Origin of the sequence: Sphingomonas sp. GCM10030256 (assembly GCF_042666415.1) — a bacterium.
Classification (GTDB): Bacteria; Pseudomonadota; Alphaproteobacteria; order Sphingomonadales; family Sphingomonadaceae; genus Sphingomicrobium.
Map to the genome: position 1 here is coordinate 1 of NZ_JBHTDI010000003.1, position 56,872 is coordinate 56,872.

Consider the following 56,872-nt stretch of genomic DNA (forward strand, 5'->3'; position numbering starts at 1 on the left):
GTCCTCGGTGACCACTGCACAGCTCCAACAAGCGCCCGGCGAGCGGACCTTTGTTCGACTTCGCCTCATGTCTGCGGCTGGTGGGAAGCGGAAAGGCGGCTTTCGGGTTTGGACCGGCAGGAAGCAGACGTTCGCCCGTGCGGATCATCGGGCTACTAAGCACCCTTCAAGGTGCTCAGCTCGCACTCACTCAGGGTGTCAGCATAATCATGGTTGAAGTACTGGCCTGAACCGGTTCCGAGCGGCTCCTTCGCCCAGGGCTAATTTGGCTAGATCAGGGACCTGTTGGCGGAGCTGGGAAGCTTAGCGGAGAGACCGTTGCTCCAGGTGAGCCGAGAGTCGCCGCGCGGTAGATGAACGTTCCCATGGGAGTGTAAGTGGCTGCCTCGGTAAAAATAAAAGCCGACAGCATCGTGGCTATACCCCAGCCCCAGGCCGGATGAGCCGCACGACTACGCCGCCAATCTGCAAAGATACCTGAGAAAGGAAACAACAAAGACAGCGCGAACGCGGTTTCCCATGCAAATGGCATGAGTAACGGCATCGGGAGGAGCCGGCCGATTGCTGGCATCAGTAGAAGAGACATCGCGCAGAAGTGCAGTCGGCGATGCCATCCCGTTTGTTTTCGCATGAGGATCGCGGTCAATGTCAGCCCGACGAAGCCCAGAAGCGTCGCGAGATCGAAGATCAGGAAGTGCAGCGGTCGAAAGACGAATGGCACTTGGGCAGCCCGCACCATTGCAACGGTTGCGTATGAACCCACTATGATCATCGGAACCAGCCAAAGCGCGGCAATCCAACCTAATTTACGATGAAGGTTCATCTGAGCACTGGCGGCGGAGACGTTTTGTATGAGGTAAATCGCCACCCACCCCATGAACACGATCGCATGCAGATGAACGCGCATAGGAGCGTGAAAGGTTGAGCGGCCAGCCAACCACTGCATGGAGAATCCAGCAATAATCACGATGGTCATGAGGACAGCTGCACGCAGGAAGAAGCGCTCGTCTGGTGCCTGTGCTGCAAACGGCTTTTGGGCGATAGTTGCCATCGGTTAGTGCCTCCCCCGTGCTCAGACTGCACTCAGCCACGATCGTCTGCAATGGGTTGGACTCAGACTCTGCAACTTAGCTTCCAAACGGCCGCTTCCACACCACAGCCGCCGGGGACCGGACGTTCTCTTATCGATCAGTTGCCCGCGACCGGGCTGATCCACCCAGGCGTCTCCTCGTGGTGGATAGCGGAACGGCAGCTTTCGGGCGAGAACGGGCGAATAGCAGTCTCTTGTTCATGCGGGGCGCACGTATGCTTGGCATCTACCCCGGCTAATGGTTCTCCGCGCAATGAGGTTTTCGTCCTCTAGGTCCTCCGCGCTGGCCCGCATCTTAGCCTATTGTTAATCTTGACAAACCCCTCGAACAATTAAGATGATCGTCCGGCTGGTTCCACCAGCGTACGGGGGATTAAATGATTGCTAAATTAGCCCGCGCGGCCGTTTGCGCCGCCGCTCTTTGCGTGTGCGCGCCAGTAGCGGCCCAGGAGAAGACGGGAAACAAGTCTGGATTTACATTGAAGCCCGGAGCCGCGCGCATCATTCTAATGCGACCTGCAATCAAAGTAGGCGCGCAGTCGACCGGTGGGATGTACGAGCCGAACGCGGACTGGACGCTTCAGGCTCGGGACTACATCGGCCAAGCCCTTCGGAGTTGCCAGGCGAAGCTGGGCAACGAAGTCATCGTTTATGACGAGGGCACGAGCGGGGAGGGCGCGCTCGCCAGCCAGTACGGCAGTCTCTTCGGCGCCGTTGCAGACTCGGTCATCGAATATCAGTTCTTCCGCGGCAATCGCTTGCCCACCAAGGTTCGCAAGGACGCCTTCGAATGGAGCATGGGGCCGGGCCTCACCCATCTTCAGTCGCTTCAAGGCGCCGATTACGCGCTCTTCATCAACACCTACGACGCTTACGGATCTACGGGGCGAAAGGTCCTGCAGGTTGTGGGACTGCTTGCGGGTGTCGGGATCACGTCCGGCGTTCACTGGGGGCACGCCGGCCTGGTTGATTTGAAGACAGGCGAGTTAGTGTGGCTCAACGCCGATCGGCAGATGGGTGGCGACGTTCGCAGTGCAGATGGCGCTGTGAAGCGAGTCCGCCAGTTGCTCGAAGGTTTCCCGGGAAAGCCGAACACCACTCAGCAAGACGCGGTCTGCTGAAATGCGAGCATCGAAACTCGCGATCGCCGCTGCTGCAGTGCTTGCTGCTGCTCCTGCCGCAGCGCAGTCAGGACAGAATTCCCTGCCGACATACGTCCAAGCCTATGAGCCTCGGACCGTGGACGAGCGCGGCATGTGGATGGAGGCGGATGAGGTCGAGCGCCAACTGCGTGACTCTCCGCTGGTTATTCGGGACGAGCAGCTCAACAGCTACGTAAAAGACGTTCTTTGCCGAACGGTTGGCGCCGAAAGGTGCAAGTCCGTCCGGGTTTACGTCCTAGAGGTGCCGGCATTCAACGCAACGATGTACGCGAACGGCGCCATGACTGTCTGGTCGGGGTTGCTGCTTCGTGCTCGAACTGAGGCCGAGCTTGCTTCAGTGCTCGGGCACGAGTTCGGCCACTTCGAGCTTCGCCACACGCTTGCCGGTTTTAAGCAGCGCCGGTCGGCCTCCGATGTGCTGGCTTGGGCTTCCGTGCTTGGCGGCATGGCTGGCACCGACACGAGCATGCTGCAGATCTCATTGATCGGTTCCATGTTCCGGTTCAACCGCGAGCAGGAGCAGGCAGCGGACTTGCTCGGCCTAAAATACCTTGGCGCATCCAATTACCCGGCGCGAGCCGCATCCGACATTTGGCAGAACATCATGGCCGAGGCCGACGCGACTGCCATCGGTCGAAAGAGAAAACCGCGACAACGCTACTCTGCCGGCTTCTTCGACACTCACCCGACAGAGCTGAAGCGTGCTCTCTATCTGCGGGCGGCAGCCGCAAAGATGCCAGCCAGCGGAGAGAACGGAGCGATGGCCTATCGATCCGCCATGTCCAAACACCTTCCGCGCTTTCTGGCCGCACAGATCAAACTGAACGACTTTGGCGGCACAGAATTTCTTCTGGGTCAGCTTGCAGCAGGAAGCGGATGGAGCGGCGACCTACTTTTCGCAAGGGGCGAACTCTACCGCCAACGCGGAAACCCACGCGACCTTGTTTCTGCCGCTCAGTTCTACGGCGAAGCGATTGCCGCCGGATACTCGGCTCCTGACGGTCGACGGAACCTAGGCCTGGCTCTCCTGAGAAGCGGCCAAGCCTTAGAAGGCAAGACTGCCCTGCAGCAATACCTCAAGCTCAGCCCCGATGCAGCGGACGCTAAGGCAATCTCCGCGCTCGTCACCAATTAAGGAACGCCAGATGCATAAACTCTCGCTCATTGTCGCTGCATCGCTCGCACTCACTGGATCACCAGCATTCGCAAACTCCCTGGTGGCGCCCGGACCGCGCGAGAAGATCGCCCGGTCTTCGCTTGGTGCCGTCCCGCAGAACGAGTGGAACAAGCTCACGGCACGTGGAGGCCGCAACGTCGAGGTTTGGACCCTAGACGGTGATGCCCTCAACAAGGTGACGTTCTACGGCGGGATTGAGGTCGGTAAGCCGCTCCTGCGCGAGGCGGACAAGAAGGATGCTCCGCTTCCTCGCGTGACGCCGAACATGCTGATCACCGACATTCCTGCGATCTTGGAGTCCACCTATCGCGTGCAGCTCGGCGTTAGCCAGATGAGCATCGATACGCAGGAGCCTGCACTCATCGCCGGGCACAAAGGTATTCGCTTCACGTACAGATTCGTGCGTCAGGACGAGGAGGTCGCGCGCAAGGGCGAGGCCGTTGGAGCGTTCGTGGGCAATCGCCTGTACCTCGTCGCCTACGAGGCACCGGCAATCCACTTCTTCGACAAGGACGTGGACAAATTCCGGCAGCTTGCTGCCAGTCTAAAGTTCTAGCTGCAGGCATGACGGCGAGACACTCGTTGCTGGTCGGCGCTGTGCTCTGCCTGACGTTCGGCCTCGAGGTTGGGAGCCCAGCGGCTGCTCACCCGGGGGGCCTGAACGCAGAAGGTTGCCACAATAATCGAAAGACAGGTGGTTACCACTGCCATCGAGGAGCGGGCGCGGTTCCATCGCGTGTCTCGCGGCTAGTTTCGGGACCCAGCGGCCGGGAGTTTGCGAACTGCAGTCAGGCGCGGGCGGCCGGCGCTGCTCCGGTTCGAGCGGGTGACCCCGGGTACGGCAGGCACCTGGACCGAGATGGGGATGGGGTCGGCTGTGAGTGACTGAGCGCGGATGTTTCAGGATCTCGGACGAAGGCCCAGTCTGCTGGATCGGCTGCGAAGAGCGCTGCGGCCTCAACCTCAATCCTCGGGAGACCTTCCGGTCAGGCAGGTACCAGGCGAAGAGACACGTAGAGTGCGCTGCGACACACCGTACCTATGGCTCCGCGCGACCATCATAGAGTGCTGCAGCGAGGCTAATCGATGAATCTGGAACAAGCTTACCTTGAACACATCTTACTGTTCCTCCGGTCCGATGATCCCGATGACGGCCTCCTGAAAACCTTGATGAACAGCTGGTATGCACATCATCGGGGAGGGCCGTTCCTGAACGACAGACTGAAGCCGAGATGGTTTCGCAGACGCTGCCGAAGTGCAAGCGTACCTGAAGGCTCGGTTCACCTTGGCGCTACTGACCAAGCGCGAACACGACGTCGACCTCAAACCCTACAAGTCTTGTATGGTTGAACTTTGGTCTGACGATGAATTCGATCTCGATCCGTCGACCCGCTATTGTCGCTACGGGGCGGAAGCCGCGTCAATCGAGTACCGTATCCAACTTGCCCACGAGCCTGCGAGCTCGTCGTGAAGTCCTGTAGCTAAAACGGTAAACAGCCGCTGGAACTGCTCGAACAGGCGATGGGAATGTAAGAATTGTGACCGGGATTGGTGGACAGCTCTTGGTGGGAAGCGGAACGACCGCCCTCGAGCGGTCAGCGTGGGCAACCGGTCGTTCGTTCACCTGGCGGGCAAGTGATCTCGGCGAGGCTGGTGCTAGACACAGCCAGTCTGGGTGACCAAAATCTTATATTTTACGAAGACCTCGATTGCTGCGATGCAGTTCAAATGGTCAATTTCGATGCTTGGTGCGGTACGGCTGATAGCAAAGTGGGGCTGCATGATCTTCGGGTGATGGAGGGCATAGCCGCGCAGCTTCAGTTCGGAATCGAAGCCACTGCGGCAATAGTGCCGGGTCATTATGCTTCTGAGGAGCATGTGGCCCGCGCGCTGCGGTTGCTCGGTAAACCTGCGGCGGCGGCGATGATCGAGCAGAAACTCCCTACAACCAAATCGATCCGTTCGGGGGACCTTGGCGAGATTTTCGCGACCGAATGGATCGCGGCCAACGGCACCTATCAGGTTCCAATAAAACGGCTGCGCTGGAAGGATCATCGCAACATGGCGATGCGCGGGGAGGATGTGATCGGCATTGCGCAAGATCCGGCCACCTTTCAGCTCACTTTCCTGAAAACAGAAGCCAAAAGTCGGGCTAACCTAACGGGGCAGGTGGTGACCCAGGCACGCGCCGGGCTCGACAAGGATGCGGGCCTGCCCTCCGGGCACGCGCTCAGTTACATCTCGGCGCGCTTAGTGGAGCTCGGCAATCACGCTCTTGCTGATGCGATCGACAACGCGACGTTCCAGATTGGCATCCAGCCGCAGTCGGTCCGGCACCTGCTGTTTACCTTCTCCGGCAATGCGCCTGACGGAATGCTGACGATGGCGCTACAAAACTATGCCGGCGGTTTTTCGCAATGGAGTGTCGGTCTGCGTGTAGATGGCCACCCTGCGTTTGTCGGTGCAGTCTACGATCGCGTGATCGCAAATGCCAACCAACCCTGACGCGATCCGCGCCGCAGTCGAGCTTGCGGCCAGTGCTGGCTTTCGTGGGCGGTTGATCGCGCGTGGTCAGGCTCGGGCGATGATCTGGCGCGACGGCGTACTTCCCCCCGACGCTCCGCCCTTTTCCCCCCGGCTCAGCTATGATCTTACGACCTATGCCTATGCCCTATTTGATCTCGGGCTCCGCAATCTGGAAATGGACGCGGATCCAGCGGTTTCGCGGTCGGCCTTCGAGCAGGCCGCGATGGCTCTTGAATCGGTAATCGCCAAGGGCGGCCAGTCGGCCGATCGTGACTTTCATTTCGTAATGGCGGCCACGGCGTACCACCTCGCGCAGCTATCGGCGCGCTCCTATTCGTTGCTGAGTATCGTCGCGTCGGATAACAATTTCTCCCGGGTCGAACGCGCACTGGCTTTGTTGATGCGGCGCGATTTCACTGCGCTTGAAGCCGAAATCGTGGCATTCAAGGCGTCCGGCGTCGCAGCCGACGAGCGGATCGCTGCCGAGATCGCGGCGATCGTGGACACCGCCGATCTCATTGGGATTGCCGAGGACGGCAGCGACGTCCTCATCGACAGCGTCGACCTCGCTCTGACCGACAAGTTCTATGGCGCGATCGCGACCTACCTACTTGCTCTCGAGCGCGGAGAGGCCGCGCTTGTCGAGCAGGGCCTCCAGATGCTGCGTGACGGGTTGCGGGCCGCCGCCGATCTCAACCTGGTACCGCAATGGTGGGCGTTTCGGGTCGCTATCCACCTGCTGCATGATTTGTGGGACAGCACCTTCCATCGGCTAGTGCCGCTCGAGCCAGCGGGCGGCGCAGCTCCGGATTGGACGACGCTGCGGACGCTGCTGCTCGCCTCGCTGCACAGGCGACCTCGCGCGGAGGTTGATCTTTGGCCTTCGCAGATCGAGGCCGCAGGACGCGCGGCGGATCAACTCGACGATCTCGTCGTGTCGCTGCCGACCAGCGCGGGCAAGACTCGCATTGCCGAGCTATGCATCCTGCGCTGTCTCGCAAGCGGCAAGCGCGTCATGTTCGTGACCCCGCTGCGCGCGCTTTCGGCGCAGACCGAAGCGACACTGCAACGTACCTTCGGGCTTTTGGGGAAAACAATCTCCGCGCTCTATGGTAGCATCGGCGACAGTGGCCTCGATGAGGATGCCATCCGCGAGCGCAATATCGTCGTCGCGACCCCTGAAAAGCTCGACTTCGCGCTCCGCAACGATCCGAGCCTGCTGGACGATGTCGGCCTGTTGATCTTCGACGAGGGGCATATGATCGGCCTCAACGAGCGCGAGGTCCGCTACGAAGTGCAGGTGCAGCGGCTGCTGAAGCGGGCCGATGCGGCAACGCGCCGCATCGTTTGTCTGTCGGCCATCCTGCCCGACGGGCCGCAGCTAGAGGATTTTGCTGATTGGCTGCGCCGAGATGCACCGGGTGGATTGATTAAGAACGACTGGCGTCCGACGCGGCTACGGTTCGGTGAGATCGCGTGGAACGGTCAGACCGCCAGGCTCGAACTGCGTGTCGGTGACGAGCGCCCATGGGTCCAGACATTTCTGACCGGCGCGGCCCCACCTCTTTGGATACCGCCCAAGCGCCAACGCACGCGATTGTTCCCCGATAATCAGCGTGAGCTGTGCCTTGCCACGGCATGGCGGCTCGTTGGCGACGGCCAGACGGTGCTAATTTATTGCCCCGAACGTCGCAGCGTCGAACCCTTCGCTGACGTCATCGTCGATCTTCATGAACGGGGCGCACTGGCATCCTTGTTGGTCGATGACCCCAACCGCCTCAATACCGCACTCACGCTCGGTGCAGAGTGGCTTGGCCCAGACCACGCCATTCTCAAATGCCTGCGGCTGGGCGTCGCGTTGCATCATGGTGCATTGCCCACCGCCTACCGCAAGGAGATCGAACGGCTTCTGCGCGAAGGCATATTGAAGGTCACCATTTCGTCGCCGACGCTGGCGCAGGGCCTCAATCTGTCGGCCACCACCCTCATCATGTACGCGTTGCACCGCGCCGGCGTTCGCATCGAGGCATCCGAGTTTAAGAACGTGATCGGGCGCTCGGGACGCGCCTATGTCGATGTGGAGGGCTTGGTTCTCTATCCAATGTTCGGCGACGTCGCGCGCAAGCGTCTTACATGGGAGGAGCTCCTCAACGATCTTGGCCAGCGCGACATGGAGAGCGGGATGGTGCGGCTCGTCATCGAGCTGCTCAGGCGACTGCACGCCCGACATGGGGGCGATATCACTCAGCTCGTCGAATTTGTTGCCAACAACGCTGCCGCCTGGGAGTTTCCGGAGGTACAGGGCGAGCTTCCTCCAGCGCGCGAGCGCGCGCTCGCAGCGTGGGAAGAACAACTCGCGATGCTGGATACCGCAGTGCTGGGCCTGATCGGTGAGTTCGACATCGCCGATGCCGACATTCCCGCCACGCTCGACGCGGTGCTGCAATCGTCGCTGTGGCAGCGCCGACTCCTGAGGTACAACGACGTCAACCGCGCGGCACTCGGCAAAATGCTCGAGACCCGGGCGCGGGTCATCTGGGCGCAGTCGAACGCCGCGCAGCGGCGCGGCTACTTCCTAGCGGGCCTCGGCCTGAAGTCGGGGCACGCGCTCGACGCGATCGCGCCGCAAGCCAATGCGTTGCTGGTCAATGCCAATGCCGCGCTCCTCGTCGGAAATCAGGACGGTACGATCGAAGCGATCACCGGACTTGCCGAAATGGTGTTCGCGTTCCAGCCGTTCACGCCGGATCCACTCCCGGGCAATTGGCGGCAGATTCTGCGCGCTTGGCTGCTCGGGGTCCCCCTCGCGGAGATCGGCGGCAATCCGAACGAGACGCTTCGCTTTGTCGAAAACGGCCTTGTCTATCGGTTGCCTTGGGCGATGGAGTCGATCCGGGTCCGCGCGGCGGCCAACGGCGATCTCGTCGGGGACTTTCAGGTCGACGATTATGAGCTGGGCCTCGCAGTGCCGGCTGTAGAGACCGGCACCATGGTGCGCTCGTCGTCGTTGCTCATCCAGGCCGGCTTCAATTCGCGACTTGCGGCAATCAAGGTAGTCCAAGACACGGGCGCGACCTTCACCTCTGGTGACGAACTGCGGGCTTGGCTCAAGACGCCCGAATTGGCGCAGTGGAGCGCGATGCCGGACTGGCCGACCGCCGAGACGAAGCCGATGTGGCTCGATTTCCTTTACGGCTTCTCGCCGATCGACAGCCGCATCTGGTCGGAGCGGCGCTTCTACGCGAACGTTCAATGGACGGGTATCCCGCCAACTCCCGGGGCGCCCGTGCGCGCGCACCATATCGGCGGGCAGCCATGGATACTCGATATCGCAGGCGGCAAGCTTGGCGTGATGCAGGCGCCACTTAATCCGGAACGGCGTGGGCTGGCCCGTTTGACCGTGTCGGCCGAGCCCGGGCGTGTCGACATCAGCTATCTAGGACCACCGGACCTGTGGAATATCTGACTCGCCGCAGCTTCCTTTTCGACGCCCACGGTGGGCCAAAGTGGGCAGAGGATGACGATGATATTCGTGCGAACCGGCAATTGGCAGAATGCGAGAAATCGATTGAACGTGTGAGGGCGCTCGCTTCCACTACGTCCCGTCATGATAGACGTCCGCTTTCGAGAGATGCGGGCAAGCGGCACTGAACGTCTAATCGTGGGTCTTATCGGGAGGCTACCGACCTCGATGAACGAACGTCCGCTCACGGGCGGCGTCGATCAGGGTCTGAACGTCGGCTTGTGGGTCTAACCAGACTCTAGACGTGCTGATCGAACGTCGGACTGCCAAGCCACTCGCTGGAGAGCTGCCGTTTCACCGACAGCAGCTTCACTCATTCAAATGAGTGTCGAATTTGGCCGCTAAGAGCCTGCCTGCCTGCCGATACGGTGATCAGACTTCTGCTGTAGCGTGAGCGGACTGATCGATGGTTCGCTCAAAGTAGGCTTGTACGACGGTCACGGTCAGCTTGTCGTAGAGGCACGGCGATCCTGACCGCCAGCTCCGAAGAGATCGAACTTCGAAAGCAAGCTTAGAAGGCTTTTGGTCTATCCAGCGTCGACTGACGCTCGACCCGCCTCAGCCGGACGCTGCAAGTAGGTAGCTCGCAGCGTCGGTGGGCATACAGCACTGACCGATTGGGCAGGCGATTCGAGCCAAAGGATAATGTGGTGGATGCCCGACGTGGATTCGAACCACGATTGACGGAGTCAGAGTCCGTAGTCTTACCATTAGACGATCGGGCAGCACGGGGCAGCGCTTGAATGCCGCGGCAGCCACCTAGGAAGTGGCCGGGGCGCTGTCAACTTGCCCCGCCCGCCAACTTCCGCTTAAACTTGCCCCAAGTCAGCCGCGGATGCTTTCCGTGGTGAAGGAAAGAATGGGTCTACCATGGCGCAGCCTGTCGCCAGCGCGCCGCTTGGCTCCGGAAAAGGGGCGGCGGCCATCGTCAAGCCACCGCCACGAGCACCGACTCGCCACACCTATGGCGCGATCGACCTTGGCACCAACAATTGCCGGCTGCTGGTCGCACGTCCGGTCGACGGCGGCTTTACCGTGGTCGACGCCTTCTCCCGGATCGTCCGGCTGGGGGAGGGGCTGGCGACCAGCGGCCGGCTGAGCGCCGATGCGATGGATCGCGCGGTGGAAGCGCTCGCGGTCTGCGCCGACAAGCTGAAGCGCCGGCGGGTATCGCTGTCGCGCTCGGTCGCGACCGAGGCCTGCCGCCGCGCTGCCAACGGCCGCGAGTTCGCGGAGAGGGTAAGGCAGGAAACCGGCGTTCTGCTGGAGATCATCGCGCCGCAGGAGGAAGCCCGGTTGGCGGTGCTGGGCTGCCACAAGCTGCTGGGGCCCGGCGACGGGCCAGCGCTGATTTTCGACATCGGCGGCGGGTCGACCGAGCTGGTGCTGGTCGAGCCGGGCGAGGACCTCGAAGCGCCTCGGATTAAGGCGTGGTGGAGCGCGCCGTGGGGCGTGGTGTCCCTTACCGAAAGCGAGGGCCGGGAAGCGATCGAGGGCAAGGACCGGGTCGCGGCCTATGCCAGGATGCGTGAACGGGCGCGGCATGCCTTTGCCCGCTTCGCCGAGCTGCTGCCCACGGACGCCGAGAATATTCGCCTGCTCGGGACCAGCGGCACCGTGACCACGCTCGCGTCGGTGCACCTGGCGCTTCCGAGCTACGATCGCCGCGCGGTCGACGGACTGCATGTCCCGATCGAGGCAATGCGGGCGATCAGCACGACCATCGCTGAGATGGACTTCGGCGAGCGGTCCGGGCTGCCGTGCATCGGCGAGGAGCGGGCCGACCTGGTGGTCGCGGGTTGCGCCATCCTGGAAGCAATCCTCGACATCTGGCCGGCGGAGCAGCTGGGCGTTGCCGACCGCGGAATTCGCGAGGGAATCCTGCGCAGCCTGATGGCGCGCGACGGGTATGTCCTCTAGGACCAGGCGGTGAAACGCATCCGCACCGCCAAGGGCCGCAAGGTCGGCTCGACCAAGTGGCTCGAGCGGCAGCTCAACGACCCTTACGTCAAGCGCGCCAAGGCCGAAGGCTATCGCAGCCGCGCCGCCTACAAGCTGATCGAGCTGGACGAGAAGTTCGGCCTGCTGAAGGGCGTCAAGGCGGTGATCGACCTCGGCATCACGCCGGGCGGCTGGAGCCAGGTGGTTCGCAAGAAGGCCCCGGCGGCCAAGGTGGCGGGCATCGACCTGCTGCCGACGGACCCAATCGACGGCGTCGCCATCCTGCAGATGGACTTCATGGACGACGCGGCGCCCGACGCGCTGAGGGAGGCGCTGGGCGGGCCGGCGGACCTTGTCCTGTCCGACATGGCGGCGAACACGGTTGGTCACCCGCAGACCGACCACCTGCGGACCATGGCGCTGGTCGAAGCGGGAATGGAGTTCGCGACCGAAGTGCTGCGTCCCGGCGGCGCCTATGTCGCCAAGGTTTTGGCGGGCGGCACGGACACGGAGCTGCTCGCTGGCCTCAAGCGTCACTTCACCACCGTAAAGCATGCCAAGCCACCAGCGAGCCGTAAGGGATCGAGCGAGTGGTACGTCATCGCGCAGGGGTTCAAGGGCGCCGCCCCGAGCGATAGCTAGGTCCGGCGGCGCGGCGGCGAATGTTCACAATGTTCACGGTGACGAGCGCCAAAAACGGCGGTCGTTGCTGTTACGCAATAAAACCTGTCAAAGAGCCGCACAGCGCGGTGCGGCGGCACTGAAGCAGGCGCAATCCTATTGTTCAAGGATCGGGCGGAGGCTTCATGCTCGTGGGTTCCTTTGTGAAACCCTCATCTCAATACAACGGCTTAGGCCTCCATCACCGTTAAACCGCCGAAGTGGAAGAGGTGACAAGGTCGGCTTTCCAATTGCTGCTGAACGCCATGCCTGCTCTTCCTCGCGCCGCTGTGGAACACATGTCCAGCACCGCCAAGGCGCGCCTGCTGGAAGCGGACAATTACCGATCGAGACCTTCACGATCCTTTATTACGGCGAGGGACAAGCCGACGGCTTCTTCGGCGAGATCGATGAAGACACGTGGATCGAGAGACGGGACGGAAGCAGCTTCATTTACACAGAGCTCTCCGAAACACCCGATCAGGTGGTCCTGTTCGATGAGTCCCGCCAGCGCACCGTGACCATCGACTGGCCGACCTTCGACCTTACGATTGAAGACAACGGCTCGGAGGTGACGTACGAAGTCACCGACTTTTCCAAGTCTCTTCTGCCGTTTGTCCCGCCCGAGTCGTGGGTCTAGCTCGCTCCGACGAGCGGCCTGCGCGCAACTTATCCGGGCGATCGAGGACATTCGTTCGGCAACATTGTTTCACCGCGATGCGGGTCAGCCGCTGATCCGGCGAGCTCCCGGACCGATGTCCTGAACCGATGGCCAACTTCTTGATGCCGCCCGCTTCTGCAAGGAGGCAATTTCCCGCCCCGTGAACGACGACGATGCCGGCCCGAGCGCACAGGTCCAGACCTATGGTGCGTTCGTGGCCGCGTCTGGGCGAGCGAACCTGACGATCCCGTCACCCGGGCAGGCGTGCCGCGGCAACTGAGCGCGTTCGCTCAGGCCTTTGCGCGCGCGTCGGTGATCGCTTCCTTCAGCACCTCATAGCCGACGGCTCCGTTCATCACCCGGTCGCCGATCACGAACACCGGGGTGCCGGTCGCGCCAAGGGAGCCGGCGATCTGGAAGTTGCGGCGGAGTTCGGCGTCGATGTCGGGGGAGCGTGGCGGGGCGAAGGGGATGCCGGCGGCCTGCGCGGCGGCCGTGAGGGTCTGCTCGCTGGGCCGGCCGGCGGCATAGAGGGTGTCGTGGAACTGGCGGAACCTGCCGGCCTTTGATGCGGAGAGGGCAAGCCGGGCGGCGACTTCGCTGGCGGGGCCAAGGATCGGGAATTCGCGATAGACGACGCGGAGCTTCGGGTCTTCCTTCAGCAGGCGCTCGATCACCGGAACACTCGCCTTGCAGTAGCCGCAGGCGTAATCGTAGAACTCGATCAGCGTGACGTCGGGCTTTTCCGCGCCCGCCCAGCTGCTCCCGAACGGTGTCTCCAGCGCCGCGCGATTGGCGGCCAGCACCGGCGCATATTGCTTGTCCCGCAGCAGGTCGGCGGTTTCGACAAGGATCTCAGGCTGTCGCTGCAACGCCCGGCGGACCAGCCGGTCGCCCCAGCCGGCCTGCGCGCCGACCACGATTCCGATCAGGACCAGCGCTGCGCCGATCATTCCCCCGAGGATCGCCGCACCCCACGGCGAACCCTTTGCCCCATCGCTCACTTGTCGTCGCGCCCCTTGTTCTTCTTCACTTCGGCTTCGCTTACCATGAGGATGTCCTGCGCGCGAAGGGCATCCGGTGTCCCCGCCGGAATGCCGCGCACCGCCGTGCGGGCGCTGGCAAGCGCGAGCTTGGGCTTCCCTTCGAGACTATAGCGCTCGGCGGAGGCGAGGGCGGCTCGGGCGATGTCGCCCTTGCGGTCGTAGATGACGCCGAGCTGGTACCAGGCAAAGGGATTGTCATTGTCGCGGTTGACCGCGGTCTTCAGCACCGCTTCGGCTTCCGGAAAGTTTTCCTTCTTCTCGGTCGCGATCAGTGCATGGCCGAGCATGGCGGCGATCATCGGCTGGTCGGGCGCTTTGCTGACCGCTTCGCGCAAGGGCGCGAGGGCCTCCACCGGCTTGCCCGATTCCAGCAGGACCTGACCTTTGAGCTCGAGGAAATAGGGGTCGTTGGGAGCAGTGGCGAGCAGGGCGTCGGCCTCGGCGACGGCTTTGTCGCGATAGCCCATGCGGTGGTAGGCGTAAGCGCGGGCGTAGCGGGCGGGCACGGACGTGTCGCTCGCCGGATAGCGCTGCAGCACCTGGTCCTTGTCGGAGATGTAGCCGATCAGCTTGGCGCGGACGCGCTGGAAGCGGGCTTCAAGCGCCGGATCGGTGGCACGGGTCCAAGCCCGGTCCTTCTGGTAAAGCGTCTGCAGCGCGGAGATGCGCTCGCTGGAAAGCGGGTGGGTGCGGTCGTAGCTCTCGGTCGCATAGACGGCGAGGCGGAATTCCTGGTTCTGGAGCTTCTTGAAGAAGTCGAGCGACCCCTTGCCGCTGACGCCCGCGGCCGCGAGGTAGGCTGCGCCGGCGAGATCCGCCGAGGATTCCTGAGTGCGGGTGAAGGCGAGGAAGCGGCCCATTGCGGCCTGCTGCCCGACCGCCATCGCGGCCATGCCAGCCTCGCCCGCGCCCGCCGCCATCGCCAGGCCGCCAAGCACCAGGCTTAGGATCGAGACGGCGCTGGCCTGCTTCATTCCGTCGTAGATGCGCAGCGAATGGCCGCCCGCGACGTGGCCAAGTTCGTGCGCGACCACGCCTTGCACCTGGTTGGCGTTGTCCGCGGCCATCAGCAGGCCGGTGTGGATGTAGACGATCTGGCCCTGCGCGACGAAGGCGTTGATTTCCGGGTCGTTGACCAGCACCACCCGCACGGCCCGGGGGTCGAGCCGAGCCGCCTGGATCAGCGGTTTCGACATGTCCGCGAACAGCTTTTCGGTCTCACTGTCGCGCAGGATCGACTGGGCCGCCGCCGGCTGCGCGGTCGCAAAGCTGGCGATCAGCAGCAGCATGAGCAGGCGGGCGAAGGTGGTCACGCGTCGCATGGGTCCGCCTTCATGCCCGGTGGCTGAACGGGAGGTGAAAGGAGCGGGGCGGCACGAAGCAATCCAGGGCTCTTGGAGAGAACTGGATTGCTTCGCGTCGCTTGCAATGCCGGGCTTTAGCCGAAGGTCCGCTGCCACCAGCCGCGGCGCGGCGAAGAGGCGGGATCGGTTTCGCTTTCAGCCGTGTCGTTGCTGGCTTCCTGAGCCAGTTCGGGCTGGGCCTCGGCGGCTTCGGTGGAGGCTGCGACCGGCTCGGCTGCGGGTTCCGGCGCGGCCACGGGCTCGTCGGTGGCCGGTGCCTCTGCCGCCGGTTCGGCTGCAACGGCTTTCTTGGCGCGGGAGCGGCGCTTCGGCTTGGCCGGCGCTTCCGCATCCTGGGCCGCGACGTTGCCCGGGGCCTCCGGAGCGATGGTGTCGAGCGCCGGAGCGGGCGCTTCCTGCAGCGCCGCCGCGGCCTCGGGGGTGGCACCCTCGGCTTTGCTCGCGACAGGCTTGCGGGCCCGCGGACGGCGACGAGCTTTCGGCCCCTCGGCTCCGCTCGGGACAGTCGTCTCCTCCTCGGCCGCAGGCTGGTTTTCAACCGGCGCTTCGGCGGGGGCGATCGGCGCGTCCTGCGACGGAACCGGCTCCTTCATCGGAGCCTCCTCCGGCGAGATCGGCTCGTCCTGCGGACGCTCGGCATCCGCGCCATGCTCCTGGTCGCGGTCCCGGCGACGGCCTCCACGGCGGCCGCGGCGGCTGCGGCGCGGAGCCTCCTCGCCGTCGTCGCTCGCCGCCTCGACCGGCTCGGCCTTGATCGACTCGGTCGGCTCGGCCGGAGCCTCGACGAACTCGCCGGCTTCCCCTTCCGGAGCCTCGCTGCCGTCCTCGCGGCGGTTGCGTCCGCGCCCTCCGCGGCGGCGGCGGCGGCGGCGGCGGCCGGAACGATCGTCCTCGTCGCGCTCCTGCTCGGTGCGACCGGACTCCTCGCCCTCCTCTTCTTCCTCTTCCTCTTCCTCTTCGGCCAGCTCGATCTCGTCGATTTCGGGCTCATCGTCATGGACCGGGGAAGGCAGCGCCTGGCGCGCCGGCATCACCGGGCGCGGGCCGGAGCTTTCCACGCTCATCCGGGCGCCTTCGAAACTCTGGTCGACCAGCACTTCGACGAGGACGCCGTAGCGCTGCTCGATGTCGGCGAGCTCGGCGCGTTTCTTGTTGAGGACGTAGATCGCGGCTTCAGGCCCGGCGCGCAGGCAGACCCTGTCACCGCGGCCGCGAGCGGCCTCGTCCTCGATCATGCGCAGCGCGCTGAGGCCCGCCGAAGAGGCTGTGCGCATCAGGCCGGTGCCGTCGCAATGCGGGCAGGCCTTCGTCGATGCCTCCAGCACCCCGGTGCGCAGCCGCTGGCGGCTCATTTCCATGAGGCCAAAGCTGCTGATCCGCCCGACCTGGATGCGGGCGCGGTCGTTCTTGAGCGCTTCCTTCATCGCCTTTTCGACCTTCCGGACGTGGCCGGACTGTTCCATGTCGATGAAGTCGATAACTACCAGCCCGGCCATGTCGCGCAGCCGCAGCTGTCGGGCGATTTCCTGAGCGGCTTCCAGGTTGGTGGCGTAGGCGGTCTGCTCGATATTGTGTTCGCGGGTCGACCGACCCGAGTTGATGTCGATCGAGACCAGCGCCTCGGTCGGGTTGATCACCAGGTATCCGCCCGACTTCAACTGCACCAGCGGCTGGTACATGCCGGCGAGCTGGTCCTCGACTCCGTAGCGCTGGAACAAAGGGGTCGGGTCGACATGCTGCTGCACGCGGCGGACGTGGCTTGGCATCAGCAGCTTCATGAAGCCGCGCGCGGCTTTGTAGCCGTCCTCGCCTTCGATCAGCACTTCCTCGATCTCGCGATGGTAGAGGTCGCGGATCGCGCGCTTCACCAGGTCGCTGTCGCGGTAGATGAGCGCGGGTGCGGAGGAGTGGAGGGTGTTGTCGCGCACTTCGTCCCACAGGCGGGCGAGATAGTCGAAGTCGCGCTTGATCTCGGTCTTGGTGCGCTCGAGGCCGGCGGTACGCACGATCAGCCCCATGCTGCTCGGCAGCTTGAGGTCGGCCATGATCGACTTCAGCCGCTTGCGGTCGGCGCCGTTGCTGATCTTCCGGCTGATTCCACCGCCGTGCGACGTGTTGGGCATCAGCACGCAATAACGGCCGGCGAGGCTGAGATAGGTGGTCAGCGCCGCGCCCTTGTTGCCGCGCTCTTCCTTGACGACCTGGACCAGCAGCACCTGGCGCCGCTGGATCACGTCCTGGATCTTGTAGCGACGGCGCAGGTTCTGGCGCTTGCGGCGCAGTTCGTCGGCAGCCGCTTCGTTTTCGGACGGCTTGCGGCCGCGGCGCCGGCCCTCGGTTTCGCCATCCTCGCCGTTCTCGGCCGCTTCCTCGTCGGTTTCCTCGGGACGGTCGTCATCGCGGCCGTCATCGTCGTGGTGGCCGTCGATTGGCTCGAGGTCGTCGGATTCGGCGCGGAGTCGTTCTTCCTCGGCCGCATGTTCCGCTTCCTCGCGCAGCAGCGCGTCGCGATCGGCCTTGGGGATCTGGTAATAGTCGGGGTGGATCTCGCTGAAGGCGAGGAAGCCATGACGGTTGCCGCCGTAATCGACGAACGCCGCCTGGAGCGACGGTTCGACGCGGGTAACCTTGGCTAGGTAGATATTCCCCTTGAGCTGCTTGTGCTCAGCGGACTCGAAGTCAAACTCCTCGATCCGGTTTCCCTTGACGACGGCGACCCGAGTTTCCTCCGGGCGGCGCGCGTCGATCAGCATGCGCATGGTCATTGAAAAGTCTCCGGGCGCGCGGGCCGGACGGAGCCAGGCGGCGCGCGCGTGTTGCATCCATCAGCGGCGCGGCGGGGCCGGCGGCGATGGCGATAATGGTGGAAGCGGTGTCTTCTGCTGCAAGTGCCGCCTGGCCGGTCGCCAGGAAACGCGCGCCGCTCGCTGGAAGGAGGAGCGGGGTACGGGCGTTCTTCAACGTCATGCAGCGTCAACCTGTGAAGGCCACGAACCCATAGAAAGCTGGTCGCGGCACCGGCCCGGCAGGCGAAATCCCTGCGAACCGCGGTCGGCGTAGCACCCCGTTTGGCTTGCCGCAACCTGAACGGACCGGACGCCCAAGGAAACCGCGCATTAACCACGATCTGGTGTTATTGACCGACGAACGATGCGTGAACCGGGGTACGTTCAAGTGGCGGGTGAAGGGGGATCGAGAGGGCGGAGCGGGCGGCTCGCCGGGGCAGCGCTGGTCGGCGGGTTGTGCCTGGCCGCGGGCGTGGCGTTCGCCGGCGGAGTCGGTGACGGAAGCCCCGCGCGCGGCGGCATCGGCTCCGTCCAGACCCTCGCGCTGGCCGCCCCGGTCGAGGATGTGGTGATCACCGAGGCGCGGGCGCCTGGCCGTCCGCTGGTGATCATCGACCCTGGCCACGGGGGCGCCGATCCGGGCGCCAAAGGCGTGTCGGGGAACGTTCGTGAAAGCGACATCACGCTTCAGCTGGCGCGGGAATTACGGCAGGCGCTGGCGGAGCGGGGGCGGGTCCGCGTGGGCCTGACCCGCGACGGGGATTTGACGCTGACCCTGGACGATCGTTCCGGAATTGCCCGCCGGCTGGGCGCTGACCTGTTCCTGTCGATCCATGCGGACAGTGCCGCCAATCCGCTGGCCAGGGGAGCGACGGTCTATTCCTTGTCGGATGTCGCGTCCGATCCGGATGCCGCGCGCTTCGCCGCGGCGCTGAACGGAGCCGAAGGGATCGGTACGGGGGCTGGGGGCAGCGCGCAGGCACTGCTCGCCGACCTCGCGGTGCGCGACCAGATGGACGCCTCGGCCGATTTCGCCGTGCGGGTCCTGAACAAGGCCGCCGGCCGGGTGGCGCTGCGTCCCGAGCCGCACCGCTTTGCCGCTTTTCGCGTGCTGCGTTGTGCTGAGGCGCCGGCCGTGCTGTTCGAGGCGGGCTACCTCAGCAACGTCGAGGACGAGGCCATGCTGCTGTCGAAGGAAGCTCGCGCCCGCATCGTGGGAGCGCTGGCGCAGGCGATCGAGGTTGAACTGGCCAGCCGGGCCGCGGCACGAAGCCGCTGACGTTCCAGACGCGGCAGCGCTTTCCGGCAAGGTAACGCTTTCCGGCGTGCCGCGAAGCGTCTAAATGGCCGGGAAGATGGACGCTCTCGCCTCCCCCCGCTCGACTCCGCTGCTGGATTTCCACCGCCGGGCGCATGACCGCGCGCAGGGCTGGTGGACCAACCGCTGGGTTCGCCGGCTCGCTTACGTCGCGCTCGCCGGTTACGCCGCATTTATCGTGGTCTGGGTGGTGTTCGCCGCCGGGCTGCCGTCGTCCGAAAAGCTGCTGGCGTACCAGCCGCCGCTGCCGACCAATGTGCGGGGCTATGACGGGCAGCCGGTGCAGACCTTCGCCCGCGAACGCCGCGTGGAGCTGAACTTCGACGAATATCCCAAGGTGGTGATCGACGCGATCATCTCGGCCGAGGACAAGACGTTCTTCAGCCACGGAGGGATCGACTACCCCGGCCTGATCGGAGCGGTTGGCGACTATGCCAAGCGATCGGTCAGCGGCGGCCGGGCGCGGGGCGGTTCGACCATCACCCAGCAGGTCGCCAAGGCGCTGCTGCAGGACGACGAATATGCGATCAGTCGCAAGATCCGCGAGGCGATCCTGGCGTTCCGGCTTGAGAATACCTTGTCCAAGGAGCGCATCCTCGAGCTGTACCTCAACCAGATCTTCCTTGGGCGAAATGCCTATGGAGTGCAGGCCGCGGCGCGGGCTTACTTCGACAAGGACGTTGCCGACCTGACGATCCCGGAAGCGGCCTACCTCGCCGTCCTGCCCAAGGCGCCGTCCAACTACGACCCGGTGCGGGCCGCGGGCAGGGCGCTCGAGCGCCGCAACTATGTGCTCGGGGAAATGCTCAACAACGGCTACATCACCGAGGCACAGCGGACCGCGGCCGCCGCGACGCCGCTCGGCACCATTCCCTACGGGTCCAACACCAAATTTCGAGAGCAGGGCGGCTATTTCATGGAGGAGGTCCGCCGCGACCTCCTGAAGCGCTTCGGCGAGAATGGGGACGCCGGTCCCAACAGCGTCTACGCCGGCGGCCTGTCGGTGCGCACCTCGATGAACCCGGTGATGCAGGATGCGGCGGCGAATGCTCTGCGTGAAGGCCTCGCCAAGTTCGACGGCGGCCGAGGCTGGCGCGACCTTGGGCTGACGATCGACATGGACCAGGAGTGGCGCGGCCAGCTCGACCGGACCCCGGTTGGCACCGGCTTCCCGGACTGGAAGAAAGCGGTGGTGTTGTCCAAAGCGGGCGGTTCGGCCGAGATCGGTTTCGCCGACGGGAGCACCGGAACCTTGCCCTCCTCCGCGGCGCAGCAGCCCAAGCGCGGGGTCGGGGGCTCGGCCTTCAGCCACCTCAGGCGCGGCATGATCATCATCGTCAAGCAGCTCGGCACCAACAGCTATGCGCTGCGCTCCATCCCGGAGATCGGCGGCGGCTTCGTCGCGCAGGAGGTCCGCAGCGGGCGGGTGCTGGCGATGCAGGGCGGGTTCGACGCGATCGGCTCCAGCTACAACCGCGCGACCCAGGCGCTCCGCCAGCCCGGATCGACGTTCAAGCCGATCGTCTACGAAGCGGCGCTCGAGAATGGCATGACGCCAGCGTCGATCATCCCCGACGCGCCGTTCTGCGTGTGGCAAGGGGCGGGGCTGGGCAACAAATGCTTCGTCAACTTCGATCGGCGCTATTCCGGGCCCAAGACCATGCGCTGGGGCGTGGAGCAGTCGCGCAACCTGATGACGGTGCGGACCGCGTCGCAGACCGGGATAAGCAAGATCACGGCCAACGCCAAGAAGCTGGGCGTCGGCGACTACCCCAACTATCTGTCGATCGCGCTGGGCGCCGGTGACACGACGGTGCTGAAGCTGACCAACGCCTACGCGATCCTGGCCAATCACGGCCGAGCGATCACCCCGACGCTGATCGACTATATCCAGGACCGCAACGGCAAAGTCATTTTCCGCACCGACAAGCGCTGCGAGGTGATGGACAATTGCAACGCGCCCGATTGGGACGGCAAGGCCATGCCGCGGCCGCCGTCGCGGACCCGGCAGCTGCTCGACCCCCAGGCGGCGTTCCAGATGGTCCACATCCTAACCGGCGTGATCGAGCGCGGCACGGCGACAGTCCTGCGCGACCTGAACCGGCCGCTGTTCGGCAAGACCGGGACGACCTCGGGCCCAACCAACGTGTGGTTCATCGGCGGCACCCCCGACGTCGTCGCGGGAACCTACTTGGGCTATGACCAGCCGCGCTCGATGGGCGGAGCGGCGCAGGGCGGGCGGCTGGCGGCGCCGATCTTCAAGCAGTTCGCCGAGGTCGCATTCAAGGATCAGCCGCCGGTGCCGTTCGTGGCTCCCGCCGGGATCCGCATGGTCCGCATCGACCGGGCCAGCGGCAGGCGCGTGTTCGGCACCTTCCCGACCCGGGAGGACCCCAAGTCGGCGGTGATCTGGGAAGCGTTCAAGCCGGAGACCGAACCGCGCCGCACCATTCGGCGCGAGGAAGCAGTGGCGGTCGCGGCGAGGGCGGACCGGCCGGTACGGCGCAATGCTTCGGCTCCCGCACGCTCCCGCCCGCGCCCTGCGGCCCCCCGGCCGGCTGCCGAGACTCCACCGGACAGCGACTTCTTGCAGAGGCGGGGCGGCATCTACTAGGTCACGCCCCAGTACCGCTCATGCTGAGGAGCCGCTGAGCTTGCCGAAGCGGCGTCTTGAAGCACATCGGTCCTTCGAGACGAGCCTTCGACAGCCTTCAGCTGCTCAGTCTCTCCTCAGGATGAGCGTTTGAGATAGAGGAAATCAACTCATGCGCGCCGAAGCGCAGGCCAATATCGACCAGGTCAACGCCGCTACCGCCCTCCTGCGTCGGTTCCTCGATTGGGACCGGGCGCTGAAGCGGCTCGACGAGCTTAATGCCAAGGTCGAGGATAGTTCGCTGTGGGATGATCCCAAGGGCGCGCAGGAGGTGATGCGCGAGCGGCGCCGGCTGGAGGAGGCGATTGGCGCCACCCGCAAGCTGGAAACCGAACTCACCGACACGGTTGAGCTGATCGAGATGGCCGAGGCGGAGGGCGATGACTCGCTGGTCGAGGACGGCGTGCGTGCCCTGGCCGAGCTCGCCGAGCGGGCCGAGCGCGACAAGGTCGCCGCGCTGCTCGCGGGGGAGGCGGACGCCAACAATAGCTACATCGAGATCAACGCGGGCGCCGGCGGGACCGAGAGCAACGACTGGGCCGGGATGCTGCAGCGGATGTATTCGCGCTGGGCCGAGCGCCACGGGATGAAGGTCGAGCTGGTCGACCACCATGCCGGCGAGCAGGCCGGGATCAAGTCGGCGACCCTGCTGGTCAAGGGCGAGAACGCCTATGGCAACCTCAAGGTCGAGGGTGGAGTCCACCGGCTGGTGCGGATCAGCCCCTATGACAGCTCGGCTCGCCGCCACACCAGCTTCGCCAGCGTCTGGGTGTATCCCGAAGTGGACGATGACATCGACATCGAGGTCAATGAAAGCGAGCTTCGGATCGATACGTATCGGGCCAGTGGCGCCGGCGGGCAGCACGTCAACACGACCGACAGCGCGGTGCGGATCACGCACATCCCGTCGAACATCGTCGTCCAGTGCCAGAACCAGCGCAGCCAGCACAAGAATCGCGCGGAAGCGATGAAGCAGCTCAAGGCCCGTTTGTACGAACTGGAACTGCAAAGGCGCGAGGCGGAGGCCGATGCCAACGCTGCGTCCAAGACGGACATCGGCTGGGGCCACCAGATCCGCTCCTATGTCCTGCAGCCCTACCAGTTGGTGAAGGATCTCCGCACAGGCATGACCTCCACCGCGCCGGGCGACGTGCTCGACGGCGACCTCGACCGCTTCATGGCGGCCGCGCTCAGCCAGCGGGTGACGGGCGAGAAGGTGGTCGTGGAGGACGTCGAGTAGGTGACAAACGCGCTCCCATCGCCGTTCGTCCCGAGCGAAGTCGAGGGGCGCTAGTGCGAAGCTTCGGCCAAGGTGCCTCGACTGCGCTCGGCGTAAACGGATTGTTTGTGCTCTGTGCACTCCTTGCCGCCTGCCGCGCCCACCCGTCGGGGGAGCAGCCCTCGTTCCCCGACGCCAACCGCCCGGTCGCGCCGATCGTGTCGGACGCTTTCTCCACCGAAGACGCCCGCGATCGGATCGGCGAGTTCGAGGAGGTGGTGAGCCGGGCGGGGGTGAAGGCCGGGATGTGGGTCGCCGACATCGGTGCCGGAGAAGGCTATTATACCGTCCGGCTCGCTCCGCTGGTGGGCGCGAAAGGTCGCGTGCTCGCGCAGGACATCGTCCCGGAAACCCGTGACCGGCTGGCGCAACGGGTGCAGCGCGAGGGGCTCGACAATGTCGCCGTCCGGCTAGGCGAGCCGGCCGACCCCAAGCTTCCGCCGGCGAGCTTCGACCGGATCTTCCTGGTCCACATGTACCATGAGGTGACGGAGCCCTACGCCTTCCTGTGGCACCTGCGCACCGGGCTCAAGCCAGGCGGCGAGGTGATCGTGGTCGACGCCGACCGGCCGGTGAAGCGCCACGGCATCCCGCCGCTGCAGCTGAAATGCGAGCTCGCGGCGGTCGGCCTCTCGCAGGACCGTTCTTCCCACCTGCCCGGCGGCGACAGCTATTTCGCGGCCTTCCGTGCGTCTGCCCCGCGGCCGGAGCCGCCGGCGATCAAGCCCTGCGCCGCGGCAAAGGACTAGCCTCCCGGCTTGCCAATCCAAGCGGTTCTGCTAAGGGCCGCGCCTTCCGACCTATCGTTGGGAAAGCCTGCGGGAGAGTGCCTCGGCGCTCGTCTGGACCGCTCAACTTGAAACGAGAGTGACATGGCAAAGAAGATCACCGGCTATATCAAGCTGCAGGTGCCTGCTGGCGCCGCCAATCCGTCGCCGCCGATCGGCCCGGCGCTTGGTCAGCGTGGCGTCAACATCATGGAGTTCTGCAAGGCGTTCAACGCGTCGACGCAGGAACTGGAAAAGGGCTCGCCGATCCCGACGGTGATCACCGTCTATGCGGACCGCTCCTTCTCCTTCGCGACCAAGACCCCGCCGGCCAGCTTTCTGCTGAAGAAGGCGGCGAACCTCAAGTCGGGTTCCAAGGAGCCGGGCAAGGTTTCGGCGGGCACGATCAAGCGCTCGGCGCTTGCCGAGATCGCCGAAACCAAGATGAAGGACCTCAATGCCAACGACATCGAGGCCGCAACGAAGATCATTGAAGGCTCGGCTCGCGCCATGGGCCTCCAGGTTGTGGAGGGCTAAGCAATGGCCAAGCTGACCAAGAAGCAGAAGGCGCAGGCCGGACAGGTCGACCGCGAAAAGATGTACGGCGTGGATGAGGCGATCGGGCTGGTGAAGACCCTCGCCACGTCCAAGTTCGACGAGACTGTGGAAATCGCGCTGAATCTCGGCGTCGACCCGCGCCACGCCGACCAGATGGTGCGCGGCGTGGTCAACCTGCCCAAGGGCACCGGCAAGTCGGTGCGCGTGGCGGTGTTCGCCAAGGGCGCCAAGGCCGAGGAAGCGACCGCTGCAGGCGCCGACGTGGTTGGGGCCGAGGACCTGATGGAGACCATCCAGGGCGGCCAGATCGACTTCGACCGCGTGATCGCGACTCCGGACATGATGGGCGTCGTCGGCCGCCTCGGTAAGGTGCTGGGCCCCAAGGGCCTGATGCCAAACCCGAAGCTCGGCACCGTCACCATGGACGTCACCAAGGCGGTGACCGACGCCAAGGCTGGCCAGATCGAGTTCCGCGTCGAGAAGGCGGGAATCATCCACGCCGGCATCGGCAAGTGCTCGTTCGACGCGGCCGACCTGCGCCAGAACTTCGACGCGTTCGTGGACGCGATCGTCAAGGCCAAGCCGGCCGGCGCCAAAGGCAAGTATGTCAAGAAGGCGGCGATCAGCTCCTCGATGGGTCCGGGCGTGAAGCTCGACATTGCCGAGGTGGCGAGCGCCTGATTTTCCGGCGGACCCGGTAGACGCGGAAAATATGGGCCGGGGCAGCGATGCTCCGGCCCTTTCCTTTTGCCTGTGCGTTGAGCGGGCGAAGGGAGACAAGACGTGCAGCAGCAGGATGGCAGCGGAGCAGGCGGCAGCCTGGATGAGCGAACCCTCGGCAACGCCACGGCGGAGAATGAGGAAGCCCACACTCCGCGCGAGAGCGCCGACGGACCGGGCGATGATCCCGGCTTCAGCAACGAGCATCCGCTCGCTTCACCCGGCGAGCTCGCCGGAACTGCCGACCAGGCGATCGCGGCGGAAATCGCCGCCCTGGGGCCGGACAACGGCTCCCTTGCGGACGCGGCGGGCAGTGCAACCGGCGCCGACCTGGAGGACGAGGATCTGTCGGGCAGCGACGGGCCCGCTTGATTGCGCGGCAGGTGGAGGAAATGGTTTTACCGCGAGGCGTTAAATCGTGGGCTGCGTCTCCCGGCGCGGCGTGTGAGGAGACCATCATGGATCAAAATCCGCAGGGCGGAAGCGCCCAGACCGGCACGCGTGACGAAACCTATGACCTCGTAGCCGTGCTCTACCATGCGCTCCAGGGCGCCGAAAATTGCCAGACCTACGCGCAGGATGCACAAGGCCGGCAGGAGCTTCGCCAGTTCTTCGAACAGGCCTGCGATCAGCAGCGGCAGCTTGCCGATCAAGCCAAGCAATTGCTTCATGGGCAGCTGATGCAGGGCGGCGAAGCCGGCGGGTCCGGCCAGAGCAGCGCCTTCTCGCAGTTCGGCTCCGCCGACCAGTCCTCGAGCATGACCACTGGAGGCCTCGGCAGCGCCCAGCCGGCTGGCGCGTCGGGCAGCAACGTCGGCGCCTCGCAGATGTCGGACCGCTCGACAGACTCGAGCCGCAACAGCGAAATGACCACCGGCGGCGGCGGCACCTCCACTTTCTAGACGCTCTTCCGGTTTGAAAAGTGCGGAAGGCCCGGGATCTCGTCGGTCTCGGGCCTTTTTTCGTTTTTGGCCACTGGAATTGCCTAGTGCGACGAACCGGCTCGAACGGGCGGCTCGCTTCCGCTATGGTCGCGGGGCACGAGAGGTGGTCGCATGACGACCGAAGGCGCTGCGCAAGCAGCGGAAATCCGCGTGATCCTGTGCCTTCGCTTTGCCGATGACGGCCCGTTCGAAGAGATCACCCACTGCAAACAGGCGCTGCTGGCCAGCCCGCAGGTACTCCATTGCCTCGAGGTATCCGGCACCTTCCACTTAATGGTCGAAGTCGCCGTCGCCGATCTTGGCGCCTACCAGTCCCTGCTCGACGACATCATCAACCGGTTCGGGCGCTTGCTGGCTCATTATGAAGCCAACTTCATCTGCCGCCGCTACGAGCGGCAGAATGACGCGCAGTCCCATTGCCTGTGGGTTCCTTGCGCGGAAGGGCGGCAGCGGGTGGACTGCGACCGCATCGACAAGGTCGTTGCGGAAGGGGATTACGTCCGCATCGTTTCGGGCAGCAGCGAGTGGCTGCTTCACGCCACCCTGACCAGCCTTGCCCACCAGCTGGAGTCGGGTGAATTCGTGCAGCTTGGCCGCTCGGTGATTGTGAGAATCGGTTTCATTGCGCGACTGATCCACCACGGGCGTCGATGGATCGCGCGCCTTGCCGACGGATCGCAACACCGCATCGCCAAGCCGCGCACCGTTGCCGTCATGGCGGCGCTCAAAGCGGCTTCATCGAACGGCGGGACGGCTTCGGCGATGGTGGAACGGCTCGCCGACTTGCCGCTCATCATGACCGAAAAGCCGATGCACTAAGCCTTCGACAGCCGCATTTCCCGTCTGTCCTCATTCCGGGGCGAGAGGGAGCCACATCATGTCCGCGAGCGAAAATATCCTGAAGCTGTTCGCCGCAGGAGGGATCACCCTGGTGCTGCTCGCCGGAACCGCTTTCGCGGCTCCGCGCGACATCACGGTCACCGCGCCGATCGATCCGGATGTGCGGGTGCAGCGTGTGTCCTATTCCGACCTCAACCTTGCCCAGGCTGATGATCGGAAGCTGCTCAAGGGCCGCGTGGGGCGGGCCATCGGCTATGTCTGCGAACCGCAGGACGCGGCGTGGTTCGACGACGACTACAAGGTCTGCCGGACCTACGCGTGGCGCGGCGCGACGCCGCAGATCAACCGGGCGGTGCAGCGCGCTATGGAAATTGCCGCGACCGGATCAAGCGCGATTCCGCCGGTGGCGATCGTCCTGGCCTTCCCTGGCCAGTGACGAAGCTTCCGGACGCGGCCAGAGCGGTCCGCCCGGACGAGAAGCGGCGCCCGACGGGCGCCGCTTTTCGTAGCGGGGTCGCGCGTCCGTTCGACGAACGGCGAGTCGTTCTATCAGGGTCCGGCAGTTCGTCGATTCATCTACGAATGAACCCCGCTCGCAGCGCCGGGGACCATTCGACGATCAGGCTGGACCGGTCGCCGAGGAGTTCGTGAATAGGGCAGGAAACCGCGGCAAACCATGGGGGAGATCAAGGCTGGGAGACGGGTCATGAAGGGCATCATTCTGTTGAAGACTGCCATCGGCAAGGGGCTTGCACTTGCTGCCACCGCGGCTTCCGCGCAGACGGTCGATATCAACATCTATGCGGAGCGCCCGGACGATCGGCCGCTGACCGAGCGAGTCGCTTACGACGACCTCAACCTGGCTTCGGCAAGCGGCGAGCGCAGCCTGACGATGCGGGTACGCCGGGCCTCGCGCAACGTCTGTGCGCCGCTGGATCAAGCAACCTTCCGTCTGAAGAACCAGGCCTGCCGCTCCGGTGCCTGGCACGGGGCCCAGCCCCAGATGTCGTTGGCGATCGAGCGGGCTCGGCAGATCGCCTCGAGCGGTCAAAGCGCGATTCCGGCGGTCGCGATCACCATCGCCGCGCACTAAGGCTTGGCGAGGTCTGGGCCGCGGAGTTGTTGATCGGCTCCGCGGCCTTCGCCTGTGCGGCTTGATCGCGCCACGTTTTCCTTTATAGGCGCGTCCCTGTTCGGCTTCGGCCGGACGCCGTCCGAGACAGTTGGTGCCCCGAGATCATCGAGGGGCTTAATGTCCAGCCTAGACGGGGAAGAGAGATCATCCGGGCGCCACCGACAAGGTCGCGCTCGTTGTGCGTCCAGACGCACCGATCAACCAACCCCACGGACAATGTTGCCTCCACGCACTGTGCGGGGAGGCTGTTTGAACCTCGGTCCTGGCTGTGCTTGGGCCGAAAAGGAGTTGGCATGGATCGTTCGCAAAAAGCGGATCTGGTTGCCGAGTTGAAGCAGGTCTTTACCGAGACCAGCGTGGTGGTCGTCACCCGCAATCTCGGTTTGTCGGTGGCCCAGTCCACCGATCTTCGCCTGCGGATGCGCGACGCCGGTGCGCAGTTCAAGGTTGCGAAGAACCGCCTTGCCCTCATTGCGCTGGATGGCACGCGCTACAGCCCGATCGGCGACCTGCTGACGGGCCCGACCGCGCTTGCAACTTCCATTGATCCCGTCGCGGCCGCCAAGGTCGCGGTGGACTTCGCGAAGACCACCGACAAGTTCGAGGTTCTTGGCGGAGCGATGGGTGACACCGTCCTCGACGTGAATGGGATCAAGGCGCTGGCCGAGCTCCCGAGCCTTGATGAACTGCGCGGTACGCTGATCGGCCTCATTCAGGCCCCGGCGACCAAGATCGCGCGGACCATCAGCGAGCCGGGCGCGATGCTGGCACGGGTCTTCGGCGCTTACGCGGCCCAAGAGGCGGCTTAAACGCACAAGCATTTCTCTCTTTTTTGATCTGGAGTTTTTACAATGGCTGACATTCAGAAGCTGGTTGACGATCTTTCGGCGCTCACCGTCCTCGAGGCGGCGGACCTCGCCAAGGCCCTTGAAGAGAAGTGGGGCGTTTCGGCCGCCGCTGCCGTCGCCGTCGCTGGCCCGGCCGCTGCCGCTGCCCCGGCCGCCGAAGAGAAGACCGAGTTTGACGTGATCCTCACCGGCGACGGTGGCAAGAAGATCAACGTCATCAAGGAAGTCCGCGCGATCACCGGCCTGGGCCTGGGCGAAGCCAAGGCGCTGGTCGAAGGCGCTCCGAAGCCGGTCAAGGAAGGCGTCAACAAGGACGAGGCCGAGAAGATCAAGAAGCAGATCGAGGAAGCCGGCGGCACCGTCGAGCTCAAGTAAGCTGCTTCGAGCGTCTTGCTCGAACTGAAAAGGAGGGCGGCCCCGCAACGGGTCGCCCTTTTTCGTGACTGCAGCCTTATCGCCGAACGTGGATTACTGCGTGGCGGTCGGCGTGGATGCGCTGCCAGCCGGGCTCCTGGTCCAGCTTGCCGGCAAGCGGCTCCGAGCGGTTCAGCAACGTCCAGCGCAGGTCCCACCGGGCGCTTGCCTGGCGGAACGCCGCCATGTCGCCGGCCGCGATCCGCTGGTAGCGGAAGGTCAGCCCGTCGCCGTACATGTCGGCCCGGCCGTCGATGAACGGCGCGACGCCGTGAAGGATCAGCGGACCGCCGTAGCTGTAGCTGTTGAACACCGGCTGCGTGCGCAGCGCGAGGGGAAGCTGGCGTAAGGCCGTGGCTGGATAGTTCGGCCGATCGCCCCGCTCCAGCGGCACGGTCAAGCGTGCGGCGGCCAGCGCCGCCGCTCCGGCCAGCAGGAGCGAAACCGGCAGGCCGCTCCGGTCAGCCTGCCGCCGGCCAGCCCGCTGAACCACGGCGAGCGAGCCGACGATCAGCAGCAGCGGCTGGTGCCTGGAGTGGGTGACCGCCATCCCCAGCAGCCCGGCCAGCAGCATCAGGCGCACCGCTCCGACCTCGCGCCAGCGGAGCCCGGCCATTGCCGCCAGTGCTCCGGCAGCCCCGAAGAAGAGCGCATCGTCCGGCCAGCGCGATGGCGCCCACTCGCTGATCAGAGCCAACGCGTCCATTCCGCTGACCTGGAAGGGGTAGAGGAACCCCTGCAGGCGGAAGGGGGTGAGCAAAGCACACAGGAGGGCGGCAAGCCCGAACGCCGCCCATCCGGTGACAACTGCCTTGCGTTTGGCTTGCTCGATCAGCGCCTCGAGCGCGAACACGGCCACCAGGCCCAAGGCGACGATATAGCTGGCGTGCATGTTGGCCCACAGGATCATCAGCGGGGTTGCCCAGAGCGGGGGTGACCGGCGCCTTTCCCGGGCGTGCAGGAGCAGCAGGGTCCAGCCGGCCAGCAGGGGCCAGGCGAGCGCGTGTGGCCTCGCCAGTGCGGTCGATTGGAGCGCAGCCGCGACGAGCCCCAGCGCCAGCAGCGCGGCAAGCGGCGGGAGGCGCCGGAGGAACTCCCGGCCAAGAAGCAGCAGCGTGCCAGCGATCGCAGCAGCCGCCAGCAGCGCCACCCCGCTCCAACCGCGAAGCGCAAACGCGGCTGCCATGGCGACTTCGCTCAGCCATTCATGGGCGTGCCACGGCTGACCTCTGGCGGTGAAGGAGAACGGGTCGGCGGCAGGAATCGCCCCGTGCCGGAGGATCCATTGGCCGGTCGCCAGGTGCCAGCTGCTGTCGCCATCGTCGAGGAGGGCCGGGGTGAAGGCGAGAAAGGCCGCGGCGGCGAGTGCTGCCCCGATCAGCAGCACTTGCGGGCGAACCGCTGGGGCGCCCGTCGCGTGCTGCGCCGCGCTGTTGGTGCCTGTCGCCATCTCTTGCCCCCAGCGCCCGGTCTAGCCGGCAGCTTCAGGAGCGGCAAGGCGAGCGGCAGGCTTTCGCCGTGTCAGCGCGGCGCGACGTCCACCTTGTCCGGCGGCTGGGTTCCGTCCTTGCGGTTGGGGCTGCCGGGCAGGTTGGGCCGGGCCTGGACCGTGCTGTTTGCAACCGGCGCCGAGCCATCACCCACCGAGCCGAACGCCGTGTCGTTGCGGCTCTGCACCTGGGCTTGGCCGGCGGCCGCAAGCGCGTCCTGTTCGTTCACCCCGGCTTCCGCCGCATTCTGGAGCACTTCGGCGGCAGCCGGGTCCGACTGAGCCGCGGCCGCTTCCAGGTTCGAGGGTGCCTCCGTCGAGCCGCACGCGGCCAGCAGGACAAGGCGGGGAGGGTCAGGAGCTTGGGCACGGACGACTTCCTTGGCTGTGTCCGCTTCACAAAGCCTCAGCGGCTCTTGGTTGCGGCGCTTGCGCGTTGCCGGCTGCCGCAGGCGCAAGTCGGGCGGAGTTTTGGCGAACATCATGCCCGACCCCGGCCCATTCTCGTGCCGAAGGTGGATTTGCCGCTCACCCCTTTTCTTTCCCAGGGAGACGCGTATATAGGGTTCATCCAACACATAACGGCTCCGCCGCACGGTTTCGTGCGTCCGGGGCTTTTCCTGTCCTCACCGGGACACCGGCCGAAACCGCGCATCGGCCTGCACGTATGGTGAGGAACGACCAGGAACCGCGCCGGACTTGACGAGGCCCGCGGCGATGCCGTGCGTCTCAAGCGCAGGGAACATCATGGCGACCAAGGCGATCGACGCTCCGCACAACACGAGCAGCGGCCGGAAGACCAACTCGCGGCGTATCCGCAAGATCTTCGGCAACATCCACGAGATCAGCGAGATGCCGAACCTCATCGAGGTCCAGCGCGAGTCGTACGAGCAGTTCCTCCGCTCCGACCCGAGCATCGGCTATGTTTCCGGTCTTGAGAAGACGCTGCGTTCGGTGTTCCCGATCCAGGATTTCGCCGGCACCGCCCACCTCGACTTCGACCATTATGTGCTCGAAGATCCGAAGTACGACACCGAGGAATGCCGCCAGCGCGGGCTGACCTATGCCGCGCCGATGCGCGTTACCCTGCGCCTGACCTCATTCGAGATCGATCCGGATACCGAGGCCAAGTCGGTCATCGATATCAAGGAGCAGGACGTCTACATGGGCGACATGCCGCTCATGACGTGGAACGGCACCTTCATCATCAATGGCACCGAGCGCGTCATCGTGTCCCAGATGCACCGCTCGCCGGGCGTGCTGTTCGACCATGACCGGGGCAAGACCCACGCTTCGGGCAAGTATCTGTTCGCCGCTCGCGTGATCCCGTACCGTGGTTCGTGGCTGGACTTCGAGTTCGACGCCAAGGACATCGTGAACGTCCGCATCGACCGCAAGCGCAAGTTGCCGGTCACCGCGCTGCTGCACGCGCTGGGACTGAACTCGGAAGAGATCCTCGCCGAATTCTACAACACCGTCGGCTATGTCCGCGGTCCGAACGGCTGGCAGATTCCCTACGTCGCCGAGCAGTGGCGCGGGCAGAAGCCGACCCACGACGTGGTCAACGCCGATACCGGCGAGGTCGTCTTCAAGGCGAATGAGAAGATCACTCCGCGGCGCGCCAACCAGGCGGCCAAGGAAGGTCTCCAGAACCTGATCATCCCGACCGAGGAAATCTTCGGCCGCTTCTCCGCGTATGACCTGATCAACGAGTCGACCGGCGAGATTTACGTTGAGGCCGGTGACGAGGTCACCGCCGAGAACCTGGAGAAGCTCGACAAGGCCGGCGTCGACCGGCTCGAGCTGCTCGACATCGACTACATCAACACCGGCCCGTGGATCCGCAACACGCTCAAGGCCGACAAGGCTGAAGACGGCGATCAGGCTCTGAGCGATATCTACCGCGTCATGCGCCCCGGCGAGCCGCCGACCCGCGAGACTGCGGATGCGCTGTTCTATGGCCTGTTCTTCGATCCGGAGCGCTACGACCTGTCGGCTGTCGGCCGGGTCAAGCTCAACATGCGCCTCGGCCTCGATGCCGAGGACACGGTAACCACCCTTCGCCGCGAGGACATCCTGGCGGTGGTCAAGGAGCTGGTGAACCTGAAGGACGGCAAGGGCGACATCGACGATATCGACAACCTTGCCAACCGTCGCGTCCGCTCGGTCGGCGAGCTGCTCGAGAACCAGTATCGCGTCGGCCTGCTCCGCATGGAGCGCGCCGTGAAGGAGCGGATGAGCTCGGTCGACGTGTCGACGGTGATGCCGAACGACCTCATCAACGCCAAGCCGGCGGTCGCCGCGGTGCGCGAATTCTTCGGCTCCTCGCAGCTGTCGCAGTTCATGGACCAGACCAACCCGCTGTCCGAAGTGACGCACAAGCGCCGTGTGTCGGCGCTTGGGCCGGGCGGTCTCACCCGTGAGCGTGCCGGCTTTGAAGTCCGCGACGTTCACCCGACCCACTATGGCCGGATCTGCCCGATCGAGACTCCGGAAGGGCCGAACATCGGTCTGATCAACAGCCTCGCGTCGTTCAGCCGGGTCAACAAGTACGGCTTCATCGAGACGCCGTACCGCAAGGTGGTCGACAACAAGGTGACCGACGAGGTCGTCTACCTGTCAGCGATGGAAGAAGCCAAGCACACCATTGCGCAGGCCAATGCCGAGCTGACCGAGGATGGCGGGTTCGTTGAGGAGATCGTCTCCTCGCGGCGGGCGGGCGACTTCCTGATCGCTCCGCGCGATCAGATCACCCTGATGGACGTCAGCCCCAAGCAGCTGGTGTCGGTCGCGGCCTCGCTGATCCCGTTCCTCGAGAACGATGACGCGAACCGCGCGCTGATGGGCTCGAACATGCAGCGCCAGGCGGTTCCGCTGCTGCAGGCTGACGCTCCGCTGGTCGGCACCGGGATGGAAGAGACCGTTGCCCGTGATTCGGGTGCGGCGATTGCCGCTCGCCGTCCGGGCATCGTCGACCAGGTCGATGCGACCCGTATCGTGGTTCGTGTCACGGGTGAGCTTCGCCCCGGTGAGAGCGGCGTCGACATCTACACGCTGATGAAGTTCCAGCGGTCCAACCAGTCGACCTGCATCAACCAGCGTCCGCTGGTGAAGGTGGGCGAAGAGGTGAACGCCGGCGACGTCATCGCCGACGGTCCGTCGACCCAGTTCGGCGAACTGGCGCTCGGCCGCAACGTGCTCGTCGCGTTCATGCCGTGGAACGGCTACAACTATGAGGACTCGATCCTGATCTCCGAGCGGATCGTGAAGGACGACGTCTTCACCTCGATCCACATCGAGGAGTTCGAGGTGATGGCCCGCGACACCAAGCTCGGGCCGGAGGACATCACCCGCGACATCCCCAACGTCGGCGAGGAGGCGCTGCGCAACCTCGACGAGGCGGGCATCGTCTACATCGGCGCCGAGGTCGAGCCGGGCGACATCCTGGTGGGCAAGATCACGCCCAAGGGCGAAAGCCCGATGACCCCGGAAGAAAAGCTTCTCCGGGCGATCTTCGGCGAGAAGGCGTCTGACGTGCGCGACACCTCGCTTCGCCTGCCGCCGGGCGTTGCCGGGACGATTGTCGACGTGCGCGTCTTCAACCGCCACGGCATCGACATCGACGACCGCACCCGAGCGATCCAGACCGAGGAGAAGGATCGCCTCCGCAAGGACGCCGACGATGAGAAGGCGATCCTCAACCGCGCAACCTTCGCCCGTCTTCGGGAGATGCTGCTCGGCCAAGTCGCGACGGCGGTTCCGAAAAGCCTGAAGAAGGGCGCGACCCTCGACGAAGAGACGCTGGAAGGCGCCGACAAGCACGATTGGTGGAAGATCGCCGTCAAGGACGACAGCCGCCAGAGCGACCTGGAAGCGCTGAAGGCCCAGTATGACGAGGCGGTTGCGGTCATCAACCGCAAGTATGAGGACCGCGTCGAGAAGCTGGAGCGCGGCGACGAGCTTCCGCCGGGCGTGCTCAAGATGGTCAAGGTGTTCGTCGCGGTGAAGCGCAAGCTTCAGCCGGGCGACAAGATGGCCGGCCGTCACGGCAACAAGGGCGTGATCAGCCGCATCCTGCCGAACGAGGACATGCCGTTCCTGGAAGACGGGACCCCGGTCGATATCGTGCTGAACCCGCTGGGCGTGCCGTCGCGCATGAACGTCGGGCAGATTTTCGAAACGCACCTGGGCTGGGCCGCGCGCGGTCTCGGCAAGCAGATCGGCGAGATGCTGGAAGCGATGCACCATCGCGGGCAGGGCGTCGCGGGCAAGGACGTTTCCGAGATGCGGACCAAGCTCAAGGACATGTACGGCGAGCATTACGATGGCGACATCGATGCGCGTGACGACAATGCCGTGATGGAGCTTGCCCAGAACCTGGTTGGCGGGCTGCCGATGGGCACTCCGGTGTTCGACGGCGCCCGCGAAGCGGATGTCGCCACCATGCTGGAGCGGGCGGGTCTCGATGCGTCGGGGCAGGTCACCCTGTTCGACGGGCGCACCGGCGATCCGTTCGACCGCAAGGTGACGGTGGGCTACATCTACATGCTGAAGCTGCACCACCTGGTGGACGACAAGATCCACGCTCGCTCGATCGGCCCGTACAGCCTCGTCACCCAGCAGCCGCTGGGCGGCAAGGCGCAGTTCGGCGGCCAGCGCTTCGGCGAGATGGAGGTCTGGGCCCTCCAGGCCTACGGCGCCGCCTACACGCTGCAGGAGATGCTGACGGTGAAGTCGGACGACGTGATCGGCCGCACCAAGGTCTACGAGGCGATCGTCAAGGGCGACGACACGTTCGAGGCCGGCATTCCGGAAAGCTTCAACGTGCTGGTCAAGGAGATGCGCTCGCTCGGCCTCAACGTCGAGCTGGACAGCCTGGACGACCCGAACGCGGAGCCGCCGGCCCTGGCTGCGGAGTGAACCTTCTTCCCCCTCCCGCTCGCGGGAGGGGGGCAGGGGGTGGGCCTGAGGCCTGCTCCTGCACGAAATTCCCACCCCCGGCCCCTCCCGCAAGCGGGAGGGGAGTGGAGTAAGAGATGAACGAACTAACCAACTTCGCGAACCCGGTGGCCAAGCCGGAGACCTTCGACCAGATCAAGATCGGGATCGCGAGCCCGGACAAGATCCGCAGCTGGTCCTTCGGCGAGATCAAGAAGCCGGAGACGATCAACTACCGCACGTTCAAGCCGGAGCGTGATGGCCTGTTCTGCGCCCGCATCTTCGGTCCGATCAAGGACTACGAATGCCTGTGCGGCAAGTACAAGCGGATGAAGTACAAGGGCATCGTCTGCGAAAAGTGCGGCGTGGAAGTGACCGTGTCCAAGGTCCGCCGCGAGCGCATGGGCCACATCGAGCTGGCCGCGCCGGTTGCCCACATCTGGTTCCTCAAGTCGCTGCCGAGCCGTATCGGCCTGCTGCTCGACATGCAGTTGAAGCAACTCGAGCGCGTGCTCTACTTCGAGAGCTATGTGGTGATCGAGCCGGGCCTGACCCCGCTCGAAAAGTATCAGTTGCTGACCGAGGACGAGCTGCTGTCCGCTCAGGATGAGTATGGCGAGGACGCCTTCTCGGCCGGGATCGGCGCCGAGGCGGTCAAGCACATGCTGATGGACCTCGACCTCGAAGGCGAGCGCAAGACGCTGCTGGAAGAGCTTGCCGTCACCAAGTCGGAGCTCAAGCCCAAGAAGATCATCAAGCGGCTGAAGGTCGTCGAGAGCTTCCTTGAGTCCGGCAACCGGCCTGAGTGGATGATCCTGGAAGTCATTCCGGTGATCCCGCCCGAGCTTCGCCCGCTGGTGCCGCTGGACGGCGGCCGGTTTGCGACGTCGGACCTCAACGACCTTTACCGCCGGGTCATCAACCGCAACAACCGCCTGAAGCGGCTGATGGAGCTGCGCGCTCCGGACATCATCGTCCGCAACGAAAAGCGCATGCTGCAGGAAGCGGTTGACGCGCTGTTCGACAACGGCCGCCGCGGCCGCACGATCACCGGCGCCAACAAGCGTCCGCTGAAGTCGCTGTCCGACATGCTCAAGGGCAAGCAGGGCCGCTTCCGCCAGAACCTCCTCGGCAAGCGCGTCGACTATTCGGGCCGTTCGGTCATCGTCACCGGTCCGGAGCTGAAGCTGCACCAGTGCGGCCTGCCGAAGAAGATGGCCCTCGAGCTGTTCAAGCCATTCATCTACTCGCGCCTCGACGCCAAGGGTCTGTCGATGACCCTGAAGCAGGCCAAGAAGTGGGTCGAAAAGGAGCGCAAGGAAGTCTGGGACATCCTCGACGAGGTGATCCGCGAGCATCCGGTGCTGCTGAATCGCGCGCCGACGCTCCACCGTCTCGGCATCCAGGCGTTCGAGCCGGTGCTGATCGAGGGCAAGGCGATCCAGCTTCACCCGCTCGTCTGCGCCGCGTTCAACGCCGACTTCGACGGCGACCAGATGGCCGTGCACGTTCCGCTGAGCCTCGAGGCCCAGCTGGAAGCGCGCGTGCTGATGATGTCGACCAACAACATCCTCAGCCCCGCAAACGGCAAGCCGATCATCGTCCCGTCGCAGGACATGGTCCTGGGTCTCTACTATCTCTCGATCGAGAAGGATGGTGAGCCGGGCCAGGGCATGCTGCTCGCCGACATGACCGAGGTCCACCAGGCCCTCGCTGCGGGTGCCGTGACCCTGCACTCCAAGATCGTCAGCCGCGTTCCGCAGACGGACGAGGCCGGCAAGCAGTACATGAAGCGGTTCGAGACCACTCCGGGCCGCATGCTGCTCGGCGAGACGCTGCCGAAGAGCCACCGCGTGCCCTTCGAGACGGTCAACCGGCTGCTGACCAAGAAGGACATCGGCGACGTCATCGACGAAGTCTATCGTCACACCGGTCAGAAAGAGACGGTGCTGTTCGCCGACGCGATCATGCAGCTCGGCTTCCGCCACGCGTTCAAGGCCGGCATCAGCTTCGGCAAGGACGATATGGTCATCCCCGCCGCCAAGGAGCCTCTGGTGGAGGAGACCCGGGCGCTGGTGAAGGACTATGAGCAGCAGTATCAGGACGGCCTGATCACCCAGCAGGAAAAGTACAACAAGGTGATCGACGCCTGGTCGCGTTGCGGCGACCGTGTGGCCCAGGAGATGATGAAGGAAATCTCCTCGACCCCGAAGATGGACAACGGCCGCGAGGCTCCGGTGAACTCCATCTACATGATGGCCCACTCCGGTGCGCGTGGTTCGCAGGCGCAGATCAAGCAGCTGGCCGGCATGCGCGGCCTGATGGCCAAGCCGTCGGGCGAGATCATCGAAACGCCGATCATCTCCAACTTCAAGGAAGGCCTGACCGTACTTGAGTATTTCAACTCGACCCACGGCGCCCGCAAGGGTCTCGCGGACACGGCACTCAAGACGGCGAACTCGGGCTACCTGACCCGCCGGCTCGTCGACGTGTCGCAGGACGCGGTGATCATCGAGGAGGATTGCGGGACCGACCAGGCGCTGGAGATGCGTGCCATCGTCCAGGGCGGCGCCGTCATCGCCTCGCTCGGCGATCGTGTCCTTGGGCGGACCACGGCCGAGGAGGTCGTGGATCCCAAGACCGGCGAAACGCTGGTCAAGGAAGGCGTACTGCTCGACGAGGCGATGGTCGCGAAGCTGGAGGCCGCAAGCCTTCAGGGCATCAAGATCCGCTCGCCGCTGGTTTGCGCCTCCAAGCAGGGCGTGTGCGGCAAGTGCTACGGGCGTGACCTCGCCCGCGGTACGCCGGTCAACATCGGCGAGGCGGTCGGCGTGATCGCCGCGCAGTCGATCGGCGAGCCGGGCACCCAGTTGACGATGCGGACCTTCCACATCGGCGGCGCGGCCCAGCTCAACGAGCAGTCGAACCTCGAGGCGCCGGTCGACGGCACCGTCGAGTTCCGCGACATGCCGACGATCACCGACCCGCGCGGCCGCCATGTGTCGCTGTCCCGCTCCGGCGAGATCGCGATCCTCGACATGGACGGGCGCGAGCTGTCGACGCACCGCGTGCCCTACGGTGCGCACCTGCTGTGTGACAGCGGGCACATCGTCAGCAAGGGTGACCGCATCGCCGAGTGGGACCCGAGCTACAGCCCGGTGATCACCGAGAAGGCTGGTATCGTGAAGTACCAGGACCTGACCGAAAATCGGACGATGACCGAGCAGACCGACGAGTCGACCGGCATCTCGCAGCGCGTCGTCACCGAGGACATGGCCAAGTCGAAGAAGGAAGACCTTCGTCCGCGCCTGACCCTGCTGGGCGAAGGTGCGACCGAGGCCGGCGTCTACCGGCTTGCTGCCGGTGCGATCGTCGTGGTTGAGGACGGCCAGAGCGTGGAAGCCGGCGAGGTGCTCGCCCGTATGCCGCGTGAAGCCGCCAAGACCCGCGACATCACTGGTGGTCTGCCGCGCGTCGCGGAGCTGTTCGAAGCGCGCAAGCCGAAGGAGAATGCGATCATCGCAAAGGTCTCCGGCCGTGTGAACTTCATGAAGGACTACAAGGCGAAGCGTAAGATCGCGATCATCCCCGACGACGGGACCGATCCGGTCGAATATCTGGTGCCCAAGTCCAAGGTAATCGACGTCCAGGAAGGCGACTACGTCAAGCGTGGCGACAATCTGGTCGGCGGTTCCCCGGATCCGCACGACATCCTGGAAGTGCTCGGCGTCGTGGCGCTGGCCGAATATCTCGTCAGCGAGATCCAGGAGGTCTACCGATTGCAGGGCGTGAAGATCAACGACAAGCACATCGAGGTGATCGTTCGCCAGATGCTGCAGAAGGTCGAGATCACCGACGGCGGCGACACCACGCTGCTTGCGGGCGAGCAGGTCGACCGCGAGGAGATGGACGAGCTCAACAGCAAGCTGGACAAGAAGGGCAAGCCGGCCGTCGGCAAGCCCGTCCTGCTCGGCATCACCAAGGCGTCGCTGCAGACCCGCAGCTTCATCTTGGCCGCCTCGTTCCAGGAGACAACCCGGGTGCTCACCGAAGCCTCGGTCCAGGGCAAGATCGACTCGCTCAACGGCCTGAAGGAAAATGTCATCGTCGGCCGCCTGATCCCGGCGGGTACCGGCGCGGGCATGAACCGGATGCGGGTTGCGGCTACCAGCCGCGACACGGCCCTCCGCGCCGCCCAGCGCAAGCTCCAGGAGTCGCTCTACCTGCCTGACACGGCGGAAGAGCAGCACGCCGCCGAGCTTCAGCAGGGTCCGGAAGCTGCGATCCAGGGCGATCCGCTCGCCTCGGTTGCACCGTCCGGCAACGGCTCCGACGCCGATGCGGGCGACTATCTGCAGAGCTGAGGCCAGCCACAGCCGCGAACGCAAACACCCCGCCGGAGCAATCCGGCGGGGTGTTTTCGTTCGGCTCAGCGGATCGCGGTGACGATGTGGGCCGACAGCCTCGGATCAAACTCGCCGGCGGCGCGGAAGGCTTCCCGCGCGGCTTCCGTGGCCCAGTCGAGGGCATCGGGTCCGAACGCCTCAATCTCTGTCCGAAGCGGTGATCCGCACACCAGTCCCACCGCCGCATCGTTCGCCTCCGCCTCCGGCAGGGCACGAAGCTTCACCGTTTCGAACTCCACATCCGTGAAGCCGGCAGCAAGCAGGTCATGCTCGATCCGGGCGGGATCAGAGTAGCCGAAGGGCGTCCGTGCCAGGAAAGCGGGCGGGTTCTCGGGCGACAGGCTGGCGACTGCCTCGTGGACGATCCGGGATGCGGGGTTCTCCTCCAGCCGGTTCCAGACCGCCAGCACGTAATGGCCGCCATCGCCAGGTACCGGGCGTGCCTCGCGGTTCGCGGCGACCTTGTCGGGCATGAACATGATCCCGAACTGGCAGACCACCAGGTCGAACCTGGCATCCGGGAACGGTAGTGCCTGCGCGTCTGCCGGCTGAAGCTCGACCCTAGGTGGGAGCCGGGTGCGCGCCACATCCAGCATCGCCTGGTTGAGATCGGTCGCGACGATCTCCGCGTCCGGGCAGGCCTCGGCGAGAGCCTCTGTGGCCAGCCCCGTCCCGGCAGCCGTTTCGAGGATGGAGCGGGGCTTCCAGCGACCCGCTCGCTGCGCTACTTCTTCCGCAAAGGGCCTGAACAGGAACGGGCCGAGATGGCGGTCGTAGATCGCCGGGATCGATCCCGCGAAGCCTGTGTCATCGGTGCTCATGGAACGCTCCCTCCGGACAGGGATTGTTCGAGCATCATGCCAGATTTCGCGGCCTTGCGCGACCGGATGGTTGAGCGGCAGATCGCTGCCCGCGGACTGCGCGATCCGCGGCTGCTCGCCGCCTTCCGCAAGGTTCCGCGGGAGCTGTTCCTGCCTGACCGGCTGAAGCATGCCGCCTATGACGATTGCGCTCTGCCGATCGAGTGCGGGCAGACCATCAGCCAGCCTTATATCGTCGCCCGGACCATCGACGCCGCGCGGATCGGTCCGGCGGACAGGGTGCTCGAAGTCGGGGCGGGGTCGGGCTATGCCGCCGCGCTCATCGGCTGCATCGCGCGCGAGGTGGTCGCGATCGAGCGGATCCCCGATCTTGCGGACCTGGCGCGAAGCCGGATGCAGCAGGTCGGCTACGGCAACGTCCGGATCGTGGAGGGTGATGGCTCGCTCGGCCTACCCGACGCGGCGCCCTTCGACGTGATCGTCTGCGCCGCTGCCGGCCCACGCGTGCCGCGCTCGTGGCTCGATCAGCTCGCGCCCGGAGGACGGATCGTCCTGCCCATCGGCAGCATCAACGGCATACAGCATCTGACCCGCTACACCCTTACCGAGGACGGCCGCCTGATCGAGGACAGGCTCGATCCGGTCCGCTTCGTCCCGCTTATCGGAGCCCAGGCTTATGACGACGATGACTGACGATCATGCACTGGAGGTCCTGCGGACGCGTGCGGAGCCGCTGCCGGAGATCGACAGCGACGGTTTCGCCGAAGTGTTCGACCGGTACGCCGATGCTCGCGTGGTGCTGTTGGGGGAAGCGAGCCACGGCACCAGCGAATTCTACTTGGCACGCGCCGCGATTACCCGCCGGCTGGTCGAGCGGCACGGCTTCTCGGTGGTCGCGCTGGAAGCCGACTGGCCCGACGCGGCGCACCTCGACCGGTTCGTTCGCCATCGCCAGCGCCGCCAAGGAGAAGAGACAGCGTTCCAGCGCTTCCCATCCTGGATGTGGCGCAATGCCGAATTCGACAGCCTCGTCCGCTGGCTCCACGAGCACAACCGCCAGTTGGAAGATGAGCAGATGGCGGGCCTCTACGGGCTCGACCTCTACAATCTGCACGGTTCGATGCAGGCGGTGATCGGCTTTCTGGAGGAGCGCGATCCGGCGCTCGCCGCGGAAGCCCGGCAGCGCTATTCCTGCCTCGCTCCGTTCAGTCGCGATCCGGCACGCTATGGCGCGCTGGCGCTCTCGTCGGGTTACGCCTTCTGTGCCGATGGTGCGGTGGCGATGCTGACGGACCTCTTGAAGCGGGAGTGCCTCGGCGGCGATTGCGACGAATGGCTCGATGCAGCCGCGAACGCACGGTTGGTGAAGAACGCCGAGGCCTATTACCGGGCCATGTTCCACGGCTCGGAGGAGAGCTGGAACCTGCGCGACACGCACATGTTCGAGACGCTGTGCCAGCTGCTGGAGGCGAAGCCCGGCGCGAAGGCCGTGGTCTGGGCGCATAACAGCCACATCGGCGACGCACGCGCGACCGACATGGGCCGCAGCCGCGGCGAGCTCAACATCGGGCAGCAGGCCAAGCAGAAGTTTGGCGACGAGGCTCGGCTGATCGGCTTCGGCACCCACGCGGGGACGGTGGCCGCGGCGGACGACTGGGACGAGCCGATGGAGGTGAAGCAGGTCCGGCCGTCGCTGCCCGGCAGCCAGGAGCGCCTGTGCCATGACAGCGGGATCGAGCGTTTCCTCCTGGACCTGCGCGAGCTTTCTGCCGGTCCGCTCGACGAACCCCGCCTGGAGCGGTTCATCGGCGTCATCTACCGCCCGCAGACCGAGCGCTGGAGCCACTATTCCGAAGCGGTTCTGTCGCAGCAGTTCGACGGTTGGGTGTGGTTCGACGAGACGACAGCCGTAACGCCTCTTAGCGACGTGCATGGCGAGGCCGAGGCGGAGATGTGGCCGTTCGGACTGTAGTGCTCCGGCCTACGCCGGCGTGCGGCTTTTCTCCCGGATCGCGCTGATCGTGGTCTGGTTGCTGATCACCTCGACATCTGTCTTCACGTGCAGGAGCCGAATGCCGCGCCGCTCCTGCGCGCGGGCGAGGGCGGGCGCGAAGTCGGCAGTGCGCTCCACCGTCTCCGCCCAGCCGCCATAAGCGCGCGCCAGCGCTGCGAAGTCCGGATTTTGCAGTGTCGTCGCCGAAAGCCGCTCCGGATACTCCCGCTCCTGGTGCATGCGGATGGTGCCGTAGCTGGCATTGTCCACCACCATGACCAGCAGGTCGGCGCCATATTGCGCGGCGGTTGCGAGTTCCTGGCCGTTCATCAGGAAGTCGCCGTCCCCGGCGACGCACAGCACCTGCCGGTCACGGAAGCGCAGGGCGGCGGCGACGGCGGCGGGCAGTCCGTAGCCCATGCTGCCGCAGGTCGGGGCCAGCTGCGACGGCATCGCCGTATAGCGCCAGTAGCGATGCACCCAGCCGGAGAAGTTACCGGCGCCGTTGCAGACGATGGTATCGGCCGGGAGAGTGTCACGCAGGGCCTTCATCGCCGCGCCGAGGTCCATCACGACCCCATCGCGCGCGGCCGGCTCGCTCCACTCCAGCCATTCGGCGTGCGCCTCGTCGCCGGCACCGAAGCGGACCAGCTCCGGATCCATCCAGGCGTCCACGTCCTGCGCGAACTCGCTCATGTCGGCGCAGATCGGCAGGTCGGCATGGTAGACCCGGCCAAGTTCGGTCGGGTCGGGATGGACGTGAACCAGGGTCTGGCCCGCATGATCCGGCTTGATCAGGCTGTAGCCTTCGGTGGTGGATTCGCCGAGCCGGGCGCCGACCACGAGCAGCAGGTCGGCGTCACGGACGCGCTGCTGCAGCTTGGGGTTGGGCCCATAGCCAAGGTTGCCGGCATAAACCCGGCAACTGTTGGCCACGGCATCCTGACGGCGGAACGCGGCGGCGACGGGAATGCCGTGCCGCGCGGCGAAGTTGGCGAAATGGTGCGCCGCGCAGGGGCTCCAGTCCGCGCCGCCGACAATGGCGAGCGGGGCCGCGGCTTCCTTGAGCAGTTCGAACAGTGCGGCGAGGGCGCCGGGGTCGGGTTCCTCGACCAGCGGCGGGACCGCCGGGCGGTCGAGGACTGCGACCCCGTCGCGCAGCATGTCCTCAGGAATGGCGAGAACCACCGGGCCCGGCCGCCCCGCGGTCGCTACCCGCCACGCCCGGGCGACATATTCCGGGATGCGCCGCGCGTCATCGATCCGAGCCGCCCACTTGCTGATCGGAGCGAAGAAAGCGGGAAGGTCGATTTCCTGGAATCCCTCTCGGTCGCGGTCGCCGCGATCGAGGTCGCCGACGAACAGGATCATCGGTGTGGAATCCTGGAAGGCGACATGGACGCCCGCGCTGGCGTTGGCGGCTCCGGGGCCGCGGGTGACGAAGGCGATGCCGGGGCGTCCGGTCATCTTGCCGTCGGCGTCGGCCATGTAGGTGACCCCGCCCTCCTGCCGGCACACGACCGTATCGATTTCCGGGGTGTCGTGGAGCGCGTCCAGCACGGCGAGAAAGCTTTCGCCCGGCACGGTGAACAGTCGGTCACAGCCCTGAATCCGGAGTTGATCGACGAGGATCTGTCCGCCGGTGCGGAGGGGAGGGGAGTCGGACATGCGCGCGGCTCTACTCTGATGCCGCACGATTGTGGAGCCTCAGACGATGCGCCCTTCAGCCAGCCGGATCGCCTCGGCAATCGCGGCATCGCGGTCCAGCGTGCTCGTGTCCAGCAGCAAAGCGTCGTCAGCTCGCAGCAGCGGTGCTGCGGAGCGGTGGCTGTCGCGCTCGTCGCGGGCGCGGATGTCGATCAGCACGTCGGGCAGGTGGGCATGGAGACCGTGACTCGTCAGCTCGGCGAGGCGGCGCTCGGCGCGCACCCGCGAGGAAGCGGTGACGAACAGCTTCACCGTGGCGTCTGGCGCGATGACCGTGCCGATGTCGCGGCCGTCGAGCACCGCGCCGCCGGGTTGGCCCGCAAACTCCTGCTGCCGCTCCAGCAAGGCGGTGCGGACGGCCGGGTAGGCCGAGATGCGGCTTGCGATGCCGCCGACCGCCTCGCTGCGGAGATCGGGATCGTCGACCAGGCCGGCGATATCCTCGCAGGCCCGAAGCGCGGCGAACTCGCTGTCCGGATCGCCGCCCCAGCGTAGCAGGTTGAGCGCGACGGCGCGATAAAGCTTGCCGGTGTCGAGGTGCGGCAGGCCGAAATGATCGGCCAAGGCACGTGCAATGGTGCCCTTGCCGCTGGCGGCCGGGCCGTCGACGGCGATCACGATCGGGGTACGCAGAGAAGGGTCGGCCATGAACGCCGCGCTTTGACAGCCACCCCCCGCTATGGCAAGGCGCGGCCCGATTTGCCGGAGGCCGCAGCCTGTCCGGCTCCTTTAGACTGTTGGAGTTTCCCATGGTGAAGCCCGAATGGGGCGCCAAGCGCACCTGCCCCAAGTGCTCGGCCCGTTTCTACGACCTCGGCAACGACCAGCCGGTGACCTGCATCGAGTGCGGCAGCCAGTGGGTGCCGGAACCGGTGCTCAAGTCCAAGCAGCCGATGCCGTTCGAGACCGCGGCCGCGGCCGGTGTCGCGGGCGCGAGCGAGAAAGCGGCGGACGCCGATCTCGGCGCGGAGGATCTGGCGGTCGACGAGGATGAGGAGCCCAGCGCCGACGACGAAGTCGACATCGGCACGGGTGACGACGATCTGGGCGTCGAAGCGCCCGGTGACGACGAGGAACATTGATTATTTGAAACGGTCCGCCGGCGACCCGCTTTTTGCAGTTTGCGAAAGCGGAAAAGTCGCTTAAAGGCGCGGACCGAATGGGGCCGTAGCTCAGCTGGGAGAGCGTCGCAATGGCATTGCGAAGGTCAGGGGTTCGATCCCCCTCGGCTCCACCATTCATGAAAAGGCCGCTGCAGAGCGGCCTTTTTTGTGTGTGGCGAATACGGGCTCCTGCTGGAGCGGCAGCCGGGCACAAACGAAAAGCGGCGGCGCCTTGTGGGCACCGCCGCTTGCGATAAGCTGCGAACGGGCGGTTAGGCCAGGTTCGTTGCCACCGTGTCGAACTTCTTTGACAGACCCGTGCCGATGTTGGTCAGCGCGGTGATGGCGGCAACGGCGATGAGGGCGGCAATCAGACCGTACTCGATCGCGGTCGCGCCTTCTTCGTTGCGGAAGATCTTCAGAAACTTGGCCATGATATCAGCCCTTTTCGTAAAAGCTGGCTTAGGCCAGGTTGGTCGCGACGGTGTTGAACTTCTTCGACAGGCCGGTGCCGATGTTGGTCATCGCGGTAATCGCGGCAACGGCGATGAGAGCGGCGATCAGGCCGTACTCGATCGCGGTGGCACCTTCGTCGTTCTTGATCAGCTTCAGAAATTTCGACATGTCCGGTCTCCTGGTTCCACTTGTCGGGGTCCACTTCCCCCACCGGCGGCCCTTCCGGAGCGCGTCGGTCGAACTCAGGTCTATGTCCGGAACGGTTGAGAACTTCTTAAAGCGGCCAGTTAACGTCCGTTGACGTTCGGGACATGCGTCAGAATTGCTTGAGCAGCTGCTCCAGCGCGCCCGCCGCTTCCTCAATCCAGCGACCGTCTTCGCTCCAGTCGTCCGGCAGGGGACTGCGCCGTTGCGGTGGCGGAGGAGCCCGCCGCGGGGCGCGGTAATCCTGCGGCAGGGTCGTGGCGGTGCGGCCATCGATGCTGAGCGCAGGCACCATGAAGCTGCGCCACAACTGCGCGGGCGCGGTGCCGCCGCTGACTTGCTTGCCGAGCGACTGGTTATCGTCACGTCCGACCCATACGCCGACCACCAGGTCCCCGGCGAAGCCGATGAACAGGGCGTCGCGATTGTCCTGGCTGGTCCCGGTCTTGCCGAAGGTCGGGACCGCCAGCGCGGCGCGCTTGCCGGTTCCGTCGTTGGCGGAGGCCCAGAGAAGGTCGAGCATCGGCTTCCATTCGCGGGTGCGGTCGAGCCGTCCTCCCCGCGCGAAAAAGGCGGTTGCGAGGTCTTCCTCCGCACGAGGCAGGGCGAGCCCCTTCGCCTCGACGGGGAAGCGACCACCGGCCACGGCGGCATAGGCGGCGGTCATCTCCAGCAGGCTGGTGCCGGCGGTGCCGAGCGCAACGCTGGGCGAATTTGGCAGGCTGGAACTGATGCCGAGATCGCGGGCGGCGCGCAGCACATTGCCGCGGCCGACCGCTTCGGACAGCCGAACGGTGGCGGCATTACTGGAGCGGGCGAACGCCTCGCGCAGGGTGATGGCCCCGCGGTACACGCCGTCGCTGTTGGCGGGGGTCCAGCCGTCGATCGTGATCGGGCTGTCGGAGATGGTGCTGTCAGGAGTCCAGCCGGCCCTCAACGCCGCCAGGTAGACGAACAGTTTGAAGGCGGAGCCGGGCTGCCGCTTGGCCTGAGTGGCGCGGTTGAAGGGCGAGGATTTGTACGAACGCCCGCCGACCATCGCCACCACCCGTCCGTCCGGCCGCATCGCCACGAGGGCGGCCTGCGCACCGTTCAGCGAAGCGTTGGATACTGCACGAACCGCCACCTTCTGGAGGTCCGCGTCGAGCGTGGTACGAACCTTGACCTCACCGAAGTCGCTTTCGAACGCGCGGCTGGCAGAGGGCGCAACCCAGTCGGCGAAATAGGTTCCGGTCGGCACCCGGTCGCGGACGGCATTGGTACGGGCGGAGCGGGCGGCACGGGCGCGGGCGGGGGTGATCACGCCCGTATCGGCCATCGCCTGCAGCACCAGCCGGGATCGCTTCTGTGCTCCCTTCAAATTCTTGGTCGGGGCCAGCCGCGAGGGCGCCTGCACGAGCCCGGCCAGCATTGCGGACTGGGCCAGGGTCAGCCTTTCCGGCGAGCGGCGGAAGTAATGCTTGGCGGCAGCCCGCAGCCCGTACACGCCGTCGCCGAAATAAACGGACGACAGGTAGCGGGAGAGGATTTCGTCCTTCGTTAGCCATCCTTCCAGCCAGAAGGCGATGATCACCTCCTGCGCCTTGCGCTTGAGGCTTCGGTCGCCGTTGAGGAAGCTGGTCTTGGCGAGCTGCTGAGTGATGGTGCTGCCGCCCTGGCGCACTCCGCCGGCGCGCGCGTTGGTCATCATTGCCCGACCGATGGCGCGGGGATCGACGCCCCAGTGGCGATAGAAGCGGCGATCCTCGATCGCGACAAAGGCAGCTGGCGTCAGCGAGTTCAGGGAAGCGACCTCTACCGGCGCTTCCTTGATTGCACCGCGCCGGGCGATCGGCCGCCCTTCGGTCGATACCAGCAGCATGGCCGGGTCTTGCAGCGGCTCCAGCGCGCGGCCGAGGGGCGCCGTGACGATCAGCCATAGCAAGGTGACCAGCAGCAGCGCCCCGGCGATGGTGAACCCCTTCCGCAGCCAACGGCGGCGCGGCCGCTCCGGAACGGGCGGAGGCGCTTCGACCGGCGGCACCGCAAACGCGTCGGGAAGCTCCTCGACGTTGCTACCGTTCCGCTGCCAGGGGGAGTCGCGATCGGCCATCTTGCCGCAGGGCACCTCATCATGATCCGCTGCCTTGCCCACCTAATACAGTTATACGGGCTTGGCTAGGATGGTTCGGGTAGAAAGCTTGGGTTGGCGTCCCTGTGCCGTTACACGGCTGGCATGGGGATGAACAAACGGCAAGGTGGGGCCCGAATGGGCCGGATTTACGTCCTTGCCGGTCTGCTGCTGCTGGCCGGCTGCCGTGAGCAGCAGGGTGGGGCCGTTGCCGTCACCGTGATCGGCGGGCCGCTGCGACTCGTCGATCCGGCGGCGGCTTCGCTCACCAGCGGCGAAGCGGTGCTGCTCCAGACCGTCGCGCAAGGGCTGGTCCGCTTCGACGCGCAGGGGCAGATCGAGGCGGGCCTGGCCGAGCGCTGGAACGTCAGCGACGACGGGTTGAGCTATATCTTCCGGCTCGCGTCGGGCGAGTGGCCGGACGGTCGCAAGATCACCGCGCATGAGGTCGCCAGGCTGCTCCGCCGGCAATTGGGGCGGCAGAGTGAGAATCCGCTGAAGGATGCGTTCGGCGCTGTCGCCGAAATCGTCGCGATGACCGAGCGGGTGATCGAGATCAGGCTCAAGGCGCCGCGTCCCAACCTGCTCCAGCTGCTGGCCCAGCCGGAACTGGCGCTGCTTCGAAACGGGGAGGGTACCGGCCCGTTCACGGTCAAGCGCGAGCCGAACGACGGCGGCGCGTGGCTGCTGGAACATGAGATCCCGCTACCCGACGGCGAAGACTCGCTGGTCGAGCGGGTGGCGCTGCGCAGTGCGGCGGCGGAGGCCGCGGTGCGCAGCTTCATCGACCGCCGGACGGAGCTGGTGCTTGGCGGCACGTTTGCCGATCTCGGCTTCGCTTTAGGCAAATCCTTGCCGCGTGGCTCGCTGCGGTTCGATCCGGCGGTCGGCCTGTTCGGACTGGTGCCGGCGCGGGAAGGCGGGCCGATCGCCAGGCCCGAGGTGCGGGCCCTGCTGGACCAGGCCATCGACCGCGAGGCGCTGATCGCCGCGCTGGGAGTGCCTGACCTTGCCCCGCGAGCGACCATCCTGCATGCCGGGCTGGAAGGCTTCAACGGCTCCGCGGCCATTCCGACCTGGAGCAATGTGCCGACGGCGGAGCGGCGGGACGCGCTCGCTGCCGAAGGACGGCGGCTGTTCGCCGAAGATGCCGACGAAGGCGAGCAAGAAGAGCGTCCGCGCATCCGCCTGGCGCTTCCGCAAGGGCCGGGCGCGGAGATCGTGCTGGAGCGCTTGCGGAGCGACTGGGAAGCCCTTGGCGTCGAGGTCGAGCGTTCCGGGCCGGGAGCACCGGCCGACCTTCGGCTGGTTGACCTGGTCGCGCCGTCGCTATCGCCGGCCTGGTTCCTGCGTCAGTTCCGCTGCGGCGCGGTTCCGATCTGCGAGCCGGAGGCCGACGCCCTGATGGACGCGGCACGCCAGACCACCGTCGCCCAGCAGCGCGCGGCCCTGCTGGGCAACGCCGAGCGCGAGCTGCGCCGGTCGGTGCTGTTCCTGCCGATCGCGGCGCCGGTGCGCTGGTCGCTGGTGGGTCGCGGCCTTTCCGGCTTTGCCGAAAATCGCTTTTCCCGCCACCCGCTGCTCGGCCTGCGCGGCCGCGCCGCTTTGCCTCGACGAGAATAGGAGACCCGAGTGGCCGTCCGCCCAGAACCGTTCAAAGCCCCGCGTACCAGCCTCAAGACCGATCCCGCTTCCGTGCGCCAGCGCGTCGAAGCGCTGGAGCGGATCCTCGAGCGGATGTTCACCATTCCCGGCACCGAGCGCCAGGTCGGGCTGGACGTGGTGCTCGACCTCGTCCCGTTTCTCGGCTCAACCGCCGGCGCGGTGCTCGGCGCCTACATGGCGTGGGAAGCGCGCAACCTTGGCATGTCGAAGATGCAGCTGAGCCGCATGGCCGGCAATGTCGGGGTCGACTGGGCGCTGGGCATGATCCCGTGGATCGGCGCGGTCCCCGACTTCTTCTTCCGCTCTAACACCCGCAACCTGCGCATCATCAAGCGGCACCTGGACAAGCATCATCCGGGCACGGGCGTGCTGGACGTCGAGGCGGAGGTGAAACGGTGAGCTGCGTCCTCATTCGACCCTTAGCAGACGCCGCCACGGCACCTGATCAGCGCTGGCACACCGACCGATCGTCACCCGACGACAGTCGCGTCGAATAGCCCTGGTTGACCGTGTTGATGGTCAGCGTCGAGTTCCCGCAGCGGCGCAGCTGGAAGCGGACCTTGCGGCGCCGGAAATCGAGGGAGACCCGGCGGAACGTCTCCAGCAGGTCGGTGCCAAGCAGCAGCGAGGGTTCCTGGGTAAGGCCGAACACGGTGAAGGGAGGCACGTCGGCGAAGGCGATCGGCACGTCCTTGAGGGTGACCGAACCGAGCTGGAGCTCGCCCACGCGGGCGACCTGGAGCTGGGCGGTGGCGCCGGTCACTCCGATGGCTTCCACCGTCACGAACTTGCGCTTGTTGCCGCGGATCAACTTGTCACGCAGCGCCAGGTTGCCGATGGTGATTTCCGATCCAGTGTCGATCACCGCCTGCACCGGGAGGCCGGCGGCCCGCACTTCCGTCAGGATCAGCTGCCCGCGCCGGCGCTTGGCGGTGACGATGATGTCGCCCTTCATTGCGCGTGGCATCGGCTGGCGGGCATCCTCCGCCTTGATCAGCCTTTTCTCGAAATCCATCATCAACCGCTGCTCGACCAGCGCGTCGATGCCGATCATGCCATGGCCGCCAACGTCGGCCTCGCGCAGCGCCGGAAGCAGGAGATTACGGATGCGGCTGGATCCCATCAACAACTCGGCCACCTGCACACGGCCGACGATGGCGCTTCCGGTCATGCCGTGAAGCACCACCTGACTGGCAATCGGCAGCTGCAGGTCGCGCGCGATGCCCGCGCCGACCACCGACGTGTCGGCGCCGCTATCGACCAGGAAGCGGTACGGACCACGGCCGTTGACGTGCACCTCGACGGTCATTCGGGTGTTGACCTTGCGGGCGTTGATGTCCTCCCCGCCGATCGCCAGCGTGTTGTCGAGCGCGGCGGGGGGCAGCGGCGGCATCTCACGCGGTGGGACCGGCTGCGGCTTGGGAATCTTCGGCGCCTCGGCGGCACCGGCCGACAGCCAGACAATCAGTCCGCAGCACAGGACGAGGCTGCGACGCAGCGGCATGCGACCTTGGTCTCCAAAAGGGACCTTGCGATCTTACTCCACCGGCGTCCGTTGTTCCAGCCGCGAAACTAGTCTCCGCTGGGCCCGCTCGCGGCAGCTTCGCGCAGGATCGGCCGGCCGACGTCGCCCTGGCCGACGGTGCGGCCCGCCATCTCCAGCATCCGCTCCAGCGGCACCCGGGCGCGGTCCATGATCTCGGTTGACAGTTCGATCCGCGGCTCCAGGTCGCGCAACGCGACGTACAGCTTCTCGAGCGTGTTCAGCGCCATGTACGGGCACATGTTGCAGTTGCAGTTGCCGTCGCCGCCCGGCACTCCGATGAACGTCTTTTCCGGAGCGGCCTTTTCCATCTGGTGGATGATGTGCGGCTCGGTCGCGACCAGGATGATTGGGGACGGGCTGTGCGTCGCGAAGTCGAGGATCGAGCGGGTCGATCCGACGTGGTCCGAATGGTCAATGATGTGCGGCGGGCATTCGGGATGCGCCGCGACCGGAGCGCCGGGATATTGCGCCTTCAGCTTCAGCAGCTCGGTCTCGCTGAACGCCTGGTGGACGATGCACACCCCCGGCCAAAGCAGCATGTCGCGCCCGGTCTTGCGCGCCAGATAGCCGCCGAGGTGCCGGTCGGGGCCGAAGATGATTGGCTGGTCCTTGGGGATCTGGCTGAGGATGATGTCTGCCGACGAGCTGGTTACGATGATGTCCGACAGCGCCTTCACCGCCGCCGAACAGTTGATGTAGGTCAGCGCGATATGATCCGGATGGGCGGCGCGGAACGCGGCGAACTGGTCCGGCGGGCAGCTGTCCTCCAGGCTGCATCCGGCGTCCATGTCAGGCAGGATCACCGTCTTTTCCGGCGACAGGATCTTGGCCGTCTCGGCCATGAAGCGCACGCCGCAGAACGCGATCACATCGGCGTCCGTCGCCGCCGCCTTGCGCGACAGGTCGAGGCTGTCGCCGACGAAATCGGCGAGGTCCTGGATTTCAGGTTTCTGGTAATAATGCGCCAGGATGACGGCGTTGCGCTCCGTCTTGAGCCGCTTGATCTCTTCAAGCAGGTCGGCGCCTTTCAAGCTCTGGACAGGTGCGCTCACTGGGTTCCTCTCGACTCTTTGGCCCGCCGCAGGACTTCGGCGATCGACGGGCTGACGTCCCACCGTTCGCCGTCGGGGCGGCCCTCCTGCGGGTAACGGACCACGACGTCCGCATCTATGTCGGCAGCCCGGAGCGGCAATTCAATCAGTCGTTCCAGCGCCGCCCGCCCATTTTCGCGCGCCTTGCGCAATTCTTCGGGGCTGCGGGCCTTGCGGGCCGCGGCCTGGGTGGCGAGGCCAGCGGCCCTCCGGCTGAGATTTACGGACGCCTGGCGGGTGACGAACAGGCCGGAGGTGGCTTGGACCTGCCGGCGGCTTTCGTCGATGTTGGGTTCGCCCGGCACCACGTCCGGCGCGTCGACCAGCAATGTCCGGGTGGCGGGGTCCCAACGAAAGCTGTCCAGCGACAGGCCCGACAGGTTCATCGTATATTGCACCGAATAGGGCAGGGTTGCCCGCTGACTGGAGCGCAGCGCTTCGAACAGGCCCGCGTCGACGGAGGTCACGTCCAGCGCGCCGCGGACCTCGCCGACCTGAAGCTTGTTCTGCTCCGAAAAGGTTGCGCTGAGAACCCGGGCAATGCCTTGCGTCTGCGCCAGTTGCTCCTGCCGCTGCCGCTCTTGCTGGCGGCCTTGGTACCAGTTGAAGGCCATCAGCACGGCGATGATCGCCGCAACGGCCAGCACGATCGTGCGCGTCTTCACCGGCTGTCGTTGTTCGTTGCGATCCATTCGCCCTCCTCCGCGCCAACAACGAGCCCGCGGCGCTGGAGGTCCAACAGGTGGGCGAGAACGGAGGCTCCGGCGGCCGGAACAAGCCGCGGATCGAGCCCGCGATACGAGGCGGCGACGATCTGCTCGACCGTGCGGTCGCCCTCCGCCACGCGGCGCAGGATCTGCTTCTCGCGCTGCAGACGATGGGTGAGCATGCCGCGAACCAGCCGCTTTGGGTCGCGCACGGGATCGCCATGGGCAGGATAGTAGATGCGGTCGTGGCGAACGCGGAGCTTGTCGAGGCTGCGGAGATAGTCGCACATGTTGCCGTCCGGCGGAATGACGACGCTCGTCGACCAGCCCATCACATGATCGCCCGTGAACAGGGCGCCGCTGGTTTCGTCAGCGAAGCACAGGTGATTGGAGGTGTGGCCGGGTGTGTGCACCGCGGAGACCGTGCGACCGTCGATGGCGACGGCTTCACCGTCGGCCAGGACGCGATCCGGCGAGTAGTGGTGGTCGAAGCCGGCGTCGGCCCGGGGACCGCCCTCGTCGAAGGAAATCGGAGGGCAGCCGACGATCGGAGCTCCAGTGGCGGCGGCCAGCGAACGGCTCGCCGGCGAATGGTCGCGGTGCGTGTGGGTGATCAGGATCGCGGCCACCGGCCTGCCGCCGATCGCGCGCAGCAGCGCCGCGAGGTGTTCCGGCTGGTCTGGCCCCGGATCGATGACCGCCAGCTCGTCCTCGCCGACCAGATGAACCTGCGTGCCGGTGAAGGTGTAAGGGGAGGGGTTGGGGGCGAGCAGGCGCGCAATGCCCGGCTCCAGCTGCTCCATTTGGCCGTACCGCGGGTCCACGCTCGCCGCAGTGGCATGGGCCGCCGCTCAACGCCAGCGCGATCCGCCCTTCGCCGGCGTGACGGCTACTCTGCCTTCAGCTCGGCCAGCTTCGCTTTCAGCTGCGCGACCACCTTCCCCTTGTTCTCGGCGGGCAGCTGCGGATTGGCCTCGATCTTGGCGATCGCGCTTTTCAGCATGGTCGCCACTTCGGCATCGGACGCTCCTTTCTTGCCGCACAGGACGATGCGGGTACGCCGCAGGTCCTTGCCCGCGCCGGAGCTCGCGTCGGCGACGAATTTGCGGCCTTCGCAATTGGCAACGGCGGTCCGAATGTCGGCGGGGACGGCGTCGGTCCCCACCGTCTGCTGGACCTCGCGGACCTGGATGACCGTTTTCTCCGTGGCCGGAGCAGGCCGCACTGGCGGCACCGGAGGCGCGGCGATGGCAGGCACCGCAAGCAGCAGCGCTGCGCCGGCGGCGGCAAGCAGCTTGAACGTCATGGTCGGCTCCCCTTGTGACCGGAAAGGCGGGCTTTTCCGTTTTCGCGGACTAACCGCGAATGAACGATGCGTCAGGCTTCGGCCAGAGGCGTGCGTCGCGCCGACGCGCGCGTGTCGGCCAGCGCCGCGGCGCGGCGGGCGAGCGCGCTTGGGATCACCTCCCCAAGCAGCACGTCCATGCTGTGCCCCCAGGTGAACTCGCCGGCGACATATTCGCGGCCCGCGTGCCCCATCGCCCGCGGATCGCCGTTCCATACCTTCAGGATATTGGCTGCCATCGCTGCGGGATCGCCCACCGGGCCGAGCAGGCCCATGCCGGGCCGCACCCGCTCGAGCATCGCCCCGCCGGCCACGCCGACCACCGGCAGGCCGGACGCCTGTGCCTCGATCACCGACACTCCAAAGGTCTCGTTGGGCATCGCCGAAACGTAGATGTCGGCGCTCGCCAGCCAGCGGGACAAGGTCTCGCGATCGTTGACGAAGCCCGGGGTCACGATCCGCTCGTCGCCGAGCGCCTCGAACTGCTCGCGCTGCGGGCCGTCGCCGAGGATCACCAGCCGCGCGCCGAGCTCACGTGGGAGGGCGCGGAACGCTTCCACCACGATGTCCGGCCGCTTTTCGACATCAAGCCGACCGACGTAGATCAGCAGCGGCTGGTCGCCCGCGAGGCCGAGCGACTCGCGGAGCCCGAGATCGCGGCGCTCCGGCGAAAAATGCTGGAGCTCGACCCCGAGCGGAAGGATCTTCACATCCTCCACCCCGAGCGAGCGGAGCTTCAGCCCGCCGCCGTGCTCCGACAGCGCGTAGACGGCATCAAACTCGCGGTAGAGGCGACCGCAATAGCGGTAGAAGACACGGCCGGCCGCCTGACCGATGGTAGCGCCGAAGGCCTTGGACAGTGGCCGCTCCACGTAGACCGTCGGGAAATCGGTCATGTAGCCGGCGACCAGCGCCGTGCGCGGGTGGCGCTTGCGGTGAGCGATCGCCGCCCACGGCAGATTGTACGCATCCTGACATTCGACCACGTCGGGGCGAAATCGTTCGAGCGCGTCGCGCACCGCCCGGTTGCGCAGCAGCATTCGATAATGCGGACTAAGCGGAATATTGGGCGACCTGATCCAGACGGTGATCGCGCGCCCGTCCTCGACGACCTCGTCGCGATCGGCCGGCAGGATCATCATGTGGCGATGGGGCGTATGCGCCAGGATATGCTCGCGCTTGCGCTTGAGGTAGGTGCCGACGCCGCCGCCCACGGCCGACCAGCTTTGTGTCAGGTCGCAATACAGGCGGGGCGAGCCATCGCCTCCGCCAAAGGGCAGGGGAGAACGCATCTGCTCCCCCTAACCGCTGGAATCGGAGATTGTGCCCGCGGCCAGGAACGGCGCCGACTGTCGGACTTTCTGACACTTGCCGGTCTGCATTCGGATCGCTCCTGACAATTTCCCGCGGATTTCAGCCGTTCAGGTGAGGTTGGCACGTCGGTTGCACAGCCATGGCGTCCACTTTGGTTCCACGCCAAGTCAAGAAGGGACGGTGCAAGCGGTTTCTGGTCCCGCGCTCCGTCCCTTCTTTATTTCAGCAGCAGGTGCGCAAAAGGCTTCAGGCTTCAGGCTTCGGCCTTGCCGACCATCTGCTGCAGCTCGCCGCTTTCGAACATCTCCATCATGATGTCCGAGCCGCCGACGAATTCGCCCTTGACGTACAGCTGGGGGATGGTCGGCCAGTCGCTAAATTCCTTGATCCCCTGGCGGACCTCCGGATCCTGCAGCACGTCGACCGTCTCGTACGGCACGCCCAAGTGGTCGAGGATCGCCACTGCGCGGCTGGAAAAACCGCACTGGGGGAAGAGCGCGGTGCCCTTCATGAACAGAACGACGTCATTGCTGCGGACGATCTCGCCGATCCGCTCGTTGCCTT

General features: G+C 65.7%; 48 protein-coding genes and 2 tRNA genes (1 of these 50 cut by a window edge). 30 read left to right on the top strand and 20 right to left on the bottom strand.

Features of this window, described 5'->3' with window-relative positions; genetic code table 11:
• Positions 1-274: 274 nt before the first annotated feature.
• Entirely contained in the window at positions 275-1,051 is a 777-nt protein-coding gene (locus tag ACFQPG_RS11075) for a hypothetical protein (RefSeq protein WP_380813165.1), read from the bottom strand.
• Positions 1,052-1,467: 416 nt separating this feature from the next.
• Between ACFQPG_RS11075 and ACFQPG_RS11080 the strand changes: the two genes are divergently transcribed.
• The 6 genes from ACFQPG_RS11080 to ACFQPG_RS11105 all read left to right on the top strand — a co-directional run bounded on the left by ACFQPG_RS11080 (position 1,468) and on the right by ACFQPG_RS11105 (position 9,422).
• On the top strand, positions 1,468-2,211 hold the full coding sequence (locus tag ACFQPG_RS11080) for a hypothetical protein (protein ID WP_380813168.1): 744 nt from the start codon (positions 1,468-1,470) through the stop codon (positions 2,209-2,211).
• Between the two features lies 1 nt (position 2,212).
• Positions 2,213-3,388, top strand: a complete 1,176-nt coding sequence (locus tag ACFQPG_RS11085) for a M48 family metalloprotease (RefSeq protein WP_380813171.1) — start codon at positions 2,213-2,215, stop codon at positions 3,386-3,388.
• Positions 3,389-3,398: 10 nt separating this feature from the next.
• Entirely contained in the window at positions 3,399-3,986 is a 588-nt protein-coding gene (locus ACFQPG_RS11090; protein WP_380813174.1) for a hypothetical protein, read from the top strand.
• 8 nt (positions 3,987-3,994) lie between these two features.
• Positions 3,995-4,315, top strand: coding sequence for an excalibur calcium-binding domain-containing protein (locus ACFQPG_RS11095; protein WP_380813176.1), 321 nt, complete (start codon positions 3,995-3,997; stop codon positions 4,313-4,315).
• 843 nt (positions 4,316-5,158) lie between these two features.
• Positions 5,159-5,935 carry a Hachiman antiphage defense system protein HamA gene (locus ACFQPG_RS11100; RefSeq protein WP_380813179.1) on the top strand — a complete coding sequence of 259 codons (777 nt, stop codon included), beginning with the start codon at positions 5,159-5,161 and terminating at the stop codon, positions 5,933-5,935.
• A 79-nt stretch (positions 5,936-6,014) separates the two neighbouring features.
• Complete coding sequence (locus tag ACFQPG_RS11105; RefSeq protein WP_380813181.1) at positions 6,015-9,422, top strand: DEAD/DEAH box helicase; 3,408 nt, start codon at positions 6,015-6,017, stop codon at positions 9,420-9,422.
• A gap of 708 nt (positions 9,423-10,130) precedes the next feature.
• Here ACFQPG_RS11105 and ACFQPG_RS11110 read toward each other — a convergent pair.
• Positions 10,131-10,204: transfer RNA gene (locus ACFQPG_RS11110), tRNA-Gln, on the bottom strand.
• Between the two features lie 145 nt (positions 10,205-10,349).
• Here ACFQPG_RS11110 and ACFQPG_RS11115 point away from each other — a divergent pair.
• From ACFQPG_RS11115 to ACFQPG_RS11125, 3 genes are all read left to right on the top strand, one after another.
• A complete protein-coding gene (locus tag ACFQPG_RS11115; RefSeq protein ID WP_380813183.1) occupies positions 10,350-11,399 on the top strand; it encodes a Ppx/GppA phosphatase family protein in 1,050 nt (349 codons plus the stop codon).
• Positions 11,400-11,408: 9 nt separating this feature from the next.
• Positions 11,409-12,062, top strand: coding sequence for an RlmE family RNA methyltransferase (locus ACFQPG_RS11120; protein ID WP_380813186.1), 654 nt, complete (start codon positions 11,409-11,411; stop codon positions 12,060-12,062).
• 64 nt (positions 12,063-12,126) lie between these two features.
• Positions 12,127-12,720, top strand: a complete 594-nt coding sequence (locus tag ACFQPG_RS11125; protein WP_380813189.1) for a hypothetical protein — start codon at positions 12,127-12,129, stop codon at positions 12,718-12,720.
• Between the two features lie 311 nt (positions 12,721-13,031).
• Here the strand turns inward: ACFQPG_RS11125 and ACFQPG_RS11130 are convergent, their stop codons facing one another.
• From ACFQPG_RS11130 to ACFQPG_RS11140, 3 genes are all read right to left on the bottom strand, one after another.
• On the bottom strand, positions 13,032-13,745 hold the full coding sequence (locus ACFQPG_RS11130) for a DsbA family protein (RefSeq protein WP_380813192.1): 714 nt from the start codon (positions 13,743-13,745) through the stop codon (positions 13,032-13,034).
• On the bottom strand, positions 13,742-15,109 hold the full coding sequence (locus tag ACFQPG_RS11135; RefSeq protein ID WP_380813195.1) for a M48 family metalloprotease: 1,368 nt from the start codon (positions 15,107-15,109) through the stop codon (positions 13,742-13,744). The genes ACFQPG_RS11130 and ACFQPG_RS11135 overlap by 4 nt, the downstream gene beginning before the upstream one ends.
• Before the next feature lie 116 nt (positions 15,110-15,225).
• A complete protein-coding gene (locus tag ACFQPG_RS11140; protein ID WP_380813198.1) occupies positions 15,226-17,916 on the bottom strand; it encodes a ribonuclease E/G in 2,691 nt (896 codons plus the stop codon).
• Between the two features lie 385 nt (positions 17,917-18,301).
• Here ACFQPG_RS11140 and ACFQPG_RS11145 point away from each other — a divergent pair, with 385 nt between their 5' ends.
• The 13 genes from ACFQPG_RS11145 (at position 18,302) to rplL (ending at position 29,374) form a co-directional block, all read left to right on the top strand.
• Positions 18,302-19,216, top strand: coding sequence for an N-acetylmuramoyl-L-alanine amidase (locus ACFQPG_RS11145; protein WP_380813200.1), 915 nt, complete (start codon positions 18,302-18,304; stop codon positions 19,214-19,216).
• A 76-nt stretch (positions 19,217-19,292) separates the two neighbouring features.
• Complete coding sequence (locus ACFQPG_RS11150; RefSeq protein ID WP_380813755.1) at positions 19,293-21,869, top strand: penicillin-binding protein 1A; 2,577 nt, start codon at positions 19,293-19,295, stop codon at positions 21,867-21,869.
• Between the two features lie 151 nt (positions 21,870-22,020).
• On the top strand, positions 22,021-23,148 hold the full coding sequence (prfB, locus tag ACFQPG_RS11155; RefSeq protein WP_380813203.1) for a peptide chain release factor 2: 1,128 nt from the start codon (positions 22,021-22,023) through the stop codon (positions 23,146-23,148).
• 107 nt (positions 23,149-23,255) lie between these two features.
• A complete protein-coding gene (locus tag ACFQPG_RS11160) occupies positions 23,256-23,936 on the top strand; it encodes a class I SAM-dependent methyltransferase (RefSeq protein ID WP_380813206.1) in 681 nt (226 codons plus the stop codon).
• Between the two features lie 123 nt (positions 23,937-24,059).
• Positions 24,060-24,491: a 50S ribosomal protein L11 gene (gene rplK / locus ACFQPG_RS11165; protein WP_380813208.1), complete on the top strand. Its 432-nt coding sequence runs from the start codon at positions 24,060-24,062 to the stop codon at positions 24,489-24,491.
• A gap of 3 nt (positions 24,492-24,494) precedes the next feature.
• Positions 24,495-25,193 carry a 50S ribosomal protein L1 gene (rplA, locus tag ACFQPG_RS11170; RefSeq protein WP_380813211.1) on the top strand — a complete coding sequence of 233 codons (699 nt, stop codon included), beginning with the start codon at positions 24,495-24,497 and terminating at the stop codon, positions 25,191-25,193.
• Between the two features lie 102 nt (positions 25,194-25,295).
• Positions 25,296-25,604: a hypothetical protein gene (locus ACFQPG_RS11175; RefSeq protein ID WP_380813214.1), complete on the top strand. Its 309-nt coding sequence runs from the start codon at positions 25,296-25,298 to the stop codon at positions 25,602-25,604.
• Between the two features lie 86 nt (positions 25,605-25,690).
• On the top strand, positions 25,691-26,134 hold the full coding sequence (locus ACFQPG_RS11180) for a hypothetical protein (protein WP_380813217.1): 444 nt from the start codon (positions 25,691-25,693) through the stop codon (positions 26,132-26,134).
• A gap of 153 nt (positions 26,135-26,287) precedes the next feature.
• A complete protein-coding gene (locus tag ACFQPG_RS11185) occupies positions 26,288-26,995 on the top strand; it encodes an Lrp/AsnC ligand binding domain-containing protein (RefSeq protein WP_380813220.1) in 708 nt (235 codons plus the stop codon).
• A 58-nt stretch (positions 26,996-27,053) separates the two neighbouring features.
• On the top strand, positions 27,054-27,452 hold the full coding sequence (locus ACFQPG_RS11190; protein WP_380813223.1) for a UrcA family protein: 399 nt from the start codon (positions 27,054-27,056) through the stop codon (positions 27,450-27,452).
• A gap of 270 nt (positions 27,453-27,722) precedes the next feature.
• Positions 27,723-28,109, top strand: a complete 387-nt coding sequence (locus ACFQPG_RS11195; RefSeq protein WP_380813226.1) for a UrcA family protein — start codon at positions 27,723-27,725, stop codon at positions 28,107-28,109.
• Between the two features lie 335 nt (positions 28,110-28,444).
• Positions 28,445-28,960, top strand: a complete 516-nt coding sequence (gene rplJ / locus ACFQPG_RS11200) for a 50S ribosomal protein L10 (RefSeq protein WP_380813229.1) — start codon at positions 28,445-28,447, stop codon at positions 28,958-28,960.
• Between the two features lie 42 nt (positions 28,961-29,002).
• Positions 29,003-29,374, top strand: a complete 372-nt coding sequence (rplL, locus tag ACFQPG_RS11205; protein ID WP_380813232.1) for a 50S ribosomal protein L7/L12 — start codon at positions 29,003-29,005, stop codon at positions 29,372-29,374.
• 76 nt (positions 29,375-29,450) lie between these two features.
• Here rplL and ACFQPG_RS11210 read toward each other — a convergent pair whose 3' ends face one another.
• Positions 29,451-30,863, bottom strand: coding sequence for a hypothetical protein (locus ACFQPG_RS11210; RefSeq protein ID WP_380813235.1), 1,413 nt, complete (start codon positions 30,861-30,863; stop codon positions 29,451-29,453).
• A 71-nt stretch (positions 30,864-30,934) separates the two neighbouring features.
• Positions 30,935-31,387, bottom strand: coding sequence for a hypothetical protein (locus ACFQPG_RS11215; protein WP_380813238.1), 453 nt, complete (start codon positions 31,385-31,387; stop codon positions 30,935-30,937).
• A gap of 262 nt (positions 31,388-31,649) precedes the next feature.
• On the opposite strand from ACFQPG_RS11215, the gene rpoB reads away from it, so the two are divergent.
• Complete coding sequence (gene rpoB, locus ACFQPG_RS11220) at positions 31,650-35,822, top strand: DNA-directed RNA polymerase subunit beta (protein WP_380813241.1); 4,173 nt, start codon at positions 31,650-31,652, stop codon at positions 35,820-35,822.
• A gap of 116 nt (positions 35,823-35,938) precedes the next feature.
• Positions 35,939-40,204 (top strand): DNA-directed RNA polymerase subunit beta', encoded by a 4,266-nt coding sequence (gene rpoC, locus ACFQPG_RS11225; protein ID WP_380813244.1) that lies wholly within the window; start codon positions 35,939-35,941, stop codon positions 40,202-40,204.
• Positions 40,205-40,269: 65 nt separating this feature from the next.
• On the opposite strand, the gene ACFQPG_RS11230 is transcribed toward rpoC, so the two are convergent.
• Positions 40,270-41,067 (bottom strand): class I SAM-dependent methyltransferase, encoded by a 798-nt coding sequence (locus tag ACFQPG_RS11230; protein ID WP_380813245.1) that lies wholly within the window; start codon positions 41,065-41,067, stop codon positions 40,270-40,272.
• A 36-nt stretch (positions 41,068-41,103) separates the two neighbouring features.
• Here ACFQPG_RS11230 and ACFQPG_RS11235 point away from each other — a divergent pair, with 36 nt between their 5' ends.
• Both ACFQPG_RS11235 and ACFQPG_RS11240 read left to right on the top strand, forming a co-directional pair.
• Positions 41,104-41,760, top strand: coding sequence for a protein-L-isoaspartate(D-aspartate) O-methyltransferase (locus ACFQPG_RS11235; RefSeq protein ID WP_380813247.1), 657 nt, complete (start codon positions 41,104-41,106; stop codon positions 41,758-41,760).
• Positions 41,753-43,039: an erythromycin esterase family protein gene (locus tag ACFQPG_RS11240; protein WP_380813250.1), complete on the top strand. Its 1,287-nt coding sequence runs from the start codon at positions 41,753-41,755 to the stop codon at positions 43,037-43,039. Before ACFQPG_RS11235 ends, ACFQPG_RS11240 begins: the two co-directional genes overlap by 8 nt.
• A 9-nt stretch (positions 43,040-43,048) precedes the next feature.
• Here the strand turns inward: ACFQPG_RS11240 and ACFQPG_RS11245 are convergent, their stop codons facing one another.
• Both ACFQPG_RS11245 and cmk read right to left on the bottom strand, forming a co-directional pair.
• On the bottom strand, positions 43,049-44,728 hold the full coding sequence (locus tag ACFQPG_RS11245) for a thiamine pyrophosphate-binding protein (protein WP_380813253.1): 1,680 nt from the start codon (positions 44,726-44,728) through the stop codon (positions 43,049-43,051).
• 39 nt (positions 44,729-44,767) lie between these two features.
• The gene (cmk, locus tag ACFQPG_RS11250) at positions 44,768-45,388 is read right to left on the bottom strand and encodes a (d)CMP kinase (protein ID WP_380813758.1); all 621 of its coding nucleotides are present in this window, start codon (positions 45,386-45,388) and stop codon (positions 44,768-44,770) included.
• Positions 45,389-45,516: 128 nt separating this feature from the next.
• Between cmk and ACFQPG_RS11255 the strand changes: the two genes are divergently transcribed.
• Together ACFQPG_RS11255 and ACFQPG_RS11260 are read left to right on the top strand one after the other, a co-directional pair.
• Positions 45,517-45,849, top strand: coding sequence for a TIGR02300 family protein (locus tag ACFQPG_RS11255; RefSeq protein WP_380813255.1), 333 nt, complete (start codon positions 45,517-45,519; stop codon positions 45,847-45,849).
• Between the two features lie 79 nt (positions 45,850-45,928).
• A tRNA-Ala gene (locus ACFQPG_RS11260) sits at positions 45,929-46,004 on the top strand.
• Between the two features lie 138 nt (positions 46,005-46,142).
• Here ACFQPG_RS11260 and ACFQPG_RS11265 read toward each other — a convergent pair.
• From ACFQPG_RS11265 to ACFQPG_RS11275, 3 genes are all read right to left on the bottom strand, one after another.
• Positions 46,143-46,304, bottom strand: a complete 162-nt coding sequence (locus ACFQPG_RS11265) for a Flp family type IVb pilin (RefSeq protein WP_380813258.1) — start codon at positions 46,302-46,304, stop codon at positions 46,143-46,145.
• A 28-nt stretch (positions 46,305-46,332) separates the two neighbouring features.
• A complete protein-coding gene (locus ACFQPG_RS11270) occupies positions 46,333-46,494 on the bottom strand; it encodes a Flp family type IVb pilin (protein ID WP_380813260.1) in 162 nt (53 codons plus the stop codon).
• Between the two features lie 148 nt (positions 46,495-46,642).
• Positions 46,643-48,622 carry a transglycosylase domain-containing protein gene (locus ACFQPG_RS11275; RefSeq protein WP_380813263.1) on the bottom strand — a complete coding sequence of 660 codons (1,980 nt, stop codon included), beginning with the start codon at positions 48,620-48,622 and terminating at the stop codon, positions 46,643-46,645.
• A gap of 129 nt (positions 48,623-48,751) precedes the next feature.
• On the opposite strand from ACFQPG_RS11275, the gene ACFQPG_RS11280 reads away from it, so the two are divergent.
• Both ACFQPG_RS11280 and ACFQPG_RS11285 read left to right on the top strand, forming a co-directional pair.
• A complete protein-coding gene (locus ACFQPG_RS11280) occupies positions 48,752-50,263 on the top strand; it encodes an ABC transporter substrate-binding protein (protein WP_380813266.1) in 1,512 nt (503 codons plus the stop codon).
• Between the two features lie 9 nt (positions 50,264-50,272).
• The gene (locus tag ACFQPG_RS11285; protein WP_380813269.1) at positions 50,273-50,704 is read left to right on the top strand and encodes a DUF4112 domain-containing protein; all 432 of its coding nucleotides are present in this window, start codon (positions 50,273-50,275) and stop codon (positions 50,702-50,704) included.
• Between the two features lie 46 nt (positions 50,705-50,750).
• Here the strand turns inward: ACFQPG_RS11285 and ACFQPG_RS11290 are convergent, their stop codons facing one another.
• From ACFQPG_RS11290 to grxD, 7 genes are all read right to left on the bottom strand, one after another.
• Entirely contained in the window at positions 50,751-51,809 is a 1,059-nt protein-coding gene (locus ACFQPG_RS11290) for a retroviral-like aspartic protease family protein (RefSeq protein ID WP_380813272.1), read from the bottom strand.
• A 68-nt stretch (positions 51,810-51,877) separates the two neighbouring features.
• Positions 51,878-52,903, bottom strand: a complete 1,026-nt coding sequence (gene nadA / locus ACFQPG_RS11295) for a quinolinate synthase NadA (RefSeq protein WP_380813276.1) — start codon at positions 52,901-52,903, stop codon at positions 51,878-51,880.
• Positions 52,900-53,634: a hypothetical protein gene (locus tag ACFQPG_RS11300; protein ID WP_380813279.1), complete on the bottom strand. Its 735-nt coding sequence runs from the start codon at positions 53,632-53,634 to the stop codon at positions 52,900-52,902. The genes nadA and ACFQPG_RS11300 overlap by 4 nt, the downstream gene beginning before the upstream one ends.
• Positions 53,604-54,452, bottom strand: a complete 849-nt coding sequence (locus tag ACFQPG_RS11305) for an MBL fold metallo-hydrolase (protein ID WP_380813760.1) — start codon at positions 54,450-54,452, stop codon at positions 53,604-53,606. The genes ACFQPG_RS11300 and ACFQPG_RS11305 overlap by 31 nt, the downstream gene beginning before the upstream one ends.
• An 86-nt stretch (positions 54,453-54,538) precedes the next feature.
• On the bottom strand, positions 54,539-54,955 hold the full coding sequence (locus tag ACFQPG_RS11310) for a hypothetical protein (protein ID WP_380813282.1): 417 nt from the start codon (positions 54,953-54,955) through the stop codon (positions 54,539-54,541).
• 71 nt (positions 54,956-55,026) lie between these two features.
• Positions 55,027-56,286: a glycosyltransferase gene (locus ACFQPG_RS11315; protein ID WP_380813285.1), complete on the bottom strand. Its 1,260-nt coding sequence runs from the start codon at positions 56,284-56,286 to the stop codon at positions 55,027-55,029.
• Positions 56,287-56,561: 275 nt separating this feature from the next.
• A protein-coding gene (gene grxD / locus ACFQPG_RS11320; protein WP_380813288.1) for a Grx4 family monothiol glutaredoxin crosses the window boundary here: on the bottom strand, positions 56,562-56,872 show its 3' portion. 7 nt of this gene lie beyond the right edge of the window; only the last 311 of its 318 coding nucleotides appear in the window; its start codon lies beyond the right edge, outside the window; the stop codon is at positions 56,562-56,564.

Excerpts from the sequence above, each read along its gene's own strand:
- ACFQPG_RS11075 (WP_380813165.1), bottom strand. The coding sequence starts at position 1,051 with ATGGCAACTATCGCCCAAAAGCCGTTTGCAGCACAGGCACCAGACGAG.
- ACFQPG_RS11080 (WP_380813168.1), top strand. The coding sequence starts at position 1,468 with ATGATTGCTAAATTAGCCCGCGCGGCCGTTTGCGCCGCCGCTCTTTGC.
- ACFQPG_RS11085 (WP_380813171.1), top strand. The coding sequence starts at position 2,213 with ATGCGAGCATCGAAACTCGCGATCGCCGCTGCTGCAGTGCTTGCTGCT.
- ACFQPG_RS11090 (WP_380813174.1), top strand. The coding sequence starts at position 3,399 with ATGCATAAACTCTCGCTCATTGTCGCTGCATCGCTCGCACTCACTGGA.
- ACFQPG_RS11095 (WP_380813176.1), top strand. The coding sequence starts at position 3,995 with ATGACGGCGAGACACTCGTTGCTGGTCGGCGCTGTGCTCTGCCTGACG.
- ACFQPG_RS11100 (WP_380813179.1), top strand. The coding sequence starts at position 5,159 with ATGGTCAATTTCGATGCTTGGTGCGGTACGGCTGATAGCAAAGTGGGG.
- ACFQPG_RS11105 (WP_380813181.1), top strand. The coding sequence starts at position 6,015 with ATGATCTGGCGCGACGGCGTACTTCCCCCCGACGCTCCGCCCTTTTCC.
- ACFQPG_RS11115 (WP_380813183.1), top strand. The coding sequence starts at position 10,350 with ATGGCGCAGCCTGTCGCCAGCGCGCCGCTTGGCTCCGGAAAAGGGGCG.
- ACFQPG_RS11135 (WP_380813195.1), bottom strand. The coding sequence starts at position 15,109 with ATGCGACGCGTGACCACCTTCGCCCGCCTGCTCATGCTGCTGCTGATC.
- ACFQPG_RS11140 (WP_380813198.1), bottom strand. The coding sequence starts at position 17,916 with ATGACCATGCGCATGCTGATCGACGCGCGCCGCCCGGAGGAAACTCGG.
- ACFQPG_RS11145 (WP_380813200.1), top strand. The coding sequence starts at position 18,302 with ATGCGTGAACCGGGGTACGTTCAAGTGGCGGGTGAAGGGGGATCGAGA.
- ACFQPG_RS11150 (WP_380813755.1), top strand. The coding sequence starts at position 19,293 with ATGGACGCTCTCGCCTCCCCCCGCTCGACTCCGCTGCTGGATTTCCAC.
- prfB (WP_380813203.1), top strand. The coding sequence starts at position 22,021 with ATGCGCGCCGAAGCGCAGGCCAATATCGACCAGGTCAACGCCGCTACC.
- rplK (WP_380813208.1), top strand. The coding sequence starts at position 24,060 with ATGGCAAAGAAGATCACCGGCTATATCAAGCTGCAGGTGCCTGCTGGC.
- rplA (WP_380813211.1), top strand. The coding sequence starts at position 24,495 with ATGGCCAAGCTGACCAAGAAGCAGAAGGCGCAGGCCGGACAGGTCGAC.
- ACFQPG_RS11180 (WP_380813217.1), top strand. The coding sequence starts at position 25,691 with ATGGATCAAAATCCGCAGGGCGGAAGCGCCCAGACCGGCACGCGTGAC.
- ACFQPG_RS11185 (WP_380813220.1), top strand. The coding sequence starts at position 26,288 with ATGACGACCGAAGGCGCTGCGCAAGCAGCGGAAATCCGCGTGATCCTG.
- ACFQPG_RS11190 (WP_380813223.1), top strand. The coding sequence starts at position 27,054 with ATGTCCGCGAGCGAAAATATCCTGAAGCTGTTCGCCGCAGGAGGGATC.
- ACFQPG_RS11195 (WP_380813226.1), top strand. The coding sequence starts at position 27,723 with ATGAAGGGCATCATTCTGTTGAAGACTGCCATCGGCAAGGGGCTTGCA.
- rplJ (WP_380813229.1), top strand. The coding sequence starts at position 28,445 with ATGGATCGTTCGCAAAAAGCGGATCTGGTTGCCGAGTTGAAGCAGGTC.
- rplL (WP_380813232.1), top strand. The coding sequence starts at position 29,003 with ATGGCTGACATTCAGAAGCTGGTTGACGATCTTTCGGCGCTCACCGTC.
- ACFQPG_RS11210 (WP_380813235.1), bottom strand. The coding sequence starts at position 30,863 with ATGGCGACAGGCACCAACAGCGCGGCGCAGCACGCGACGGGCGCCCCA.
- ACFQPG_RS11215 (WP_380813238.1), bottom strand. The coding sequence starts at position 31,387 with ATGATGTTCGCCAAAACTCCGCCCGACTTGCGCCTGCGGCAGCCGGCA.
- rpoB (WP_380813241.1), top strand. The coding sequence starts at position 31,650 with ATGGCGACCAAGGCGATCGACGCTCCGCACAACACGAGCAGCGGCCGG.
- rpoC (WP_380813244.1), top strand. The coding sequence starts at position 35,939 with ATGAACGAACTAACCAACTTCGCGAACCCGGTGGCCAAGCCGGAGACC.
- ACFQPG_RS11230 (WP_380813245.1), bottom strand. The coding sequence starts at position 41,067 with ATGAGCACCGATGACACAGGCTTCGCGGGATCGATCCCGGCGATCTAC.
- ACFQPG_RS11235 (WP_380813247.1), top strand. The coding sequence starts at position 41,104 with ATGCCAGATTTCGCGGCCTTGCGCGACCGGATGGTTGAGCGGCAGATC.
- ACFQPG_RS11240 (WP_380813250.1), top strand. The coding sequence starts at position 41,753 with ATGACTGACGATCATGCACTGGAGGTCCTGCGGACGCGTGCGGAGCCG.
- ACFQPG_RS11245 (WP_380813253.1), bottom strand. The coding sequence starts at position 44,728 with ATGTCCGACTCCCCTCCCCTCCGCACCGGCGGACAGATCCTCGTCGAT.
- ACFQPG_RS11255 (WP_380813255.1), top strand. The coding sequence starts at position 45,517 with ATGGTGAAGCCCGAATGGGGCGCCAAGCGCACCTGCCCCAAGTGCTCG.
- ACFQPG_RS11265 (WP_380813258.1), bottom strand. The coding sequence starts at position 46,304 with ATGGCCAAGTTTCTGAAGATCTTCCGCAACGAAGAAGGCGCGACCGCG.
- ACFQPG_RS11270 (WP_380813260.1), bottom strand. The coding sequence starts at position 46,494 with ATGTCGAAATTTCTGAAGCTGATCAAGAACGACGAAGGTGCCACCGCG.
- ACFQPG_RS11275 (WP_380813263.1), bottom strand. The coding sequence starts at position 48,622 with ATGGCCGATCGCGACTCCCCCTGGCAGCGGAACGGTAGCAACGTCGAG.
- ACFQPG_RS11280 (WP_380813266.1), top strand. The coding sequence starts at position 48,752 with ATGAACAAACGGCAAGGTGGGGCCCGAATGGGCCGGATTTACGTCCTT.
- ACFQPG_RS11290 (WP_380813272.1), bottom strand. The coding sequence starts at position 51,809 with ATGCCGCTGCGTCGCAGCCTCGTCCTGTGCTGCGGACTGATTGTCTGG.
- ACFQPG_RS11300 (WP_380813279.1), bottom strand. The coding sequence starts at position 53,634 with ATGGATCGCAACGAACAACGACAGCCGGTGAAGACGCGCACGATCGTG.
- ACFQPG_RS11305 (WP_380813760.1), bottom strand. The coding sequence starts at position 54,452 with ATGGAGCAGCTGGAGCCGGGCATTGCGCGCCTGCTCGCCCCCAACCCC.
- ACFQPG_RS11310 (WP_380813282.1), bottom strand. The coding sequence starts at position 54,955 with ATGACGTTCAAGCTGCTTGCCGCCGCCGGCGCAGCGCTGCTGCTTGCG.
- ACFQPG_RS11315 (WP_380813285.1), bottom strand. The coding sequence starts at position 56,286 with ATGCGTTCTCCCCTGCCCTTTGGCGGAGGCGATGGCTCGCCCCGCCTG.